This is a genomic window from Rhizobium sp. P32RR-XVIII (assembly GCF_012641395.1).
In the GTDB taxonomy this organism is placed as follows: Bacteria; Pseudomonadota; Alphaproteobacteria; order Rhizobiales; family Rhizobiaceae; genus Rhizobium.
In genome coordinates this window covers 1-49,698 of record NZ_JABAIH010000026.1, presented here as the reverse complement: position 1 = coordinate 49,698, position 49,698 = coordinate 1, and the positions used below count along the sequence as shown (strand labels likewise).

Annotated in this window: 44 protein-coding genes and 2 pseudogenes; 30 read left to right on the top strand and 16 right to left on the bottom strand. The window is 60.0% G+C overall.

The features are described 5' to 3' along the window. Window positions 1-173 precede the first annotated feature (173 nt). Window positions 174-503, top strand: coding sequence for a c-type cytochrome (locus HGP14_RS32295; protein ID WP_168833897.1), 330 nt, complete (start codon window positions 174-176; stop codon window positions 501-503). Window positions 504-509: 6 nt separating this feature from the next. On the opposite strand, the gene HGP14_RS32290 is transcribed toward HGP14_RS32295, so the two are convergent. Continuing rightward, entirely contained in the window at window positions 510-833 is a 324-nt protein-coding gene (locus HGP14_RS32290; protein ID WP_205927431.1) for a TraR/DksA C4-type zinc finger protein, read from the bottom strand. A 414-nt stretch (window positions 834-1,247) separates the two neighbouring features. Between HGP14_RS32290 and HGP14_RS32285 the strand changes: the two genes are divergently transcribed. The 3 genes and pseudogenes from HGP14_RS32285 to HGP14_RS32275 all read left to right on the top strand — a co-directional run. Continuing rightward, window positions 1,248-2,765, top strand: a complete 1,518-nt coding sequence (locus tag HGP14_RS32285; protein ID WP_168833895.1) for a bifunctional aminoglycoside phosphotransferase/ATP-binding protein — start codon at window positions 1,248-1,250, stop codon at window positions 2,763-2,765. 804 nt (window positions 2,766-3,569) lie between these two features. Continuing rightward, window positions 3,570-4,757: a Na+/H+ antiporter NhaA gene (gene nhaA, locus HGP14_RS32280; RefSeq protein ID WP_168833894.1), complete on the top strand. Its 1,188-nt coding sequence runs from the start codon at window positions 3,570-3,572 to the stop codon at window positions 4,755-4,757. 358 nt (window positions 4,758-5,115) lie between these two features. After that, window positions 5,116-5,315: pseudogene (locus tag HGP14_RS32275) on the top strand (TetR/AcrR family transcriptional regulator); the annotation flags it as partial. A gap of 321 nt (window positions 5,316-5,636) precedes the next feature. On the opposite strand, the gene HGP14_RS32270 reads toward HGP14_RS32275, so the two are convergent. The 3 genes from HGP14_RS32270 to HGP14_RS32260 form a co-directional block, all read right to left on the bottom strand. Then, entirely contained in the window at window positions 5,637-5,819 is a 183-nt protein-coding gene (locus tag HGP14_RS32270) for a hypothetical protein (RefSeq protein ID WP_168833893.1), read from the bottom strand. Window positions 5,820-5,985: 166 nt separating this feature from the next. Continuing rightward, on the bottom strand, window positions 5,986-6,198 hold the full coding sequence (locus HGP14_RS32265; protein WP_168833892.1) for a hypothetical protein: 213 nt from the start codon (window positions 6,196-6,198) through the stop codon (window positions 5,986-5,988). A 50-nt stretch (window positions 6,199-6,248) separates the two neighbouring features. Beyond that, window positions 6,249-6,761: a DUF6428 family protein gene (locus tag HGP14_RS32260; RefSeq protein WP_168833891.1), complete on the bottom strand. Its 513-nt coding sequence runs from the start codon at window positions 6,759-6,761 to the stop codon at window positions 6,249-6,251. Window positions 6,762-6,803: 42 nt separating this feature from the next. Between HGP14_RS32260 and HGP14_RS32255 the strand changes: the two genes are divergently transcribed. Both HGP14_RS32255 and arsK read left to right on the top strand, forming a co-directional pair. Next, window positions 6,804-7,166, top strand: a complete 363-nt coding sequence (locus tag HGP14_RS32255; protein ID WP_168833890.1) for a helix-turn-helix transcriptional regulator — start codon at window positions 6,804-6,806, stop codon at window positions 7,164-7,166. Beyond that, window positions 7,159-8,370 carry an arsenite efflux MFS transporter ArsK gene (gene arsK / locus HGP14_RS32250; protein ID WP_168833889.1) on the top strand — a complete coding sequence of 404 codons (1,212 nt, stop codon included), beginning with the start codon at window positions 7,159-7,161 and terminating at the stop codon, window positions 8,368-8,370. The genes HGP14_RS32255 and arsK overlap by 8 nt, the downstream gene beginning before the upstream one ends. Before the next feature lie 2 nt (window positions 8,371-8,372). Here arsK and arsH read toward each other — a convergent pair whose 3' ends face one another. The 6 genes from arsH to HGP14_RS32220 all read right to left on the bottom strand — a co-directional run bounded on the left by arsH (window position 8,373) and on the right by HGP14_RS32220 (window position 11,724). Continuing rightward, a complete protein-coding gene (gene arsH / locus HGP14_RS32245; RefSeq protein ID WP_168833888.1) occupies window positions 8,373-9,119 on the bottom strand; it encodes an arsenical resistance protein ArsH in 747 nt (248 codons plus the stop codon). Then, entirely contained in the window at window positions 9,076-9,504 is a 429-nt protein-coding gene (arsC, locus tag HGP14_RS32240) for an arsenate reductase (glutaredoxin) (RefSeq protein ID WP_168833899.1), read from the bottom strand. The genes arsH and arsC overlap by 44 nt, the downstream gene beginning before the upstream one ends. Beyond that, complete coding sequence (locus HGP14_RS32235; protein ID WP_168833887.1) at window positions 9,501-10,205, bottom strand: aquaporin; 705 nt, start codon at window positions 10,203-10,205, stop codon at window positions 9,501-9,503. Before HGP14_RS32235 ends, arsC begins: the two co-directional genes overlap by 4 nt. Beyond that, complete coding sequence (locus HGP14_RS32230; RefSeq protein WP_168833886.1) at window positions 10,202-10,711, bottom strand: arsenate reductase ArsC; 510 nt, start codon at window positions 10,709-10,711, stop codon at window positions 10,202-10,204. Before HGP14_RS32230 ends, HGP14_RS32235 begins: the two co-directional genes overlap by 4 nt. Window positions 10,712-10,830: 119 nt before the next feature. Continuing rightward, window positions 10,831-11,181: a helix-turn-helix transcriptional regulator gene (locus HGP14_RS32225; protein ID WP_168833885.1), complete on the bottom strand. Its 351-nt coding sequence runs from the start codon at window positions 11,179-11,181 to the stop codon at window positions 10,831-10,833. 123 nt (window positions 11,182-11,304) lie between these two features. Further along, complete coding sequence (locus HGP14_RS32220) at window positions 11,305-11,724, bottom strand: ArsR/SmtB family transcription factor (RefSeq protein ID WP_168833884.1); 420 nt, start codon at window positions 11,722-11,724, stop codon at window positions 11,305-11,307. 223 nt (window positions 11,725-11,947) lie between these two features. Between HGP14_RS32220 and HGP14_RS32215 the strand changes: the two genes are divergently transcribed. The 10 genes from HGP14_RS32215 to HGP14_RS32170 all read left to right on the top strand — a co-directional run bounded on the left by HGP14_RS32215 (window position 11,948) and on the right by HGP14_RS32170 (window position 24,255). After that, the gene (locus tag HGP14_RS32215; protein ID WP_168833883.1) at window positions 11,948-12,472 is read left to right on the top strand and encodes an arsenate reductase (azurin) small subunit; all 525 of its coding nucleotides are present in this window, start codon (window positions 11,948-11,950) and stop codon (window positions 12,470-12,472) included. Between the two features lie 11 nt (window positions 12,473-12,483). Continuing rightward, entirely contained in the window at window positions 12,484-15,018 is a 2,535-nt protein-coding gene (locus HGP14_RS32210; RefSeq protein ID WP_168833882.1) for an arsenate reductase (azurin) large subunit, read from the top strand. A 706-nt stretch (window positions 15,019-15,724) separates the two neighbouring features. Then, window positions 15,725-16,039 carry a helix-turn-helix domain-containing protein gene (locus tag HGP14_RS32205; RefSeq protein ID WP_168833881.1) on the top strand — a complete coding sequence of 105 codons (315 nt, stop codon included), beginning with the start codon at window positions 15,725-15,727 and terminating at the stop codon, window positions 16,037-16,039. Further along, entirely contained in the window at window positions 16,036-18,057 is a 2,022-nt protein-coding gene (gene hyfB, locus HGP14_RS32200) for a hydrogenase 4 subunit B (protein ID WP_168833880.1), read from the top strand. Before HGP14_RS32205 ends, hyfB begins: the two co-directional genes overlap by 4 nt. Then, window positions 18,048-19,004 (top strand): respiratory chain complex I subunit 1 family protein, encoded by a 957-nt coding sequence (locus tag HGP14_RS32195; protein ID WP_168833879.1) that lies wholly within the window; start codon window positions 18,048-18,050, stop codon window positions 19,002-19,004. Before hyfB ends, HGP14_RS32195 begins: the two co-directional genes overlap by 10 nt. Next, window positions 19,004-19,669, top strand: a complete 666-nt coding sequence (locus tag HGP14_RS32190; RefSeq protein WP_168833878.1) for a hydrogenase-4 component E — start codon at window positions 19,004-19,006, stop codon at window positions 19,667-19,669. Before HGP14_RS32195 ends, HGP14_RS32190 begins: the two co-directional genes overlap by 1 nt. Further along, a complete protein-coding gene (locus HGP14_RS32185) occupies window positions 19,666-21,123 on the top strand; it encodes a hydrogenase 4 subunit F (protein ID WP_168833877.1) in 1,458 nt (485 codons plus the stop codon). Before HGP14_RS32190 ends, HGP14_RS32185 begins: the two co-directional genes overlap by 4 nt. A 13-nt stretch (window positions 21,124-21,136) precedes the next feature. Beyond that, window positions 21,137-22,654, top strand: a complete 1,518-nt coding sequence (locus HGP14_RS32180; RefSeq protein ID WP_168833876.1) for an NADH-quinone oxidoreductase subunit C — start codon at window positions 21,137-21,139, stop codon at window positions 22,652-22,654. An 11-nt stretch (window positions 22,655-22,665) separates the two neighbouring features. Further along, window positions 22,666-23,199, top strand: coding sequence for an NADH-quinone oxidoreductase subunit B family protein (locus HGP14_RS32175; protein ID WP_168833875.1), 534 nt, complete (start codon window positions 22,666-22,668; stop codon window positions 23,197-23,199). 12 nt (window positions 23,200-23,211) lie between these two features. Further along, window positions 23,212-24,255 carry a DUF4365 domain-containing protein gene (locus tag HGP14_RS32170; RefSeq protein ID WP_168833874.1) on the top strand — a complete coding sequence of 348 codons (1,044 nt, stop codon included), beginning with the start codon at window positions 23,212-23,214 and terminating at the stop codon, window positions 24,253-24,255. Between the two features lie 202 nt (window positions 24,256-24,457). Here HGP14_RS32170 and HGP14_RS32165 read toward each other — a convergent pair whose 3' ends face one another. Next, window positions 24,458-27,151 (bottom strand): cation-translocating P-type ATPase, encoded by a 2,694-nt coding sequence (locus HGP14_RS32165; RefSeq protein WP_168833873.1) that lies wholly within the window; start codon window positions 27,149-27,151, stop codon window positions 24,458-24,460. An 87-nt stretch (window positions 27,152-27,238) separates the two neighbouring features. Continuing rightward, window positions 27,239-28,072, bottom strand: a complete 834-nt coding sequence (locus tag HGP14_RS32160; RefSeq protein ID WP_168833872.1) for a universal stress protein — start codon at window positions 28,070-28,072, stop codon at window positions 27,239-27,241. Between the two features lie 256 nt (window positions 28,073-28,328). Between HGP14_RS32160 and HGP14_RS32155 the strand changes: the two genes are divergently transcribed. The 4 genes from HGP14_RS32155 (at window position 28,329) to HGP14_RS32140 (ending at window position 32,044) form a co-directional block, all read left to right on the top strand. After that, complete coding sequence (locus HGP14_RS32155; RefSeq protein WP_168833871.1) at window positions 28,329-30,233, top strand: heavy metal translocating P-type ATPase; 1,905 nt, start codon at window positions 28,329-28,331, stop codon at window positions 30,231-30,233. Window positions 30,234-30,270: 37 nt separating this feature from the next. Further along, entirely contained in the window at window positions 30,271-30,723 is a 453-nt protein-coding gene (locus HGP14_RS32150) for a pyridoxamine 5'-phosphate oxidase family protein (protein WP_312862239.1), read from the top strand. Window positions 30,724-30,859: 136 nt separating this feature from the next. Next, window positions 30,860-31,177, top strand: a complete 318-nt coding sequence (locus HGP14_RS32145) for a hypothetical protein (protein ID WP_168833870.1) — start codon at window positions 30,860-30,862, stop codon at window positions 31,175-31,177. A gap of 213 nt (window positions 31,178-31,390) precedes the next feature. Beyond that, window positions 31,391-32,044 carry a BON domain-containing protein gene (locus HGP14_RS32140; RefSeq protein WP_168833898.1) on the top strand — a complete coding sequence of 218 codons (654 nt, stop codon included), beginning with the start codon at window positions 31,391-31,393 and terminating at the stop codon, window positions 32,042-32,044. Between the two features lie 253 nt (window positions 32,045-32,297). Here HGP14_RS32140 and HGP14_RS32135 read toward each other — a convergent pair whose 3' ends face one another. Further along, window positions 32,298-33,119, bottom strand: a complete 822-nt coding sequence (locus HGP14_RS32135) for a universal stress protein (protein WP_168833869.1) — start codon at window positions 33,117-33,119, stop codon at window positions 32,298-32,300. Between the two features lie 122 nt (window positions 33,120-33,241). After that, window positions 33,242-34,078: a universal stress protein gene (locus tag HGP14_RS32130; protein WP_168833868.1), complete on the bottom strand. Its 837-nt coding sequence runs from the start codon at window positions 34,076-34,078 to the stop codon at window positions 33,242-33,244. 348 nt (window positions 34,079-34,426) lie between these two features. On the opposite strand from HGP14_RS32130, the gene HGP14_RS32125 reads away from it, so the two are divergent. The 10 genes from HGP14_RS32125 to HGP14_RS36895 all read left to right on the top strand — a co-directional run bounded on the left by HGP14_RS32125 (window position 34,427) and on the right by HGP14_RS36895 (window position 46,603). After that, window positions 34,427-34,843 (top strand): EF-hand domain-containing protein, encoded by a 417-nt coding sequence (locus tag HGP14_RS32125; protein WP_168833867.1) that lies wholly within the window; start codon window positions 34,427-34,429, stop codon window positions 34,841-34,843. Between the two features lie 166 nt (window positions 34,844-35,009). Next, window positions 35,010-37,619 (top strand): magnesium-translocating P-type ATPase, encoded by a 2,610-nt coding sequence (gene mgtA / locus HGP14_RS32120; protein ID WP_168833866.1) that lies wholly within the window; start codon window positions 35,010-35,012, stop codon window positions 37,617-37,619. Between the two features lie 474 nt (window positions 37,620-38,093). After that, a complete protein-coding gene (locus tag HGP14_RS32115; protein WP_168833865.1) occupies window positions 38,094-38,459 on the top strand; it encodes a Rieske (2Fe-2S) protein in 366 nt (121 codons plus the stop codon). Further along, window positions 38,446-38,940: a hypothetical protein gene (locus HGP14_RS32110; protein WP_168833864.1), complete on the top strand. Its 495-nt coding sequence runs from the start codon at window positions 38,446-38,448 to the stop codon at window positions 38,938-38,940. The genes HGP14_RS32115 and HGP14_RS32110 overlap by 14 nt, the downstream gene beginning before the upstream one ends. Window positions 38,941-38,982: 42 nt before the next feature. Next, window positions 38,983-40,266, top strand: coding sequence for an amidohydrolase family protein (locus tag HGP14_RS32105; protein ID WP_168833863.1), 1,284 nt, complete (start codon window positions 38,983-38,985; stop codon window positions 40,264-40,266). Between the two features lie 68 nt (window positions 40,267-40,334). Next, window positions 40,335-41,810 (top strand): aldehyde dehydrogenase family protein, encoded by a 1,476-nt coding sequence (locus tag HGP14_RS32100; protein WP_168833862.1) that lies wholly within the window; start codon window positions 40,335-40,337, stop codon window positions 41,808-41,810. 167 nt (window positions 41,811-41,977) lie between these two features. Further along, the gene (locus HGP14_RS32095; protein WP_168833861.1) at window positions 41,978-42,955 is read left to right on the top strand and encodes a tripartite tricarboxylate transporter substrate binding protein; all 978 of its coding nucleotides are present in this window, start codon (window positions 41,978-41,980) and stop codon (window positions 42,953-42,955) included. An 89-nt stretch (window positions 42,956-43,044) separates the two neighbouring features. Beyond that, window positions 43,045-44,844 carry a thiamine pyrophosphate-binding protein gene (locus HGP14_RS32090; protein WP_168833860.1) on the top strand — a complete coding sequence of 600 codons (1,800 nt, stop codon included), beginning with the start codon at window positions 43,045-43,047 and terminating at the stop codon, window positions 44,842-44,844. Between the two features lie 126 nt (window positions 44,845-44,970). Further along, the gene (locus HGP14_RS32085) at window positions 44,971-45,924 is read left to right on the top strand and encodes a LysR substrate-binding domain-containing protein (RefSeq protein WP_312862240.1); all 954 of its coding nucleotides are present in this window, start codon (window positions 44,971-44,973) and stop codon (window positions 45,922-45,924) included. 352 nt (window positions 45,925-46,276) lie between these two features. Then, entirely contained in the window at window positions 46,277-46,603 is a 327-nt protein-coding gene (locus HGP14_RS36895; RefSeq protein ID WP_409527118.1) for a DUF6074 family protein, read from the top strand. Window positions 46,604-47,096: 493 nt separating this feature from the next. Here HGP14_RS36895 and HGP14_RS32080 read toward each other — a convergent pair. Together HGP14_RS32080 and HGP14_RS32075 are read right to left on the bottom strand one after the other, a co-directional pair. After that, window positions 47,097-48,136 (bottom strand): annotated as a pseudogene (locus HGP14_RS32080) (IS110 family transposase). Window positions 48,137-48,402: 266 nt separating this feature from the next. Further along, window positions 48,403-49,569: an IS110 family transposase gene (locus HGP14_RS32075; RefSeq protein ID WP_168833858.1), complete on the bottom strand. Its 1,167-nt coding sequence runs from the start codon at window positions 49,567-49,569 to the stop codon at window positions 48,403-48,405. Window positions 49,570-49,698 lie beyond the last annotated feature (129 nt).

Here is a 49,698-nt window from a genome sequence, read left to right as displayed (position 1 = left end):
GACTACATCAGGGCCAGCGGCATGAACCAGCCGCAATCAAAGGCCGTATACATGCCTGCACCCGACCAATCGTCAGAAATGCCAAAAAGCCCTTGCCACGCGGAGGCCGTCCATACATGCCACTGAAACGCTGGATCGTTAGTTGCAACTGAAGAAAGCTGAAGGAGACCGGGATGCAATTAAGGCTTACTTTGCGGGCATGTTTTGGCGCTGTCGCCGCGCTCCTGGCGGTCTCCACTGGCGAGAGCGCCGCGGCCGATCGCGCCAACGGCCAGCGGATTGCCGAGCGCTGGTGCTCGGAATGCCACGTCGTCGCAACCGGGCAGCAGCAAGGCTCCGACCGGGTTCCCACATTTGCTGAGATCGGCGGGTCGAAGCGTTTCGACGATGCGTCGCTTGCAACCTTCCTATCGGCTCCGCATCATTCGCGCATGCCAAACCTTTCACTTACGCGTTCGGAGATTGCCGATCTCGTGGCATACATCAAGAGCCGCAGCCGGTGAAACTGCTCAGGCTTCGTCCCGCAGACAAGACTGGCACGTCGCGGCAAAGGGAACGGCGACGAGCCGTGCTTCCGAGATCGGCTCTCCGCATTTTACGCAAAGACCGAACGTACCATTTTGAAGGCGCTCGAGCGCAGCGTTGATTGCGCGCATCTCTTGCTCGCCGGCTCGCCCGAAGCCTTCGAGAACCTCGTTGTTTTCAAGCTCGACGGCGCGATCCTCATCGTCTGAATCCTTTCGGCGCCCCAGATCGGCGTCAAGGAGGCGCAAGCGCCTGTTCAGATCTTCAAGCCGGCCGCGCAGAATTACTTGAAATTTCTCTTTATGCATCATGATCTTCCTCCAGTTTTTCCGCTCAACATCCTTAGGCTACTCCCGCCGGGATGATTTTGATCTGAGTCAATTCGGGAAGCATATGCCCTGGCCGCGCCGGAAGACCTCCGTTTTTAAACCGGCTCCCATTTCGCTACCACAAGTTCGCTCCGGCCCTCGTTTACAAGTCCGTCGGGATCGAACACGGTTCCGGCGCTCGAAAGGGGTCACGAAGGATCGTCGCTCAGTGCAGACGCTGAGAAGGCCGTGCCATGGCAATATACCTGACTCACCGACACCTACCCGAGCGTAGGCGTCCCCCGGCAGCTTTTTTTGTATGGGAATGGTCTTCCTTGATGCAGCTCAATGCCCGCGCGCCGAGATCCGTAGCTTATCGAGGTTAGTGCCATTCAATCCGTGAGGTGCAGGGCGATGATGACCGAGGATCAAAGCGAAACGATCGCCTTGCTGGCCGATCCGGCGTCTTACGGCCATGCAGGCGCTGTGGAACGGATGGAAACGCATATCTCGATGATCTTTCTCGTCGGCGACCGGGCCTACAAGATGAAAAAGGCTCTGAAGCTTCCTTATGTCGATTTCTCGACTGGAAAGATCCGCGACGAGGCCTGCCGGAAGGAGGTCGCACTGAACCGCGAAACCGCACCCGGTCTTTATGTCGGCGTGCGGCGTATCACCCAGTCTGTCGCCGGTGCGCTGGAGTTCGATGGAAAAGGGCCGCTCGTCGATACCGTCGTGGAGATGATGCGCTTCAGCCAGGAGCAGCTCCTCGACCGCATGGCGGTTGCCGGCAGGCTGACGCCGGAACTGATGACAGCCACAGCCCGGATGATTGCGCTCTATCATCGCCGGGCACCGGTCGTTTGCTTCGGAGGCGGGGCGGCGAACATTGCAGCCGTTCTCGACATCAACGATGCCGGCTTTGCAACGAGCCATGTCTTCGGCAGGACGGAGGTCGAGAAGCTGAGCGAGACCTTACGGTCACGATCGAAACGATACGAGCAGCTCCTCGACGGCCGGGCGTTGAGCGGCAAGGTCCGTCGCTGCCATGGCGATCTTCATCTTCGGAACATCTGTCTGCTGGCGGGCAGGCCCTGCCTCTTCGACTGCATTGAGTTCAATCTCGCCATCGCGACCATAGACGTCCTTTATGACCTCGCCTTTCTGCTGATGGATCTTTGGCATCGGGGCTTTGCCCATCTCGCCAATCTGGTGATGAATCGCTACCTGGATGAAACCGACGACGAGGAAGGGTTTTGTCTTCTTCCATTTTTCATGGCGATCAGAGCAGCGGTTCGAGCGCATGTCACAGCGACGCAGGCCGAAGAACCCAGCCAGGATTTCCGCAAACTGGCCGGGGAGGCGAGATCCTATTTCGATCTCGCGCATAGTCTCCTGGAGGACCGACCGCCGCGCCTGATCGCGATCGGCGGCCTGAGCGGGTCTGGCAAGACGACGGTGGCAGATCTTCTGGCGGCGAAGATCGGTGCGGCTCCGGGCGCGAGGATCGTTGAAAGCGACCGTATCCGAAAAGGCTTGCACGGAGTCAGCGCCGAGACCAGACTTCCGGTTTCCGCTTATCATCCTGACGTGTCGATAAAGGTCTACCGCGAGATGGCGCGGCATGGAGGTCTGATCCTGTCCAAGGGTGGATCCGTCGTCGCCGATGCGGTCTTCGACGATCCTGGCAATCGGCGTCTCATGGAAACCGTTGCCGCGGAGACAAACGCGCGCTTTCAGGGCATCTGGCTCGAAGCACATCCCAAAGTGCTTTGGCAGCGGGTTCACGACCGAGTGGGCGGTCCCTCGGACGCCACCACGGGGGTTCTTACAGGACAGCTCGCCCGCAATTCCACCGAGGTCACATGGCGACATCTCGATACATCGGCGTCTGTGGATGCGACGATTGCCGCTATCGTGTCGGATTCCTGAAGCGGTTATGAGAGTAGGCTCACTGCTCGTGGGCGAGCCCTTTTTCGCTCTTTGACCAGCCGCAGAAATTAGCGCGGGCGGCCGCCGCATGGCTAAGACAGGTGACGATTTCTAAATGGGGATCGCGGTCGGCGTGTGTCCCATTCGCAGAGCGAATGCCAGTGCGGTCATGGCGATGACCAAACCGACAACGTAAAGAGCAACCTGGACCGAACTTTTCGACATGAACAAGAGATAATAGCGAGTTAGGAAATTACAGGAGCGGCAGTTTGTCGCTAGTATATGACTGGGAAGTCACTCATCGAGATCACCAACGATTTTGTTATCTGGTTGTCTCGGCATTCCAACATCGACTTTATCGAGGATGTGGCAGGCAGCCTTCAGGCGGCCGTTGATGACCTGATTTTTGGGAAACCAAATCAATCGGACTCAGAGCTGGATGCAATCAATGCCGAGAGAGCGGAGCGGTCGAAGGGAACAACTCGCCGATTCCCTTGCATAAGGAAAGCTCGAGCTTTCGCGATTCATCGAGGCGACCCACTTTAATGCTGAATTTGTCGACCTCTGCCGGAAGTGGTGCTCAGTCCATTTCTGTGGGGGTCGGTATGGCGTTTTTCTTTTCACGAATGGATGCGCCGAGGGCCTCGAAAGTTCGCGCTCGATAAGTCACGAGGGCGCGCGAGCGCTGGAAATCGAGAAAGCTTTGCCCTAAATCCGTCACCGACAGCGTGTGCTGCGTGCGCTGCGGGTTCCCCCGAAATCTACGGAGACTTCGATCAATCTTCCATATGGGAGCGGGAACCTATGTCTTCGACACTATTAAATGGCCGCATCCAATCCACACTTCGTCAATTCCTCGACAACGAGGCATCAGGCGGCATTGTTTTGATGGCGGCCGCCCTCCTCGCGATCTCGATCGCGAACTCTCCGCTCGAAGATGAGTATTTCCACGCTCTTCATATAAGCATCGGTCCCCTAAGTCTCCAGCATTGGATCAACGACGCTTTAATGGCAGGCTTCTTTCTGCTCGTTGGCCTGGAGATCAAGCGCGAGATGCTGGACGGTCAATTGTCTAGCTGGAGCAGACGGGTTCTTCCTGGGGCGGCCGCAGCGGGGGGAATGCTAGTTCCCGGATTAGTGTATCTCTTCTTCAACTGGAGCAACATGGCAGCGCATCGGGGGTGGGCAATTCCGACGGCGACAGATATCGCGTTTGCCTTGGGGGTCATTTCGCTCTTTGGAAAGCGCGTTCCGGCATCCCTCAAAATATTCCTCGCCGCGCTGGCCATCATCGATGACCTCGGTGCGGTCATCATCATCGCCCTGTTCTATACGGCGGAACTGAATTTGCCGGCCCTTGCTGGTGCAGGGGTCGTTATCGGCCTTCTCTTCGTCTTCAACCGCTCAGGCGTGAAGGTCTTATGGCCATATCTGACGCTCGGGATCGTTCTTTGGGTTCTGGTCTTCACGTCCGGGATCCACGCCACACTGGCGGGTGTTATGCTCGCGTTGACAGTCCCGCTAAAGCTAACACCCGGCACACCCGAAAACCATGCAGAGTCTCCGCTTCACAGGCTGGAACATTACCTTCACAAGCCCGTAGCCTTCTTGATCGTACCGATTTTTGGTTTCGTCAACGCAGGGGTTTCTCTCGTTGGGGTCTCCATGCCCCTCTTTGCCGAACCGCTTACAATGGGCGTGGCTACAGGCCTGATGCTGGGCAAACTCGTGGGCGTCTTAGGGACCGTAGCCCTTCTTGTTAAACTTGAAATTGCGGACCTCCCAGCATCCGCGAGTTGGGGCCAGATGACTGGAACCGCTTTCCTTTGCGGTATCGGTTTTACGATGTCGCTGTTCATCGGACTGCTCGCGTTTGATAATCCGGAGGTGCAGGACCACGTGAAAATTGGCATTCTGATGGGATCGATAGTCTCAGGGATTCTAGGTGCGATATTCCTGACGGCTTTTGGTCGGCGGCGACAAAAAACTTAACTGGACAAACCACCGATGCTCATAGCGTTCAGTGATGAGTAAGTTGCTTCGAATGTGGCCGGGCTATACGGCGCCAACAGGGCTCAAGCCGCGCAAGCCATTCCACTTTTTGCTCGACGGCCTGCGAGTCGCCGCCATAAATTCCGGGCTGAATTCTGATGTCCCAGCGCGGCCACCGCGCGCGGCCCGAGAGATCGGTGTGTCTGGCCGCTGTATCTCCACGAGCACCGTGTAGTTGGTGAAATCGACGACGGGTTTGTTGCGGTTGTCTGTTCAGCGCCGACTGTCATCTCCCGCCCGAACTGACGCTCACGGATCCGCAACGCTATCTATCACTTGATAGAGAAAAGAGGCCCGGATGACCGACACATCGAATGCGATCATGGACGCAACAGAGGAAAGGATCCGCCAGGGGGGCTACAGTGGCTTCAGCTTTCGCGAGATCGCTGCCGACGTTGGAGTGAAGAGTTCAAGTGTGCACTATTATTTCCCCATAAAGAAAGGCTCGCCGCGGCAGTGGCCCGACGTTACACAGACCGCTTTCTGGAAGCGGTGAACGCGTCGAGTCCGTTCCAATGCCGGCCCCGGATATACGGGGTAGCCTTTAGATCGGACTGAACTCGACGAATTTGCATTGCATATGATCCGACCGCGTCTTCTTCCAGTCGTAGACATACTCGCCCTGATCGACGGCGGAGCAACTTAGTCCAGGCATCACGGTACCAGAAGGATTGGTGGCGGCTTTCCGGGCGACGTACCGCCAGAAAAGTCCAGGGATATCGGTCTGTTCCTTCTCGAACCCGGATAGCTGCACGACCGCGCATGGGCTTCCGGCTGCGCGGACACCACCCAGGCACCGCCACTTCCAAAGTCGGACACTCAGACGACCTCCTGCGTGAACGGGTTGGAACTGACCTGGCAGGTTCGAAGATCCTTCTCGTGATCCGCCTTCGCGATCTTCAGATAGTTTTCCTCGGTCGGGTGATCGGACATGCCCGCGAGAGCGCGGAAGGTCTCCAACACGCTCGGGTTAGGCTTCGCATCCTGCTGCAGACGGAGCATGCCCTCCTTGAACTTCGCAGCATCGCTCGCAGCCCGGGATTGCGTGCCAGGGCGGCATCTATGGGTATCTGATCAGTCGCCATGCCGAGTCATGCCGCCACCATCTCGCATTGCTTGGGATCCGAGAAATCCTTTACGGCGACCGGACAGTTGTTGCGGGCATCCGCTAGCTTCCTCGCGAGGTCGGCCGGCTTCGCCTTTTCCTGACCACAGCCTGGATGAAGTCGCACCGCAGCCGCTGCTGCCCGGCCTGAAGCGTGCAGCTAGAGGTCAGCGACGAGTCTTCCTGCTGATTGTAGAGAATGCCGTTGGTCGGATAGTCGGCGGCCGCGGCGTTGAACGCCGCCAGCCCGAAAGCGCAGATAATCAGTGATCGCATGGATGGCCACTCTGCCCGCATCTTTGCAGCGCATGGAGCCGGATTTCAATTCAGGAGCAGCAGCTCTGGTTTGCCGACGGCCCGCAGCATGCAGACTTCGCCTTTGCCTCTGTAAGCCATCGATCTCGGGGCTTGCAGCTTGATGGCCGGGGTGCGAGAGCGACCTCGAAGGAGCCTTCCTTCAGGCGTGGAGACCCGGCACAATACAGCGACATTGGCTTCTCCCCGTCGCTGACTTCGAACGTCAACTTCGCGGACGGCTCCAGCCGAACATGGTCGGAGACCTTCCGGATGATCGCCGAGAACTTGCCAGCGGGCATAGGCGTGCGTGAATCCTCGTCGATATCCCAGAGCTGCACGAAGATTTCCGACCAAGCCTCGGGGTTGGCTCCGCAATCGAGCGCCGAAAACTGCCCGGCCTTCACCTCGGTTACATGGTATCCCGGCTTCACTGCGTGTCCGTCGTAGTGGAAGACCAGCGGCGCGTCCGCCGAGGTCGCCAGCACATCGAGAAGGTGGCTCAGAGTGATGTCCGTGGAAATGCTCTTGTCGATCGCGTTCATCTACGCTACTCCTCTATTCAATGATTCAAGGAATATTTAAATATGGATGAACGTCAAGCCCTTTTGTCTTTCGCTGCCCTCTCGCAGGAGACCCGTCTGGCTGTCGTGAGAACCCTGGTTGTCGCTGGCCCCGACGGAATGGCCGCCGGAACGATCGCCGAGAAGATGGGGGTCTCGCCCTCGAACATCTCCTTCCATCTGAAGGAACTCGAGCGTTCGGGCCTGATCGCACAGAGACGGGAATCCCGCTCGATCGTCTACAGCGCCGACTATGATGCGCTCTCGGGACTGGTGACCTTCCTGATGCATGAGTGCTGCGCCGGGCATCCACAGGTACTCGGAGTTGCCGAAGGCAACGGAGACTGCTGCTCCGCCGAGCCGCCGGAAGTGAACCAGCATGCCTGATGTGAGGAACGCGATTTCACTCGCGACGATCTCGGCGCTCGGCCTGACACAGATCATCGGCTACGGGACGCTCTACTACTCGTTCTCGATCCTTGCGCCCGGCATGGCGAAGGACCTCGGAATCACGCTCGAACACGTCTTCGGCGTCTTTTCAGCGTCGCTCTTCGTCGGCGGGCTGTCGGCTCCGATGATCGGAAAGCAGATGGACAGGATCGGGGCGGCGACCGTCCTGACCGTCGGTTCGGTCCTCTCGGCACTGACGCTCGCGCTGTGCGCTTGGTCGCCATCGGTGGCCGTGTTCGCGCTCGCCATCGTCCTGCTGGAGATTTCCTCGGGGATGGTTCAGTACCAGGCAGCCTTCGCGGCGCTCGTCGAGAGCGACCCAAAGACGGCCTCCCGGAGCATCACGTACCTCACGCTCATAGGCGGCTTCGCATCCACGATCTTCTGGCCGATCTCGGCCGCCTTGATGGGATATCTGTCGTGGCGGGAAATCTATCTGGTGTTCGCAGCGCTTAATCTGCTCCTCTGCATGCCCTTGCATTTCTGGATGATGAGCAAGGGCAGGGCGGCGAACGCCCGGGGAGCCACCCGTGAGCGGGAGCGGGTGATCGGCGCGATTCCGCCGGAAGGACGGCGCGGTGCGATGATCGTCGTCTCGGCCGCCTTCGCACTTCTTGGATTCACGTTGGCCTCGATCCTCGCTCACATGGTTCCGATGCTAGGCGACCTCGGCCTCGGCACGGCCGCAGTGGTCATCGGCTCGCTGTTCGGACCCGCACAGGTCCTCAGCCGTCTAATTAACATGATCTTCGGAACACGGCTGTCGCCGCCCGTGCTTGCGGTCATATCGGCGGCGCTCATGGTCATCGGCATCGTGATCCTCGGCCTGAGCGGAAGCTGGCTACCGGGAGCCGTCGCGTTCGCCTTCTGCCTCGGTCTGGGCTCGGGGATCAATTCGATCGCACAGGGCAGCCTGCCGCTCTATCTGTTCGGCAGCGACGGCTACGGCGCGATCACGGGCAAGATGGCGGCGGCGCGGCTCGCAATGGGTGCCGCCGCACCTTTCGTCTTCGCGATGGCCATGGAGCAGGTCGGCATAGACCTATCCCTGTTCGCTACCGCAGCCCTGGGCATGGTCGGCATGGCCGCCTTCGTAAGCATTGCGATGGCGACGAAGCGGAGCTTCGTCACCGCTGGCTGAGATCAGATTGATTTCAACTGCACCCGCTGTTCGAGCTTGGCCGCGTCTTCCTTCCGCTCGCTATAGCGGTCGGTCAGGTAGGACGAGGCCTCGCGGGTCAGCAAGGTGAACTTCACCAGTTCCTCGCAGACGTCGACGATACGGTCGTAATACGAGGACGGCTTCATCCGTCCGTCGGCATCGAATTCCTGATAGGCCTTGGCGACCGAGGACTGATTGGGGATGGTGATCATCCGCATCCAGCGGCCGAGGATGCGAAGCTGGTTCAGGGCGTTGAAGGACTGGCTGCCGCCCGAAACTTCCATGATCGCCAGCGTCTTGCCCTGTGTCGGCCGGACGGATCCGACCGCCAGCGGAATCCAGTCGATCTGGGACTTCATGATGCCTGTCATAGCGCCATGTCGCTCGGGGCTGACCCAAACCTGACCCTCGGACCATTCCGAAAGCTCCCGGAGTTCCTGCACCTTTGGATGGCTGGCGGGAGCTTCGTCGGGCAGGGGAAGGCCTTCGGGATCGAACATCCTGACCTCGCATCCGAAGCGCTCAAGCAGGCGGCGGGCTTCATGGGCGAGAAGTCGGCTGTAGGAAACTTCCCGGAGCGAACCGTAGAGGATCAGGACGCGCGGCTTGTGCGACGAGAACGGTGGACGGAGAGCTTCGAGGTCGGTTTGGCAGAGATGTCTCTCGTCGAGAGCCGGGAATGTTTCAGACAAGGCGCTTTCCCTTCTCGTCGAGGACCTTCTCCCCATCTTCCTTCGTGAAAGGGCCCTTGTGGGTGTCGGGGAGGATGTCGAGAACGACTTCGGACGGACGGCTCAAGCGGGTCCCAAGCGGCGTGACGACGAACGGTCGGTTGATGAGGATCGGGTCCTTGAGCATGGCATCGAGTAACTGGATGTCAGTCAGATCCGGATTGTCGAGGCCGAGTTCCGCGTAAGGGGTTCCCTTCTCCCGGATCGCCTCGCGCACGGTGAGGCCAGCATCGGCGATCATCTTCACCAACTCGGCGCGGGACGGCGGCGTCTTCAGATATTCGATCACAGTCGGCTCGATGCCGGCGTTGCGGATCATCTCGAGGGTGTTTCTTGATGTCCCGCAGTCCGGGTTATGGTAGATGGTGACGTCCATTGTCAGGCTCTTTCCTTTTGGGAGGCGGATGGCATCTCGTCGCGTTGGTCGGCAAAGAGCCATCCGGCAAGGGCGGCAGCGATCAGCGCTCCGAGGATTTGGGCCACTATGAACCCCGGCAGGTCCATGGGGCGGATGCCGGAGAAGGTATCCGTGAGGCTGCGGGCAATCGCCACCGCCGGATTGGCGAACGACGTTGAGGCGGTGAACCAATAGGCGGCGGTGATATAGAGGCCAACCAGCATCGGAATCGCGTCAACCCGGAAGCGGAGGCCGCCAAGGATCGTGAGGAGCAATCCGAAGGTCGCAACTACTTCGGCGATCCACTGCGCTGATCCCGTTCGCACCGTCTCGGACACCTGGAGGATCGGCAAATCGAACATCGCATGGGCGACCATCGTTCCGAACACGCCGCCAGCGATCTGCGCCAGGACATACGGAATGACCGAGGAAGCTTCCAATTCCCGGCGCGCCATGAAGACCATGGTCACCACGGGATTGAAGTGCGCGCCTGATATAGGGCCGAGGATGGAGATAAGCACGAACAGGATCGCTCCTGTCGGGATCGTGTTTCCCAGCAAGGCGAGGGCCACATCGTCCGTCAGCCGGTCGGCCATGATGCCTGAGCCGACGACGGTGGCGACGAGGATGGCGGTGCCAAGGGCCTCTGCGACGAGGCGACGTCCAAGATCGACTGTCACGTTCATCCGGCCTTCGGAATGTTTCTGCCAATTTCGTCCAGCCGCTGTTGAAGCGCCATCTTGTCGAGCGAGGTCATTGGCAGGCTGGTGAAAATGGAGATGCGGTTACTGAGCATTCTGTACACGTCGTCGAAGGCAAAATGCTTCTCGGCTTCAGTGCCTTCGGCGGCGGCCGGATCGGGCACTCCCCAGTGTGCCGTCATCGGCTGTCCCGGCCATACGGGGCAGGCTTCGTTGGCCGCGTTGTCGCAGACGGTGAAGACATAATCCATTTTGGGAGCCTCAGGAACCGCGAATTCATCCCAGTTTTTCGAACGGGCGAAGGAGGTGTCGTAGTTGAGGGTTTTGAGAAGCTGCAGGGTATAGGGATGCACTGTCCCCTTCGGCTGCGATCCCGCAGAAAAGGCCTTGAATTTCCCTTGCCCGAGCCTGTTCAGGATGGCTTCCGCGATGATGGAGCGGGCGGAGTTCCCGGTGCAGAGGAAGAGTACATTGTAGACGCGATCAGACATGGCTTTGGCCCCCTAGTGATATTGTTCCGCCAGGCTTGCTATCAGGACGGCTGCAGGTGACGGACAAAACCGCCGTCCGGGATTGCTGATCTCCGACACGACATGGCCCTGCGGGCCAGTCATGCCTCTTCTCCGATCGGTGCGCGGCGGGCCGCCTGATCAAGAGCAGGCGCGCAAATCTCTGGGCGTCCTCCGCAGCAGTCTTCCATCAGGTAGGCGAGCAGATCGCGAAATCCGGTCATGTCGGCCGTGTAGCGGACAATCCGGCCGTCTCGCATGGCGCGCACCAGACCCGCCTGATCGAGCACGCGCAGGTGCGCCGACATCGTGTTCTGCACCGCGCCCAACCGCGATGCGATCTCTCCCGCGGGTACTCCTTCGGGTCCTGACTGGACGAGGAGCCGGAATACCTCCAGCCGGGTGTCCTGCCCAAGAGCCGACAAAGCGGCAAGAACTGTCTTCTTGTCCATATATCCAGAAATCTCGATTTAATTCTGAAATAATCGCGTTTCGTGACAGTTTGATGACGGAGGAGCATCTCGCTCAGATCCCGCCCAGGCAGCGGGTCCGAACTGAATTGACTAGCCGCGCCTCTATCGGCCTTCTTCGCCGGACGCACACGCACACGAGGATCGCTGCATCGCTGCCTGCAGATCGCAAAGCTCCGGATGGCCGTTGCAGCAGTCGTTAACCAGAAAGCCGATGAGCAGGCGGATGCCGTCGACGTTCGCTCGATAGATGATCGAACGGCCCGCCCGAGCTGCATTGACGAGCCCCGCACGGGCGAGGATGCCAAGATGTGTGGAGAGCGTGTTGTGCGGGCAGCCGATGGCCTCGGCGATAGCGCCGGCCGCAAGTCCCTCCGGTTCGGCCTTCAGCAGTGTTCGGAAGATCTCGATCCGCGTCGGCTGCCCAAGAGCGGAAAGCGCTACGAGGCCATGGGCGTTGGACATCGCATCGCCGCTTCCTTCGGGTCCGGCGTGTCCGACAACGGCTAGTGTCGCTTTCTTCATGGGATCTCCTGCAAGCCCTCAGCTCTTCAGTTGCCGAGCGGCGGTGACAAGTCAATAAATTTCGACTATCGTTCATTTCGGGAATTCCAGACATAACGAAATATACACAGAGAGTCTGATATCCGTGTGACACTTTGGTCAGCGACGGAATTGGAATTGTGTCGCTGGCTCACAAAAGATGTCGCTCCGGCCCGTCAGACCAGGTCAGCGGGAGGACACATCCATGCATAGATGCAAAGCGATGGTCGACATCGGCCGCCGCAGGTTCCTGACAGGTGCGGGCGTCGCTGCGGCTGCAGCGGTGACGGCATCGGCCATCCCGGCGTCCGAAGCCGGGGCCGCGGCACCTTCTGGCCCGATGGTGTATCCATCGGCCCGGCTGGCGAATATCTCCGATCTCAAGGTCAACGAGCCGATGGACGTTAGCTATCCGGACGCCGAGGCGCCTGGCGTTCTGATCAAGCTCGGGCAGAGGGTTGAGGGAGGCGTAGGCCCCGACGGCGATGTCGTAGCGTTCACCACCATCTGTCCCCACAAGGGCTTTCCGCTCGGATATAACGCGGCCGATCGCACGCTCAACTGTTCCGGCCACTACTCGCGTTTCGACGTCGAGCGCGGCGGCCTCGAGATCTGGGGCCATGCAACGCAGAACCTGCCGCAATACATGCTGCGGGTCGACGACAAGGGCGACATCCATGCCGAGGGGCTGGACGAGTTGCTCTACGGTCGCCTTTCCAACGTGCTGTGAGGGAGAGTGAGATGGCCTACAAGCGTCATATCGGGCAACTGCCGATCATCCCTCCGAACGCCAGGGTGCACAACGTCACGTGCCACTACTGCATCGTCGGCTGCGGCTATCACGCCTATAGCTGGGACGCCAACACCCAAGGCGGGCAGGCCCCCGGAGACAATGTCTTCGGCGTCGACCTGTCGAAACAGCAACCCCCGGAGACGGTCGCCTGGTACAGCCCGGCAATGTACAACATCGTCAAGCAACAGGGCCGCGACGTCCACCTGGTGGTCAAGCCGGACAAGGACTGCGTGGTGAACTCCGGCCTCGGCTCGATCCGTGGCGCGCGCATCGCGGAGATGAGCTACAGCCGCGCCCGCAACACCCAGCTCCAGCGCCTCACCGATCCCATGGTTTGGAGATACGGCGAAATGCAGCCGACGAGCTGGGACGACGCGCTCGACCTGGTCGCCCGCGTCACTGCCAGAGTGATCGATGAACAGGGCGAGGACGGCCTTTTCGTTTCGGCCTTCGACCACGGCGGGGCTGGGGGCGGCTACGAAAACACATGGGGCACCGGAAAGCTCTATTTCGGGGCGATGAAGGTCAAGAACATGCGGATCCACAACCGCCCGGCCTACAACTCCGAGGTCCATGGCACCCGCGACATGGGCGTCGGCGAGCTGAACAACTGCTACGAGGACGCAGAGCTGGCCGATACGATCTTCGCGGTCGGCGCCAATTCCCTCGAAACGCAGACCAATTACTTCCTGAACCACTGGGTTCCAAACCTCCGCGGCTCGACGCTCGACAAGAAGAACCAGATGATGCCAGGCGAACCGCATGCGGCGGCCCGCATCGTCATCGTCGACCCCCGCCGCACGGTCACCGTCAACGCCTGCGAGACCGAGGCCGGGAAGGACAACGTGCTGCATCTGGCGATCAACTCGGGAACGGATCTCGCCCTGTTCAACGCCCTCTTCACCTACATCGCCGACAAAGGCTGGGTGCAGAAGGATTTCATCGACAAGAGCACGTCGCACGACGCGCCGCCACGCCCGCCACTCTATCCTGCGGAGGGCGTGTCTCCCGCCAAACCCGGTCACCTCACGAGTTTCGAAGCGGCCGTGCAAGGCTGCCGGATTTCGGTCGACGACGCGGCGAAGATCACGGGCCTGAAGCCCGAGGACATGGTGAAGGCGGCCGAATGGATCGGAATGCCGAAGGAAGGCGGGAAACGTCGGCGTGCGATGTTCTGCTACGAGAAGGGATTGATCTGGGGCAACGACAACTACCGGACCAACGGCGCGCTTGTGAACATTGCGCTGGCGACTGGCAACATTGGCCAGATGGGCGGCGGCGTCGTCCGGCTCGGCGGCCACCAGGAAGGTTATGTCCGGCCAAGTGATGCGCATGTTGGGCGGCCCGCGGCCTACGTCGACCAACTTCTGATCAGCGGCAAGGGCGGCGTTCACCACATATGGGCCTGCGACCACTACAAGACGACCCTTAACGCAATGGAGTTCAAGCGCGTCTACAAGGAGCGGACCGACAAGGTGAAGAACGCGATGTCGAGCGTCGCATACGGTGACCGCGAGGCGATGGTCGACGCCATCGTTGCGGCGATCCGCGACCGCGGCCTCTTCGCCGTCGACGTCGACATCGTCCCGACGAAGATCGGCCAGGCCGCTCATGTCTGGCTTCCCGCGGCAACGTCCGGCGAGATGAACCTTACCTCGATGAACGGCGAACGGCGGATGCGGCTGACCGAACGCTATATGGACCCGCCAGGCCAGGCCATGCCCGACTGCCTGATCGCCGCACGCCTCGCAAACAACCTCGAGCGCGTGTTCCGCGAGATGAGCAAGGATGACCTCGCCGACAAGTTCAAGGGCTTCGACTGGAAGACAGAGGAGGACGCGTTCATGGACGGCTACCATGCCAACGCCAAAGGCGGGGAGTTCGTGACCTACGATCGGCTGCGCGCGATGGGCAACAACGGGTTCCAGGAACCCGCCACGGGCTTCGCAGACGGCCAGATCGTCGGAACGCAGCGGCTCTACACGGACGGCGTCTTCTCTACCGACGACGGCAAGGCCCGGTTCATGGATGCGCCATGGCGCGGCCTCCAGGCTCGCGGCAAGCAAGAGGAAAAGGACAAGTGGCCGTTCCTCATCAACAACGGCCGCACGAACCATGTCTGGCAAAGCGCCTACCTCGACCAGCAGGAAGAGCTGGTCGTCGACCGGTGGCCCTATCCGTTCCTGCAGTTGAACCCGGCTGACATGACCGAGCTCGATCTGAAGGGCGGAGATCTCGTCGAGGTGTACAACGAGAGCGGGTCCACCCAGGCAATGGTCTACCCGACGCCGACTGCGAAGCCAAAGGAGGCGTTCATGCTGTTCGCGTATCCGATGGGCGTCCAGGGCAACGTGGTCAATCCCGGAACGAACGAACTGATCATTCCCAACTACAAGCAGACCTGGGGCGCGATCCGCAAGATTTCTAATACTCCGGGCAACGCCGAGCATCTGTCTTTCAAGTCGCAGGAATATAAGATGTGACCGGGACGAGAGGGGGTCACCGCTGAGGGCCCCGCGATACGGCTGAACTCGCTTTCGACACAAGACTGACTTCGCAGGCGGAACCAAGGGGGCGATTGCCACGCCTCGCAGCTCGGCCGCGGCAAGATGGCCTTGCCCCTTCCGCCCTTGCTGACTGCGCTTTCCTTGATGATCTCACGCTTGATACCCTTCTCCTTGGCATAGTCATGGAGCCGGCTCTACTTCGTGCAGAACGCCTTCGCGGGATCACCCTTGGCCAGCTTGAAAGAGTCGTCCAGCGCATTGGTGATCGGCCCATCCTTCGAATGTTATTCGGCGGCGTTGTTTGCATCGTTTCGGTGATCTTCCACGCTTCGACGTTGTCAACAATGCTTGTCAGCATTTCAGAGGGCCTGATTTTGCCTATGCTTCGGGAGATATGAACGAACGGCTCATCAGACGGACATGGTAGCGGGCCCGTCCAGTCCACATTTATGCTGTTGGAATCCGCACTTAGCGGTATTCAGTCCGTGATTATGGGGCGGGCAGGGCGCACCGCTCTTCTGGTGCCACGCGTCCGGAGTTAAGCGGACTACTCCAAGCCTATGTGCCGCTCTAAATCATGTCAAAACGATGCTGAGGCATCAGAATATTGATTTCATACATCAATAAGAACATTATTGATCTCAGATATCAGAGGCTGGGTAAGATACGCGATGGTTGAATCGTGATTACTGCCGCTCAGATCCGGGCTGCCCGCGCCCTCCTCGGCATCGACCAGCGCCAGCTGGCCGAATTAGCGGGAATTTCGGTTCCGACAATCCAGCGAATGGAGGCGAGCGCCGATGTGGTGCGCGGCAATGTCGACTCCCTGATGCGTCTGCTGGACGCACTGGAAAGCGCCGGTATTGAGGTGATCAACGAGGGGGATGCCAGCGCGGATGGAGGGCGAGGGGTCAGGCTCAAGGCGAAACTCAAGCGCTCCGAGAGCGGAACGACGGAACCATCAGAGCCCTTTCCTGCAGCGAGGGATGCCCCGTGACACCGCTTTCCGTCCTGCTGTCATGCGTGGCCGCGTTGCTGGGGACGGCGGTGCTGGCGGTGCCGATCGCCCGTTCGGCCCGGTCCACGCCTGTCGTCTACGGCGCAAGCCTGGCTTGCTCCGCCGTCGCGTTTGTTATCGCGCTCGCACATCTTGCCACGGCTCTTCCTACCGCTGAGGTGCCGGCGCTTGCCCTTCCTCTCGGCCTGCCATGGCTGGGAAGCCATTTCCGACTCGACGCGCTTGCCGCCTTCTTCCTGACGGTCGTCAATCTCGGCGGCGTCCTCGCGGCGCTTTACGCCCTTGGCTACGGCCGTCACGAACTCGCGCCGCATCGGGTCCTGCCGTTCTTCCCGGCCTTCCTCGCTGGCATGAATCTCGTCGTTCTAGCGGACGATGCCTTCACCTTCCTCATCTCCTGGGAGTTCATGTCGCTTGCATCCTGGGTGCTGGTGATGGCGCACCACCGCGACGCTGACAACCGGAAGGCAGGCTATGTCTATATCGTCATGGCAAGCTTCGGCACGCTTTCCCTGCTGCTTGCCTTCGGTCTCCTTGCCGGGCTCGACGGCAATTATGGTTTCGCCGCCATGCGGGGGGGCGCACACACACCCTTTATCGCCGGTCTCGTGCTCATATTGCTGCTGCTCGGCGCCGGTTCCAAGGCTGGTCTCCTGCCGCTGCATGTCTGGCTACCGCTGGCGCATCCCGCCGCTCCGAGCCATGTCTCCGCCCTCATGAGCGGCGTCATGACCAAGGTCGCGGTCTATGGTTTCGTCCGGGTGGTCTTCGACCTCATCGGCATGCCGACCTGGTGGTCGGGCTTCGTCGTCCTGATTATCGGCAGCGTAAGCGCGGTCCTCGGCATATTGCAGGCGCTGATGGAGAGCAATCTCAAGCGGCTGCTTGCCTATAGCACGATCGAGAATATCGGTGTGATCTTCGTCAGCCTCGGCCTGGCGCTTGCCTTCGAGGCGAACGGCATGGGGCTGGCTGCGGCGCTGGCGCTGACGGCCGCTTTATTCCATGTGCTTAACCACTCCTTCTTCAAGAGTCTGCTTTTCTTCGTCGCCGGCGCGGTGCTGACGGCGACTGGCGAGCGCGACATGGACAAGCTCGGCGGCCTCATCCATCACATGCCGGTCACCAGCATCGCGTTCCTCGTCGGCTGCGTCGCGATTTCTGCACTGCCGCCATTCAACGGCTTCGCTTCCGAGTGGTTGGTGTTCCAGGCCATCCTGCAAAGTCCTGCTCTGCCGCAATGGGGCCTGAAGATCCTGGTGCCGGCGGTGGGCGGCTTGCTCGCCTTGTCGGCGGCCCTCGCCGCCGCCTGTTTCGTCAAGGTGTTCGGCGTGACCTTTCTCGGTCGCCCCCGCACCGCCGCAGCTGAAAGAGCAATGGAGGTCGACCGCTTCTCGCTGGCGGCGATGTCCGTGCTAGCGGCGCTGTGCCTTCTCGCTGGTATCCTGCCGGGGATCGTCATCGATAGCCTTGCCCCGGTGGTGCAGTCGCTGATCGGCGACCGGATGCCGGTGCAGGCGGATATCCCATGGCTGTCGATCGTGCCGATCGCCGAAAGCCGCAGTTCCTACAACGGGCTTCTGGTTTTTCTATTTACCCTCTTCTCGGCATCGCTGACGGCCTATCTCATCCACCGCTTCGCCTCGCGGGCGCTGCGCCGGGTGCCTGCCTGGGATTGCGGCTTTCCGGAGATCAGTCCGGCAACGCAGTATACGGCCGGCAGCTTCGCCCAACCCATTCGGCGCGTTTTCGGGACATTGGTTTTCCGCGCCCGCGAGAGGGTCGACATGCCGGCGCCCGGTGATCTCCGTCCGGCACGCCTGGTCGTCGAAACACATGATTTGATCTGGGAAGGACTCTACCTGCCGATTGTCGGCGCCGTCGGCTTGGCCACCGAAAAGCTCAATCGCCTGCAATTCCTGACGATCCGGCGCTATCTGAGCCTGGTCTTCCTCGCGCTCGTCTTTCTGCTTCTGGTTCTGGCGCTATGGTCGTGATCTCCGCTCTTTTCGTTCAGGCCTTCCAGATGGCGCTGGTCGTGCTGGTCGCACCGCTCCTGACCGGGTTCATCCGGCTGATCAAGGCGCGATTGCTACGCCGGCGGGGGCCTTCGATCATCCAGCCCTACCGCGACATTTTGCGGCTGTTGCGCAAGGAGGTGGTGCTGGCCGAGAATGCGTCATGGCTGTTCAGAGTGACGCCCTATCTGATCTTTGCCGTGACCTGGGTCGCGGCAGCTATCGTCCCCACTTTCGCCACCGGCCTCATCTTCAGCTGGACGGCGGACCTGATCGCCATCATCGCTCTGCTCGGCAGCGCACGTTTCTTTCTGGCGCTCGCCGGCATGGACGTGGGCACCAGCTTCGGTGGCATCGGATCGAGCCGCGAAGCGATGATCGCAACGCTCGCAGAGCCGTCGACGCTGCTGATCATCTTCACGCTTGCGCTCATCGCCGGCTCGACTCAGCTTTCAACAATCGCCGCCTTCATGACCTCCCCGCAGGTCGGTCTGCGCGTATCCCTGGCAATCGCCCTTATCGCCCTTATCATGGTTGCGATCGCCGAAAACGGCCGCATCCCCGTTGACAACCCCGCAACCCATCTGGAGTTGACCATGGTGCATGAAGCCATGGTGCTCGAATATTCCGGACGGCACCTGGCGATGATCGAGCTCGCGGCATTCCTCAAGCTGCTGCTCTACATGTCCCTGATAGCCTGCATGTTCGTTCCGTGGAAACTCGCCGTACTGGGGGAAGGCCTTGCCGCCTATGTGATCGGCATGCTCGCCTATCTCATCAAGCTTGCTGTCGGCGGCGCTCTCCTTGCCTTGTTCGAGACCGCGACCGCCAAGATGCGAGTCTTCCGGGTACCCGAATTCCTGGGTGCGGCGCTGATGCTCGGTCTGCTCGCCACGTTGCTGCGCTTCGTTTCGAGGAGTCTGTGATGGACGGACCGGTCTTCGACATCGCTCATATGTTCGCCGGCGGTCTGGTCCTGGTCAGCATGATGATGCTCTATCAGGACCGCCTCTATGCGCTGCTCAACGTGTTCGCGCTACATTCGTTGGTATTGACCTTGTCGGTGGCTTGGCAAGCCTTTGTCCAGGACGCTCCGCATCTTTATATAACGGCGGCGATCGCCCTCGTCTTCAAAGCCATCATCATCCCCGTGGTGCTCCACCGCATGATCCGTCAGCTCGGCATACACCGGGAGATCGAGACCGTCGTAGGCATCGGTCCCACCATGCTTGCCGGCATCGGCCTTGTTGCCCTGGCGACGGCGGTGATGCTGCGGGTGACGCCGAAGGCGAACCCGCTGGCGCGCGAGGATCTCGCCTTCGCGCTGTCGGTCCTGCTGCTGGGATTGCTCGTAATGATCACCCGCCGCAACGCTGTAAGCCAGGTCGTAGGCTTCATGTCGCTCGAAAACGGGCTAGTGCTTGCCGCGACCGGCGCTAAGGGCATGCCGCTGGTCGTCGAGATCAGCGTCGCCTTCTCGATCCTGATCGCCTTCATCGTCATCGGCATTTTCCTGTTTCGCATTCGCGAACGCTTTGACACGGTCGACGTCCGCGCGCTCGACGATTTCAAGGGGAGGCGGCGGAAATGAATGCGTACTTCTCCGCCTTTGACGCGGTGATGGCCATTCTTCTGATACCGATCGCCGCGGCGGCACTTCTGGCACTTCTAGCCGGCTATCTGGTGACGGCGAGGCTGAATGTGTTCGCCAGCCTCCTGACCCTGCTTGCCGCCCTTTCTCTGTTCGTGACAGAGCGGCCGGCTCCCGGGCAATATGTCCTCGTCGATGACCTCAACATCGTCTTCATCGTCCTCAACACCTTCGTCGGCTTCACCACCAGCGTATTCAGCGCCAGCTACATTGCCCACGAATTGGAGACGGGACGGCTGACACCCGCAAACGTTCGTTTCTACCACGCCATGTATCAGATCATGATGTTCGGCATGAATCTCGCATTCGTCTCGAACAATATAGGCGTGACGTGGGTGGCGGTCGAACTGGCGACGCTGACGACCGTGGTGATGGTCGGTCTCTATCGCACGCATGAAGCGCTCGAGGCGGCCTGGAAATATTTCATTTTGGGAAGCGTCGGCATTGCATTTGCGCTTTTCGGTACCATTCTCGTCTACCTGGCGGCGCAGCCGGTCGTCGGTGAAGGCGATGACGCCATGGTCTGGACCATCCTGATTGATCACGCTGCCACTTTCGATCCGTCGCTTCTCAACGTCGCCTTCGTCTTTCTGCTGCTCGGCTACGGCACAAAGGTCGGTCTTGCACCGCTGCATGCCTGGCTGCCGGACGCGCATGCCGAGGGGCCGACGCCGATCTCCGCCGTTCTTTCCGGCCTGCTCTTGAATGTCGCGCTTTACGTGGTCCTGCGTTTCAAGATGCTGCTGTCGGCCAATCCCGAGGCTCTTGCCCCCGGACCGCTGATGATGACAATGGGGATCGCCTCGCTGATCTTCGCGGCCTTGATGCTTTACCGCCGCCGCGATATCAAGCGCCTGTTCGCCTACTCCTCGATCGAGCACATGGGCATCATCGTCTTTGCCTTCGGCCTGGGTGGGCCGATCGCCAATTTCGCCGGGCTGCTGCATATGGTCATGCATTCGCTGACCAAGTCGGCGATCTTCTTCGCTGTCGGCCACATCGCCCAGGTCAAGGGAACGCAAAGGCTTTCCGCCATCCGCGGCCTGACGGAAACGCATCCGGGGCTCGGCTGGGGCCTGCTGGCCGGCGTCGTCGCCATCGCCGGACTGCCGCCAGCCGGAATATTCATGAGCGAATTCCTGATCGTTAGTTCGGCTTTTTCAAAACAACCGCTGCTTGCCATTCCGCTGGTCTTCGGATTGCTTGTCGCTTTTGGCGCGCTGCTGCTGCGGCTGACGGGCGCCGTCTTCGGTCAGCCGCGCGGCAGCATGGCACCCGCTGAGGCATCCTATATGCCGATGTACACTCATCTCGCATTGGTGCTTGCCGCCGGCATCTACTTGCCGCCACCGCTGGTCGCCTGGTTCCAGCATATCGCCAACGTTCTTCGATGACGCGGGAGGAACTATGCTGGTGCTAAGCGATCTCATTGAGAGCAGCAGTCCGGTTCGACATCATGGTCCGTGGCCGCGGGTCCTCGCCGATCCGGCGCTATGGGCCTCGGCCAGTCTGGCGGTTTCGGAAGGAGGTCTGACCCTGCTCGGCCTTTGGGGCGAGAAGAGCGCCCTCCACATGGCTCTGCTAGACGAACCGGCCGCTACGATCGCTGTCCTCAGCCTGGAGAGGTTGGACGATGGCGGCTATCCTTCCGTCGCGCGGCTTCACCCACCGGCGCTGCGGTTGGAGCGGGCGATCCGCGACCTGACCGGTCTCGAACCACGAGATCTGCCGGACGAACGGCCATGGCTCGATCACGGCCGCTGGGATCTGTGTCATCCGCTCGGAGAGCATGGCGTTCCGCCACGCGAGGTCGCTCCCTACGGCTTCCTGCGTGCCGAGGGTGAAAGCTTGCATCAGATTCCTGTCGGCCCCGTGCATGCCGGCATCATCGAGCCCGGACATTTCCGATTCACAGCCAACGGCGAAACGGTCGTTCGTCTCGAGGAACGGCTCGGTTATGTCCACAAGGGGATCGAGTCGCTAATGGCAGGGGCGGACCTGATACGCGGAGCGCAACTTGCCGGGCGAACATCCGGCGACAGCACAGTTGCCTACACCTATGCCTTCGCGCAGGCGGCGGAGACGGCGCTCGGCCTCGAAATCCCGCCCCGCGCCGTCTGGCTGCGCGCGCTGATGGCTGAACTGGAGCGGCTCGCCAACCATCTCGGCGATATCGGCGCCATCTGCAACGACGCCGCATTTCCGTTGATGCACGCCCATTGCGGCGTGTTGCGCGAACTCGTGCTACGCGCCGCCGCCGCCGCCTTCGGCCACCGCTTGATGCGTGATTGTATCCTGCCCGGCGGCACTGCGGTTAATCTCAGTGAAGATGGACAGGTTGGCCTGAAGACCCTGCTTTATGAAATCCACCGGAAATTGCCGGCCTTGGTGGAGCTCTACGACAATACTGCCTCCCTTCAGGACCGAACGGTCGGCACCGGCAGGTTGCGCCCAGAGCTTGCCCGCCAATATGGCGCCGGCGGCTATATCGGGCGCGCCTCCGGTCGCGGTTTCGACGCCCGGGATGCGTTTCGTTACCCGCCCTATGACCAGCTTTCCTTCGAGGTTCCGGTGCTGAGCGAAGGCGACGTCAACGCCCGCGTCTGGATTCGCATTCGGGAAGTCGAGCAGAGCCTGTCACTGATCGGACAGATCCTCGACCGGTTGCCGGACGGTGCGATCCTGAAGGATATCCCATTCGTCAGTGAGAGCCGGGAAGGCATGGCTCTGGTCGAGAGCTTTCGCGGCGACGTGCTGGTCTGGCTGCGGCTGAACCGGGAGGGCGGGATCGAACGCTGCCATTTGCGCGATCCATCCTGGTTTCAATGGCCGCTGCTGGAGGCGGCAATCGAAGGCAATATCGTCGCAGACTTCCCGCTCTGCAACAAGTCGTTCAACTGTTCCTATTCCGGTCATGATCTGTGAAGGCAGCCGTCATGCGCAAGCTCCTCTTCGAAAGTCTCATCCGGCCGCCACTGGCTGAACCCACACCGCCGGTTTCCGACGCTGCGATGACGGAGCTCGCCGTCGCCATCGAAAGGAGCGCGCGCCGGCGGCTTGGACGCAGCCTGTCGATCCGCGCCGTCGACGCCGGGTCGTGCAACGGCTGCGAGCTGGAAATGCACGCCCTTAGCAATGCTTTCTACGATATCGAACGTTTCGGCCTTCGTTTTGTCGCCTCGCCGCGGCATGCTGATGTGTTGCTGGTTACCGGCCCAGTGACCCGGAACATGGCGCAAGCCCTCGAACGGACCTATAATGCCACCCCCGATCCCAAATGGGTAGTTGCCTTGGGCGGCTGCGCGCGCGACGGAGGCTGCTTCGCGGGCAGCTATGCGGTAATCGGCGGGGTTTCCAAGGTCGTGCCCGTCGATCTGCATATTCTGGGATGTCCTCCTTCGCCGACGGATATCCTCAGGGGGCTTCTCGGGCTGCTTGAGGACGTGAGCGAGGAGGGCCGTGTTTCGTGATGGGCGGCTTCAATGGTTCGAGTTCTCCAGGCTGGACTTATCGCAATAGGCACGCTGATCACGGCAACCCTCAGGTTCTTTGTCGTTGTCCGATACTGGATCGTCCCAGGTCGGCCGCCGCCACGCCGTCGGCGCAACAAAGAGCCAGGCCGCTCTTACGCGGATCCGAAAACGCGTATCGCGATAGACGCCGTCGAGAAGGTGTTTGTTCGGGACTTCAAGTGGTCTTTCCGCAGGCTGCCGGCTTCGAAGATCGGTATCGATGCACGGGCCGAGATTCTTGATGGCGGTAGGCCGAAAGGAAAGTTTCTGCCGCTCCAAATCAGATCGATACCATCGTGGGAGGAAACCGGTGACGGTTACATCCATCGCGGCGAAAGCAGTCACCTAGACTACTGGGCGAAGCACTCGTTGCATGTCTATGTCGTCATCGTCGATGCTCAGACCGGGATGATGCGATGGCAGAGAGCCGAGAAGGGAAATTGTGAGGAAACCGAGACGGAATGGTCGATTGTAATTCCGGCGGCGAACCTATTGGACGCCACCGCCAGGCTCTGTTTTGATGAGGCCATAGCCTCTGATCCGGAGACCCTGCTGCGCTCTGCCTTTGCGCTTGATCGTGAACTTATGGAAGAGGTTCAGGATCAAACAACTTATTTCGTGTGGGACGAGTGGGGTGATACAACCGCGATCTTTTGCAATCTGCGCATCTATATCGGCGAAGGGAAGAGGGAGGAGCCGGATGTGCAGATTGATTATCATCTTCGTGCAAACAATCTTCACGAAATCATGATCCGGCTTTTTCCTTGGGCAGCCTACTCCTATGCCGAGCCGATAAAGGAATATTCCGGAGAAGTTGCTGTGCACGTTCTCGACGTGAAACTTCGACCCGAGGCTGAGGCGTACCTCGAGTTCGAGGACTTCCTGGAAGCGGGTTACCCAGATGAAGAAATGCCATGGGCTCCGGAATCCGAGGGCTATGTCACTGCGGAAGAGGAAGAGGCGTTCTGGCGGAGCCGGGGCGTCTCTCGTGGGCATCGCGATCGAGAGAAATAACAACACCGCGCAGATCGCGGGCTTTTCAGAGTGGCGGGAGGTGGGTCGCCGAGCAAGCTCGATTATGTCGGCAAAATGTCGGCCTGGCTGAACACGGAAGCCAATAAGCCGCGCAAGCAGAGCTGTCGTACCGCGCCCTTGGATTCGGACAATGTCGAGCCGTCAGAGAGATTTCCGCGAACACCCTTTGAAGATGCATTGTTCATTGAAATAAAGCCGCCTTTCGGCGGCTCAGGCTAAGCCAGCTCTGGATCACGACCACTGGCAGCAGGCTGCAAGCGCCGGCAAGCGTCCAACCGGCCTTGCCGATGGGCGCGATCGCCAGCGGCCCTGCAAGAAAAGGTGCGTTCACCCCCGCAAAGAGCAAACCAAGACAAAGTACGACTGCCAGCCAGATGAAGCGGTTTTCGGTCACGGTATTGCGCCAGAACCCGCTGCCGCGGCTGCGCATGTTGAGGACATGCCAGAGCTGGGCAAGCGCGATGGTGATGAAGGAAACCGTCGTTGCTTCTGTGGCAGAGGAGCCAAGCCACATTACGGAGACAACCAGGGACAGGAGCGTGGCGGCCGAAATAGCAGCGCCGAAGAGCCCAATGGAGATCCACTGTGCGGCCGAAAGAATAGCCTCCTTGGGCGGTCGGGGTGGGCGGGCGAGCACGTTACCTTCGCCCTCGCCGGTCGCGAGCGCAAAGGCGGGAAAGACGTCGGTCACCAAGTTAAGGAAGAGGATTTGCAGAGGGAGCAGAGGCAGGGGCAGCCCGGCGAAGATCGCAAGGCTGACCACGAGCACCTCGGCGAGATTGCAGGAGAGCAGATACGTCGCGAAGCGGCGAATGTTGTTGAAGATGACCCTGCCTTCGCGAACCGCATGCAGGATCGTCGGGAAAGCATCGTCCAGAAGCACCATATCGGCCGCCTCGCGCGCCACATCGGTGCCGCGTTGCCCCATGGCAACGCCGATATCGGCCTTCATAAGTGCGGGCGCATCATTTATGCCATCGCCCGTCATGGCGACCACCTCACCTTCGCGCTGGAAGACGGCGATCAGCTCAAGCTTCTGTGCGGGGCTGACGCGCGCGAAGACTTGCTGGCGAACAATTGCACGACGTTGTACATCATCTGAATCGGCAATAGAGGACAGCTCAGCGCCAGTCATCACCGTCGCCCCCGGCTCTGTCATTCCGACAGCGCGTGAGATGCTGAGGGCAGTGCTTGGATGGTCGCCCGTTGCCATAACCACACGGATACCGGCATTGCGCAATGCCGCTATAGTCGCAGCGATATCGTGCCGCGGCGGATCGCGAAAGGCGACAAGACCGAAGAAGATTAGCCTATCCACGATCGGCTGATGCTTGCTGGCTTCGGGATGAACCGCAACGGCAAGGACTCGCAGCCCTTCCGCCGCAAGTCGCTCGGCGTGAGCGAGCCAGGCGGCCCGCTTCGTTTCGTCAAGCGGCTCTTCCTTCGCGCCGATGCGGTCGGCCGCTTTGAGCAATTCCTCCGGTGCGCCTTTCACTGCGGCAAAATGGCGATCGCCGTGGCGGTGCACGGTTGCCATGCGCTTGCTTGCCGCACTGAAGGGATGTTCGGCCACCTCCGGATAAACATTAATCTGCTGCTGGCGTTCGAGTCCGGCAAAGCTGCCGGCGCGCAAAAGCGCCACCTCCATGGGATCGCCAGTGCCCGATCCGGCATGCCGGTCGTAGTCTGCATTTGAGCAGAGGACGCCGATAAGCAGCGCCCGCATTAATTCCGGGTCAGAGACGGGATCAACGGCGAGGCCTTCCCTCAGGATGGTCGCGCGCCGGTGATCGACCGAGAAATCGCCCGAAGGCGTCAGGATTCGCTCGACCTCCATCCGGTTCTCGGTGAGCGTGCCCGTCTTGTCCGTAATGATGAGCGTCGTGGAACCGAGCGTTTCCACCGCGGCCAGGTTCTCGACCAGCGCATGGTGCCTGGCCATCCGCAGCATGCCACGCGCAAGTGCCAGCGTGGCGACAATAGGCAGACCTTCAGGAATCGCCGCCACGGCAAGCGCAATTGCGGTCTCCACCATCAGAACGGTTGGTCTTCCAGAAGAGAGTCCTATCGCCGTAATGGCCGTGGCAAGCGCGAGGGTCGCCCAGACAAGCTGCCGCGACAACAACGCGAGTTGCTTCTCCAGCGGCGATTCCCCGCTTTCGGCCTCTTCCACAAGCTTGGTAATCCGGCCAAGTTCGGTTGTGAGCCCGGTGCCGGTAACGATACCTTCGCCACTGCCACGCACGACATAGGTGCCCTTGAACAACATAGCGCTTCGATCGTGCAGTTCGGCCGTTTCCGGATTCGGCTCTGTACCTTTCTCGACTGGCAAGGATTCCCCGGTGAGAGGCGACTCATCGGCACATACGGCGGCGGAGCTGAAGCAGCGCATGTCTGCTGAAACTACATCACCCGCGTCGAAAAGAACCACATCGCCCGGGACGAGCTGGCTGGCTGGAATCTGCTGGGCGCGACCCTCCCGGCGCACACGCGCGCTACGGCCGCCAAGCTGCCGTAAGGCCTCCATGGAACGGACCGCCCGCCGCTCAGTATAGTATCCTATGGCCGTATTGATCATCAGCACCGCAGCGATTGCCGCGGCCTGCTGATACTCGCCAAAAAATAGTGAAAGCCCCATCGCGGCAGCCAAAAGAGCCACGACGGGACTGGCAAACTGCCGCACGAGCAACTGGAGATCGGATACAGGATATCGCATTGTGAGGAGGTTTAGACCGAAACGCTTAGTCCGCTCTTCGATCGCCTGTTGGCTGAGCCCGACGGCGGGATCGACAGCAAGAACAGCGGCAACGCGCCCAACCGGCAACGCATGAGGGTGAAGTATCGGAGCGGGGGGCGGAAGTTCACCGGGCTGCACGTCAAATTCCCTTCCCGTGTGCGCTGACTCGATATTTCAGCCGATTTTGACGTGGTCTTCCGTTCAGCGATGTTTGAATAGCGCTCATCAGTGGGATATCAGAACGGGTAAAAGAGGCTTGTCCAGGACCGCCTCGGTGGCCCCGCCGAGTACGAAGTCCCGCAATCTCGAGTGCCCAAATCCTCCCATCACCAGCATATCGGCGTTTTGTTCGAGCGCCTCGTGTTGAATGCTCTCGCCAATGGAAGACGAAGTAAATCGGGACACCGTTGCGTGAGCATCGACGCCGCTGGAAACCAAGACTTCAGCAAGGCGTGTTCCGCTTGCTTCCGAAAGCGGCTTTTCGCCAATCAAGGACAATACCGAAACGCGGCGGGCCTTGCGAATAAGTGGGCCAGCATCGCCCACTGCGCGAGCAGCGGCCCGGCTTCCGTCCCAAGCAATGACCACATGCTCAATTGACCCTGCAAAGGTCTTGCTGGGAAGGATGACAGCTGGCCGACCAGAGCCGAAAATCACCGCCTCGGCTATGAAGCGCGTATCCGGAACATCGGCGATGCGTTCGAGAACAGCCAGATCGAAGAAACGTGCTTCCGCGGACGCCGTGTCGTGTAATCGAGGCAAGGCGACTTTGACCTCTCGCGTGAATACCTGAATTTTGGCGTTTGCGCCCAGGTTTGTAGCGGCCGCGATGAGTGTTGCGGCGCGATCGCGACTCAAGGCCTCTGCGTTCTCGATCATCTCCGAGGTATCAAGTAGGAAGGAAGACCATGCCCCCGGGATGTGCGGGATCTCGACGCTTATTGCGCAAACGTGGAGGCTTGCGCCGCAGTGTTCGGCGAAAGCCAAGGCGTTTGAAATGATCAATCCTGAGCTTGAATGCGGATACGTCGCCACCGGAAGAAGGTACTGTGCCGTCATGTCTTACTCCACTACTCGCCGATTGCTGCTATTCATGTTTCCCCTCAGGGCAGCTCAAGCATTGATGTAGCGCAAATGCGCACATCAATGCGCCTACTCGGTACGGTCCTTCTTATGCGGTCAGCCGATCTTGGCTATTATTCGCCGTTGAGACAGATCAATGCGACATCTGATGGACAGGCTTTGATCAGAGAGTTGATCGCGGCTTCGTAGAATATCGGCGAGCTTTGCGTCAGCCACCGTAGTGGAGCGGATCATGGCCCTGAACGCAGCGACCAGAGCGGCTATCTCCCTTTCCAAAGTCCAAGGCGTGTGGCTCCTACTGATCGCGGCCGTTGGACTCTCCACAGGGCTGATCTGCACCCTGCTCCAAGATCCAATTGTTGCCCGGCTTGCGTGGACGATCGCCACGTTGCCGATTCTTGGCGCGCTGTTGCGGCAGGTTTTTCGATCCTTGCGCCGCGGCGATTTCGGCCTGGATATCGTGGCAGCACTGTCGATGGCATTCGCTCTTGCATTCGGCGAGCCTCTGGCCGCCAATGTCGTCGCGCTGATGTATGCCGGCGGTCAGATGCTGGAAGGATACGCATCGCGACGCGCAGCCCGTGAGATGACCGCGCTGATGGGCAGGGTGGCCCAGACTGCATTCAGATACGATAAGGGCGGCCTACAGGAGGTACCGATCACCGAAATCAAGGCCGGCGACCGCCTTATGGTGCGTCAAGGCGAGGTCATACCTGTCGACGGAATCGTCGTCACAAATCAAGCTCTCCTCGACGAGTCCGCTTTGACCGGGGAGGCCATCCCTCGCAAACACGGTGTTAATGACGAAGTTCTGAGCGGCAGCACCTCACTTGCAGGCGTCTTCGATATGAGAGCCATTCGCCCGGCATCCGAAAGCACCTACGCTGCCGTCATTCGTCTCGTCAAAGCCGCGCAGGAAAGCAAAGCGCCGATGGCTCGTCTTGCAGACCGTTACGGGCTGATGTTCCTCGTGGTGACTGTGTCTCTCGCTCTGGCCGCGTGGTTCGTCTCCAGTGATCCGCGCCGTGCGCTTGCCGTTCTCGTCATAGCCACGCCTTGCCCGCTGATCCTTGCTGTACCCGTCGCTATCATGTCGGGCATTTCCCGCTGCGCTGCCGTTGGATGCCTCGTGAAGGACGGAGGAGTGCTGGAGGCTCTGAGCCGCGTGCGCGTCGCCGTCCTGGACAAGACGGGCACACTCACCCATGGCATGGCGACCATTGTCGCGATCAAGTGCGCCGAGTGGATTGGTGAGGACGAGTTGCTTCGTCTCGCCGCATCCCTCGATCAAGCATCCGGCCACGTCATGGCCGCGGCGCTCATTTCCGCCGCGCGCGAACGCGGCCTGAACCTGGCGCTGCCCGCCGATGTCAGCGAGTTCCCTGGAGAAGGGATCGAAGGAACTGTCGATCAGCGTCACGTGGTCGTCGGCGGCAGCCGATTTGTGGAACGCCGCGTCTTGAAGGGCAGTCCGCGCGCCTTTCTTTCTGGACGCAGCGCGGGCGAGGCAGTGGTGGCGGTTGCGGTCGATAGCGTGGCGGCGGGGCTGATCGTTATGGCCGACCCGGTGCGACCGGAAGCAATTGGCGTGCTTCGAAGGCTACGTGATGCGGGGATCGCCAGAATAATTCTGGCCTCGGGGGACCGGTTGGAGGTAGCGAGGGGCGTCGGTGAAGCACTCGGCATCGAAGAGGTTCTCGGCGAGCAGAGTCCCGCTTCAAAGGTCGACTGCGTTAACTCTGCTCGACACTTCGGTCCGGTGATGATGGTAGGCGACGGCATTAATGATGCCCCGGCACTTGCCGCCGCCGACGTGGGTGTCGCGTTGGGGGCGCGAGGAGCGGCGGCATCGTCGGAGGCGGCCGGCGTGGTTTTGCTCGTGGACCGTCTCGATCCGCTGGCCATCGCACTGACAGCTGCCAGCAGAACGATCGTCATCGCCCGCCAAAGCGTTATTGTGGGTCTCGGCCTTTCAATGGCCGGGATGGTCGCCGCCGCCTGCGGATTTCTCTTGCCGGTGCAGGGTGCGTTGCTGCAGGAGGTGATCGACGTCGCCGTTATCCTCAATGCCCTGCGAGCACTGCGACCGGTAGGATCGGAGAGCAAATCCGGCCATGGCGTTCCGATTCTTCCATAATTGACGCGGATCAACGCAGAGGGCGCCCTCGGCGCGCATGCTACTCCTCCTAAGAAAGAGGCTCGCAATGATCATCACTGAAATGAAATGGAAGGAGTGCGTTGATTTCCTCTCCAGCCAGCGGCTTGCCAGATTGGCATGCGCGAAAGACAATTGGGCATATATAGTCCCCATACACTACGCGTTTGTTGGAAACTGGTTTTACGGGTTCTCCTTGCCTGGCCAGAAGGTTGAGTGGATGCGGGACAACCCGCATGTCTGCATCGAGGTCGACGAGTTGCGGGAGCACCGCTGCTGGGTGAGTGTCGTGTCGCGAGGCACGTACCAGGAGCTGCCGGACACCGAAGAGTGGCACGACGAGCGCATGCATGCTGGGCGGCCCTGGAACGCCACAACGACTGGTGGGAGCCGGGGGGATCAAAGCCGGAATCCAGGGAAATCAAAAGTGCGCCCACTGCAGTGTTCTTTCGGGTGGTCGTGCAGGAACTGACCGGAAGAAAAGCTCTCGTGGCGTGACCGTTGGCTGGACGTGAGCTACCGTCGACGCTTGTCTGATTGATCCTGATCAATGTCGCTCCGGTGAATTTCCGCAAGTTGCTCGAAGACTTTAAAAAAAGGATCAGACCATGCTCAGAGCCAAACGCGACCGTCTCGGAGGAGAACCGGGCAAGGCGATTCCCTCGCTTGGTGAGATCGAGGGGCGTCTGATGATCCTCGAACTCGTCGCAGTCACAGCGCTCACGCGTCTCCTTCGCCTCCACGATCCGAAAGAGCGGTCGGCTCTGATGGAGGCCGTTCGACATGCCATCGACCGCAAGTGCCAGGATGCCAAGCTGTGTAGTTCCGATATTTCCTCGGCGGAGAAATACGCGGAGGAATTGCTGAGGAGTGCGCAGGAACAGGCCGACGATATCGATATCGTGCGCGAGTCTCCGCGGCGTTAGAATAGAAACGCCCGGCTGTGCACCCCAAGACATCATGACAACGCCGATGACCTGACACTCCTGAACGCGGCGCTCTCGGTGCTCGCCAACGGGGCGCATCGATCATTGGGACATGAGCAAAAGCCTCGTGCCCAAGCAGAGTTGATACCGATCAAAGATGACTTCGCGAGGTTTGTTAAAGTATGTCGAGTGAGGAACTCAAGGAGTCAGGTCATGGAAAACCTCGCATTGAGACAAAGCATTCTGGACGAACTTGAATTCGAGCCGAGCATCGATGCCGCCGAGATCGGAGTCGCAGTCGACAACGGCGTTGTCACTCTTACCGGCCATGTGAGCACATACGCCGAAAAAGAGGCCGCCGAGCGAGTCGTGCGGCGAGTGAAAGGTGTGCGCGCCATTGCTCAGGAAATCGAAGTTCGGATTTTCGGCCCGAAGGAGACAGATGACGACGATATCGCACGCCGGGCACTGAGCATCATCGACTGGCACGTGGCAATACCCAAAGACGCAGTTCAGCTTCGCGTATCGAAGGGCTGGATCACTCTGATCGGCAAGGTCGAATGGCAGTATCAGAGGCATGCGGCCGGCGATGCTGTTAGGGATCTCGCCGGCGTTATAGGCGTCTCGAACCTTATCGAGATTGAACCGGGTATCAGCGTGGCCGACGTTAAGAAGCGTATCGAAAACGCGTTTGAACGGGGCGCTGAGATTGACGCACAAGCTATCCGCGTCGATGTTGATATTGCGGACGGCAAAGTGACATTGAAAGGCAAAGTGAAGACCTGGTCCGAGCGACAGGCGGCCGAGCGAGCAGTATGGTCTGCGCCCGGCGTTGTCACGCTCGATGACCAGCTTTCGGTGGGCTGAACGTCCCTCTCATCCAACTGCGGCGACCCCACGGCCGCCGCGCCGGAACAAGCGGAAGAACGCTCGCTGCCGTTCACCGGAATTGCCGCGTCAATCGACTGCAACACTTCTCCCGCGCCGCTTGGTCATTGTCATCATTCCTGGCGGGAGCATCACCGTTGACGTTTGAGCGGAAGATCGATTTGTCGCGAGCGTTCGAAGCACAAAGTCGTCGGTCAAGACAAGCCCTTTGATGGCTCATGTAACCCAAGGCCTAGTGGCAGAGGAGAGCCGGCATATCGAGGCTGCTAAATAAGGATCGCGTTACGCCTCCCAGGATCAGCTCACGCAACCGCGAATGTCCAAAGCCTCCGGCGATCAGCAGGTCTGCTTTACTTTCAGCGGCGACGACTTGAATTGTGCCGGCTGCGGAATGCTCACGAGAACCTGTAGCGACGATCTCGACAGCAAGACCGGCGTCGCGAAGTGTTGCCGCGAAGCTACTGCGAAGATCGGCATCGATCTCCTTGTCGTCCGTGACCGAGATCAGCACAGCCTTGGAAGCCTTGTCCAAAAACAGCCGGGCTCCTGTCAGCGCCCGCGCCATAGTTGCGCTGCCGTCCCGTGCAATTGCGACCGTATCGATTCGTCCGCCATCAGTATCCGCTGGTAGTAAGAGTAGCGGTCTCCCGCTTTCGAACAGCACGCGCTGGACGGCGGAACTGGCTGTTGGAGAAGTTTCCATGACCGAGAGGTCGTAAATTCGCGAGACCTCCGCAATTCTGTCGTCGACGAGAGCCTCAGGCGCGTCCAGCGATGATATCGTCACGGCTACATCGGCCTTGCCGGCGTAGTCGCGTACAGTCTCGCTGAGCTCCGAAGCGCGATATCGGCTGGAGCGCTCGGCGTCGGCCCTCATTTTTTCAACATCGACGATCGACGGAAATGGCGGGAATACTGTCGGGATCTTCGCCTGAAACGCATTGACGTGGAGCCAAGCCTTCTGGTGCCGCGCAAAATCAACCGCGTTCCGGATCAGTGTAAAAGAGCTCGCATCCGGGTAGGTAAGCAAGGGCAGATGAAAGTGAGCTTTCATGACGTATTCTCCTCATCTTGGCTGTGTGCCGGATTGGTTGTAGACACCATGCTGCCTTCATCGACTTGCGGTCGTCTGAGCTGGTCTGGGACGCACCGGGTGCCTCTCGGTGCGCATTGCCGTTAGTGGGCAAGGAACAGGGGGACTTGGACGTCCTTGAGCATGGATCGTGTCACGCCTCCGAACAAACGTTGCTGGAGCCGCGGGTGATTGTATGCGCCCATGACAATCATGTCGGCGTCGACGTCCATGGCATGCTGACGCAAGACCTCATCGACCCGTCGGCCGCCGCTGGTGATGCAGTCGACATCGACCTTCACTCCGTGACGCGAAAGAAAGGTAGCGACATCGGCGCCGGGCTCTTCGCCGTTGGCGGAGCGTGAGGCCACCGGATCGACCAGCGTCACATGCACTTTGCCGGCTGACTGCAGAAACTCCATCGATTGGCGGGCAGCCCGCGCGGCCTCGTCGCTCGAATCCCATGCGAGCAGGATGGCCTTCGGAGCAAGCCCAGCGTTTATGCGTTTAGGATTGATGAGCATCGGAGCCGGTGACTGAAACAGTGCTCCGTTGACAACCCGCATCTGAAGTTCTTCGTCGCGGGCAGCCTGCGGGCCGACAAGGACGAGATCCGCATAAAGCGCGCGTTCGGCGATATCTTCATCCGCGAAAGCGAACTCAGCGTAGACCTCCTGCACATCAAATGATGTCTCGCTTCGGCCGAGTATTGCCCTCAGTTCTTCCGCTTTCTTGGCGAGCGCGTCGATCTTCCGCTGCCGTTCTTCGATCCAGACGGTCGACACGGCTGCCTCGTACGCGCCCAAGGTCGCCGGCATGCCCATGGATACCAAGAGCGCGGTGAGATGGGCACCGTGCGTTTCACAAAAGTCAATGGCGCCTTTCAAATCTTCATGGAAGTGATTGACGCCAAGGACGCTCAGAATGGTTTTGATGGTCATGGTTTTCGCCTTTCCTGTTGCAGATCGGCGCAGTTTAGGTCGCGTCGAGACGCTCCTCATTGATCTTCCGCAAATGCGGCGCGGCTGCTTCCCGCAGCCCGACCATCTCTGACGTGGGCAGCTGGAAACAGAGCATGAAGTGCCAGGGAACATCACCCTATCAATCCAGAGGGACCGAATGGGCGATGCCCTGATGGATGCAACAAATGCGATGGGGGCAGATTTGATTTAACGCAAATCGCAAAAATCCTTCTGGGCCTAGCCTGAAACCTAACGCCGTCAACGCAGGCGGGCGGAAGTGAGTGCTGCTGATGTCGAACAGCTCTCAAAACTAGAAGGAGAGATCAGATGACGCCCTCGAAATTTTCGCATGTGGCCATCCTCACGGCAATCGTCGCTGCCGGCGCGGCGACCGTCGCGGTTGGCCAGACGACCGGACAAGCTCAAGGCCAAGCGCAGCAATCTCCCCAACCAGGCATGACGCCCGGATATCCAATGAGCGGCACGCCGATGATGCCAGGAAGCGGCGCCGGCGGAATGCCAATGATGTACGGGCAAATGATGGCGGATGGCCGAATGCCCGGCATGCCGATGATGGGAGGCTACATGATGAAAGTGATGTTCGCGGTCGCGGATGTCGATGGAGACGGAGTGCTCTCGTTCGACGAGGTGGTAACCATTCACAAACGGATTTTCGACAGGGCAGATGCCAACAAGGATGGCAAAGTCACGCCCGAAGAAATGCAGACGTTCATGCGGGAGTGATAGTGGGTGGGGTGCCCGACGCTGAAAGAAAGAGAGGAAAACCGCGCACCTCTTCTTGGTGGGGATTTGCCTTGGCGGCACGTCCTGATGCGTGAGGCCTGGTGTCGCGAGAGGGCGATCCCAGAGGGCGTTGGTAGCTGCTCGCTATGACGATCGGAAAAAGCAAATGAACTGGCCCGGCGATGAAGCTCCCTACTGGAGTCAGGACGCTTCCACTCTCGCCGTGAGGCTCGGCTCGGGGCCGACAGGTTTGTCTTCAGTGCATGCCGCAGCGCGGCTTAGGCAGTTTGGCACCAACAGTGTCAAGGATTCCGCCGAACTGGGTGCGATCCGCCTGTTCATTCGTCAGTTCGAGAGCCCGCTCGTCCTCATCCTGGTTTTCGCAGCTATGATCTCGCTGGTGCTCCGGCAATGGGTGGACGCCGCCATCATCCTTGCGATCGTCCTCGGCAGTTCGATCCTCAGCTTCTTTCAGGAATACCGGGCATCCACGGCGGTCGAAGAGCTGAAGAAGCGCTTGGCGTTGACGTGCCGGGTGGTGCGGAATGGCATCGAGCAGTTAGTGGCCGCCAGCACGATCGTACCCGGCGATCTCATCCTCCTCTCGGCAGGCAATCTGATCCCGGCTGACGGGCTCGTTATCGAGGCGCAGGACTTCCTTGTCAGCCAGGCGAGCATGACGGGAGAGTCGTTTCCAGTCGAAAAGCGGGTCGGGATCGCTCGTCCGGAAGCACCTATCACCGAACGCACCAATGCCGTCTTTCTCGGATCGTCGGTGCGCAGCGGTACGGCGAAGGTCCTCGCCGTAAAGACCGGTAAACAAACTCAATTCGCCGCTATCGCGGAACGGCTAAAAGACCGCGAGCCCGAGACCGACTTCTCGCGTGGCGTCCGACAGTTTGGCTATCTGCTCATCCGCGTGATGATTGTCATCGTTTTTTTTGTGCTCACAGTGAATCTGCTGCTCGGCCGTCCGGGGATCGAATCCGTGCTGTTCGCCGTTGCACTTGCGGTGGGTCTGTCGCCGGAGCTCTTGCCGGCGATCATCAGCGTCACCCTATCTGCTGGTGCGCGGACGATGAGCAAGCGTGGTGTCATCGTCCGTCAACTTGATGCCATCGAAAATCTTGGCAGCATGGACATCCTGTGCACCGACAAAACTGGCACACTGACCGAGGGCACTATCGTGCTCAGCGATGTGTTGGCCGCCGGAGGCCAGCCGTCGCAAGAGGTGCGGCTGCTTGCCTTTCTAAATGCGGCATTCGAGACTGGCATCCAGAACCCGCTCGATGCCGCGATCCTGGCGGCGGGAAAAAGCGCCGACCTGACCACCGGCGACTTCACGAAGATCGACGAGATCCCATACGACTTCATGCGCCGCCGGCTCACCATCGTCGTTGCGGAAACCAGGGCAGCGTCGCAGCACCTCGTCGTCACCAAAGGTGCATTCTCGAACGTGCTGGACGTCTGTTCAACGCTCGATCGGGATGGAGTCAACGTACCGCTGGACGCTGACCGGCGCGCCGAGCTCGAGGTAATCTTCAAGGCCAAAGGCGATCAAGGCTTTCGCATTCTCGCGGTCGCGTCACGAAAGATCGCTGCAAAGGCGGACTATGACCGCAACGATGAACGGGAGATGACCTTTCGCGGCTTTCTCGCCTTCTACGACCCACCGAAGTCAGACGCAGCACGGACGATCCACAATCTGGCCCGTCTCGGTATCCGCATCAAGGTGATCAGCGGCGACAATCGTTACGTAACCACACATCTGGCGGAGGCCGTCGGGCTCGACTCAAAATCGATAATCACTGGCGAGGAACTCGCGACACTGAAGGACGAAGCGCTGTGGCATCTGGCACCACACACCGATCTTTTCGTCGAAGTCGATCCTCAGCAGAAGGAGCGGATCGTGCGCGCCCTGCAACGGACGGGGCACTCGGTTGGTTATCTCGGCGACGGCATCAACGACGCGCCTGCGCTGCATGCGGCTGACGTCGGGATCTCGGTCCAGGAGGCTGTGGATGTTGCCCGGGAAAGCGCCGATATCATCCTCCTCAGCCGCGACCTGGACGTGCTGCGCTCGGGCGTGGAAGACGGCAGGCGAACCTTTGCAAACACTCTCAAATACATCTCGATCACGACTAGCGCAAATTTCGGCAATATGGTGAGCATGGCATTGGCGACGCCGCTCCTTCCGTTCCTGCCGCTTGCCGCCAAGCAAATACTGCTCAACAACTTTCTGTCCGACGTACCGTCGATCGCGATCTCCAGCGATAATGTTGACGAAGACCGAGTTCTGTGTCCGCAGCGGTGGAATGTCAGTGACATCCAAAAATTCATGATCGTCTTTGGGTTGATCAGTTCCGTCTTTGATCTGCTGACCTTCGCTATCCTGCTCTTCGTGTTCCAAGCCGGCGAAGCAATCTTTCAGACGTCATGGTTTATGATTTCGCTGCTAACAGAGCTCGCGGTCGTGCTCGTTCTGCGAACGCGCAAACCTGCGTTTAGAAGCAGAGCCAGCTCCCTGTTGTTGTGGTCAACCCTCATAGTGGCCGCCGCGACTTTCGCCATTCCGTTTCTCAGTGGCTTGAGTTCAATGTTTGGCTTTGTGCCGCTCTCGGCGATCCAGCTAGGGACCATCGTCGCCATCGTTCTTGGTTACATCGCCGCTACCGAAGTGACAAAAGCGTGGTTCTTCACTCAGGACAGGAGAGGTCCAGCCCCGAGGGTACCAACACTTGGAGATGTACGGACGTTTGAAGAAATCGGCGAGTGATGGACTTTGAATGCTGCGATGCACTGGCGCTGTTCGGAGGTCTGGACTTGCGTCGGGTCCGTGCTGTTGAGACTAGAGCGCCGGAAGCCATTGAATAGATGCGGCACGATGACTCGGCGGCAATTCCGACGATAAATCGAAGCGGAATTTGATAAGCTTTGACCATGTTGGACGCCGCCTAACTTTTAGAAATTTGACACGAGTTCCATAAATCAACGATATGCCACACGAGGGAAATCGCCTGGCCGATGGTTCGACTCCCTTCAAGAGCAACAAACTGCCGCATGTTACGGTCTTCGATCCTATCATTAGTCCACATCACCAAAGAAAAAGCTATCGCTGTGCAACGGCGAAACTTCTGGACGCGGCGACACCGAATGTAGACTTTCCTTCACACAGGGTGGTGACGCCGTAAGCGGCTGTTTCGTGGAAGCGGTGCCTTGCCCTGTGAGAATTCGAAAGGGGAGGCAGCATATGGCTGAGCAATTCGTCGGCAAATCGTCCGAATTCAAGGATGGCGAGCGGCAGATCATCCGGATCGGCGATGACGAAATCGGCGTGTTCAGACACGAGGGCGAGTTCTTCGCCTACAGCAATTATTGCGTCCACCAGGGCGGACCCGCCTGCGAGGGGCTGATCATCGCGCGGGTGGAGGAGCGGCTGCGGCCCGACAAGACCTCGATGGGATTGTTCTTCTCCGAAAAGGACATGAGCTTCGCCTGTCCCTGGCACGGCTATGAATACGACATGCGCACCGGCCAGCACATCGCTGACCGGCGGGTTCGCCTGCGCAAATATCCCGTGCTGCAGAAAGGGGAGGACATCTATGTCGTTGTCTGAAGCCGCGACATCCGAATTGTCAACCGAAGAGCCGTCCGCGACCGAGAAAGTCGACTTCGTAAAGGCGGTCTTCCGGGGTATCGAACCGGGCACGGAAGCGGCCCGCATCGTCGAGCGCAAGAAGAACGGCGAATCTGAGCCGCAGGTCGAAGTCCTTCGCCGTATTCCGGCGCAGTCGGCGCCTGAGGCTCCCATCTCCAACGAGACGTCCGCGCATATGTTGGCATTGGCGGCCGAGATCGAGAAGGTTGTCGATGCCGGCAACGTCGACCTCATCGAACACCGGGCGCAGCAGGCGCTGATGAGCGCGCTTTGCCGCCTCTACGCGGCAAATGACGAAAGGGGCAACCATTTCGACGTGCTTGGCGAGCGGACCACCGTGACGGCGACCGACGCGATGGTCCTCTGCGGGGCACTGCTAAAGGCCGTGGACCTGCAGGTGTTCGAACTCGCTCTCTGGCAGAGCTGGAGCTCCCGCTAGTAGCCGAACCGACCTCAACAATTTCGAAGGAAGTGGACTGTCATGGACCTTATTTCTGACCGTGGTCGCCGGGTTCCCGTCGAGGACCTCAATACGACAAGGCTGCTTGACCATGCCGCCAAGCAGGCGCGCGACCGCAAGTACGAAGATGTGCTGATCGTCGATTGCGACGCGCATCACTACGAGAACGAAAACCTCTCTGAGATCATTCCCTTCATGGAGAATGAGGTTTTCAAGCAACTCTCGCTGTCGAGTCGCACCAAGGGACGCGGCCATATCTCGCCGGTTGGCTATGGCTGGCAGGACATGGGTGGGCGCGTGACACGCTATCCTATGCGCTCCTCCGAGAAGACTTCCGTCGAGAAGGGTCCAAAGCGGGATGTCGAGCTGGGCTTCCGCTGGATGGATGCGATGGGCGTCGACTATTCCTGTCTTTTCCCAACGGGCATGCTCAATATCGGTCTGCATCCGCAAAAGGAGATGGAGTTCGAGCTGTCCTGGGCCTATGCGCGCTGGGTGACAGAGAAAGTCGTGCCGGAATCGCAAGGCCGGATGTACACGATGCTCGGTCTGCCTTTCAGTGATCCGGAAGGCTGTCTGCGCATGGTTGAGACTTTCGGTGACCGTAAGGGCGTCGGTGGTTTCATGGTCACTTCCGTCCGCGAGAAGATGGCGGTCTACGACAATGCCTATATGAAGCTCTACCGGGCCCTGGAAGAGCGCGGCCTGGCGCTTGCCTTCCATTCGGGTCCGAACTGGAATTCTTCCACCTTCCAGAGCTGCAACCGTTTCATCTCCGCGCATGCGTTGGGCTTCAGCTGGTTTAGCATTCTGCACTGCACCAACTGGGTCGTGAACGGCATGGGCGAGCGCTTTCCCAAGCTACCGGTCCTCTGGATTGAGTCCGGGCTCGCCTGGATCCCCTTCCTGATGCAGAAGCTCGATCACGAATACATGCTGCGGCCGTCGGAATGTCCGCTCCTGAAGAAGAAGCCGTCGGACTACATGCGCGACATGTTCTATTCGACGCAGCCGATGGAAATCCAGGACATGCAGGCTCTGGAGACGACATTCCGGATGATGAATGCCGAAACGCAGCTCATGTATGCCTCCGATTATCCGCATTGGGATTTCGACCTGCCATCGACGATCTGGGACCTGCCGTTCTTAAGCGAGAAGGCCAAACACAATATCATCGGTGGAACGGCGGCACGGCTCTTCAAGCTGCCGCCGCGCAACGAGGCGCAGAAGCAGAACCTGATCAAGTACGGCAATTATGCCGGCGCGCCCGTGGCGCCATCGGCTCGTGAGCCGGCGGCGGTCTGAACCTTTCATTCGACGGATTGCGCAGGATCGCCTGGCGGAAGGCCGGAGCGGAGCTGGAGGAGTATAGCATGGCGGATATCGTTTTCCCGGCCGAGCGGGCGCTGTTTTATGGCGGCGGATGGCATGCGCCCGTCAACGGAAGGATGGTGCACAGCACGAGCCCGGCAACCGGCGAAGATCTCGGCCCGGTCCCGGAAGCCACCCTGGAAGATGCCGAACTGGCGATTGCCGCGGCGCAGAAGGGTTTTGCCGAATGGCGCAGGGTCTTGCCGCTCGAGCGCGGCAAGATCATGAAGGAAGCAGCGGCGGTGATCCGGCGTCACGGAGCGGAACTGACTCTGCTCGATGCGGTCGATGGCGGCAATCCGATGACGCCGATGGTCAAGGATGCGGTCTCGGCGGTGCAGCGCTTCGAATACTTCGCGGGCCTCGTGACGGAGATGAAGGGGGCTTCGATCCCCGTCGGTCCGGATGCCATCAATTTCTCGGTACGCGAGCCGCTCGGCATTGTCGCCCGCATCACGGCCTTCAACCATCCCTTCCAGTTCTGCGCGAGCAAGATCGCCTCGGCGCTTGCAGCCGGTAATGCCGTCATCCTGAAACCGTCGGAGCAGGCGCCGCTCTCCGGACTTCGCCTTGCCGAGCTGATAGGGCCGCTGTTTCCGGCGGGCACGCTCAACGTGCTGACTGGCAGCCGCGAAATCGGCAGCGTGCTGTCGTCGCATCCGGCGATCGCCGCGGTCTCTCTCGTCGGCAGCGTTCCGACCGGGCGGGCGGTCATGCGCTCGGCGGCCGACACGCTGAAGAAAGTGGCGCTGGAGCTCGGTGGCAAGAATGCCCTGATCGCCTTTCCGGATGCCGATCCGGACCGGGTGGCGGCCGCAGCGGTCGGCGGCATGAACTATGCCTGGTGCGGCCAGTCCTGTGGCTCCATGAGCCGACTTTTCCTGCACGACGCCATTCATGACGAGGTGGTGGAGCGGATCGGCAGGCATATCGCCCGCTACAGGCCCGGCCTGCCGACTGACCCGGCAACGACCATGGGCTCGCTCATCAGCCGCGCCCATTATGAGAGGGTCCTCGGCTATATCGAGGCCGGCAGGCAGGAAGGCGCGCGCATCGTCTATGGCGGCGGGTCGCCGAAGGACGAGAAGCTTGCCAAGGGCTGTTTCATCGAGCCGACGGTCTTCGTCGACGTCAAGCAATCGATGCGGATCGCCAGCGAGGAAATCTTCGGGCCGGTCCAGTCGGTCATCCGCTGGTCCGATGAGGAGGCGATGCTGAAGGACGTCAATTCCGTCGAATATGGGCTCACGTCGTCCATCTACACCAACGATCTCGAAAAGGCGCACAGGACGGCGGCAGTGGTCCAGGCCGGCTACATCTGGGTGAACGGCACGAGCAAGCATGTGCTCGGCGCGCCTTTCGGCGGCTACAAGCAATCGGGCCTCGGACGCGAGGAATGTCTCGAGGAGCTTCTCGCCGCCACGCAGGAGAAGAACATCAACATCAATTTCTCCGGCGCGCGGGCGCAGACTGCCTGACGGCTGCCGGCAACCGTCGCGCTCATTTCGACGGATAAGGAACAGGCCGGGGAGTTGTCCGGCCGCGGCCGGGTTGAGGAGCCTGTCCGGGTTTGGAGGAATTGGCTGCGCGGGCAGCCATGCGGCGGGTTACCGCCGGGCGAGAGGAGCCAAAAGGGAGGAACTCAATGGGCATTCTATCGAAAGGCATGGCGGCCGGTGCCGCCCTTCTGATCGGGAGCTGGGCAGGTGCTGCAATGGCGCAATCCGGACCCGATTATTTCAAAGGCAAGACCGTCAACTACATTATCGCCACCGAGCCGGGCGGCGGTTACGATACCTATGGCCGGCTGGTCTGCGAGTTCATGCAGAAGCATCTGCCGGGGTCGACCTTCGTCGTCCGCAACATGCCGGGCGCCGGCAATCTGCTCGGCGCAAACTACATCGCCGCTTCGAAGCCGGACGGGCTGACCTTTGGCAGCTTCAACACAGGCCTCGTCTACAGCCAACTCACCGGGAACGAGGGCGTCAAGTTCGACCTCACCAAGATGTCGTGGATCGGCAAGGCCGCCTCGGACCCGCGCGTCGTCGTCGTTTCGGCCAATACGAACATCAAGACGTTCAAGGAACTGCAGGATCTCAAGACGAGGCTCAAATTCTCCGCCTCGGGGGTTGGCAGCGCTTCGGAGGTCAACACGACGATGCTCGTCAGCGCGCTGAAGCTACCTATCGACGTCATCAGCGGCTACAGCGGCAACGACGACCAGCTTGCGATCATGCGTGGCGAGGTGCAGGGGGTAATCAGTTCGCGCTCGAGCTTCGAGCCTTTCGTCAAGGAAGGCAAAGGGCGCTTCCTGGCGCAGATCGGCGGATCGGACACGGATGTCCCGCAGCTCTCGACGCTGGTCGATAACGAGGAGGCGAAGAAGGCGATCGCCCTCGTCGAATCGCAGGGCGACATCTCCCGCCTGACGGTCGGCCCGGCCGGAATTCCAGACGATATCCTGAAGACGTTGCGGGATGCTTATGCGGAAGCGACTCCGATCCGGAGTTCGTCGAGAAGGCCGAGAAGCTCGGCCTGCCGCTCGACCCGCTCGTCGGCGACAAGGTTGCCGCTGCGGTCAAGGAGGCTCTCGACCAGTCGCCGGAAATGGTCGCCTTCCTGAAGCAGGCGCTGAAGAAGGACTGACCAGATCTGTCATCGGGGCGGCCGGAAGAAGCCGGCCGCCCCGTTTTTTCCCAAGGAGCGGAGCGAATGACGATACAGGAAAAGGTCGAGGCGAAGGCTGCGACCGTGGAGAAGGCGGAAGACCAGGCACCGCTCGGATGGCAATCCGATGTGATCGCCGATCTGATCAAGCAGTACGGCTTTCCCTTCATCACGCTCAATCCAGGGGCCAGCTATCGCGGCCTGCACGACTCGCTGGTCAATCACAATGGCAACGAGCCGGAGATGCTGGTTTGCCAACATGAGAAGATCGCCGTCGAAATCGCTCATGGCTATGCCAAGGCGACCGGTCAGCCGCTTGCCGTTATCGTCCACAACGTTGTCGGGCTGCTTCACGCCACGCTCGGCGTCTATACGGCCTATACCGACAGGGCGCCCGTCTTCCTGATCGGCGCGACCGGCCCGATGGATGAAGGCAAACGCCGTCCGCGCGTCGACTGGGCGCATACGGCCAACGTCCAGGGCAACCAGGTCCGCGACTACGTGAAATGGGACTACCAGCCGGGTGGCATCGACGGCGTCGTCGACAGCTTCGCTCGCGCCTATTCGATCATGATGACCGAGCCGCGCGGCCCGATCTATATGTGCTACGACGCCGCGTTGCAGGAAGCGCCGCTGGAGTCGCCGGTTATCCTGCCATCGCCGGAATCGGCGAAGACGCCGAGCCGCATAGCGCCGGACCCGAAGGCATTGGAAGAGGCAGCGGAGCGTCTCGTTTCGGCCGAATGGCCGGTGCTGCTGCCGCAATATATCGGCTGCGATCCGAACGGTTTTTCCAACACCGTCGCGCTCGCGGAGGCGCTGGGCGCCCCTGTGGTCGACACGCAGTGGCGGCTGAACTTTCCGACCGAACATCCGCTCGACATGCGCATGAGCAAGGACATCTTCAAGCAGGCCGATCTGATCACGCTGCTTGACTGCCGTGATTGGGAGCGGCCGACGCATGTCAACGACCGCATCAACCGCACCCTGAAGCCGCTTTTCCCGAAGGGCTGCGACTGGCTGGACATCGGCTTTGCCGACATCGAGATTTCCAAATGGGCCGCCGATTACCAGCGCTATCCCGACTGCGCGCAACGGCTGCTTGCCGATCCGGCGCTCGCCATGCCGACGCTGACCTCGATGATCACGGATCGCGCGAAAGACGATGCGAAATTGGCCAGCCGCATCGCCGAACGGGCGCGCGCCGTCGGCGCGATGCACGACGCCCAGCGGGCCAAGTGGCGCGAGGAGGCGCATGAGAATTGGGACGCGAGCCCGATCACCCTGCCGCGTCTTGCTTCCGAGGTCTGGGACAAGATCAGGTACGAGGACTGGGTGCTGACCACGAACCCGTTCGAGGACTGGGCGCCGAAGCTCTGGGATTTCGACAGGCATTATCGCTGGGCGGGCAGGGGGCTCGGTCCCGGCACGCAGATCGGCATTTCGCTCGGCATCGCGCTTGCCCATCGCGGCACCGGCCGCCTCGTCGTCAACTGCCAGACGGATGGCGACTTGCTCTTCGATGTCGGCGCGCTGTGGTTTGCCGCCAAGCACAAGGTGCCGTTCCTCTGCGTCATGCACAACAACCGCGCCTACTACAACGACTGGGAACACCAGGTGACCGTCGCCGAGCAGCGTGGCACGCCAGTCAACCGCGCGCATATCGGCATGGATCTGTTCGATCCGGCACCGGATTTCGCTACGCTCGCCCGCGGCTGCGGCTGGTATGCGGAAGGGCCGATCGAGGATCCGGCAGATATCGGCGCAGCGCTGGAGCGGGCGATCGCCAAGGTGAAGAGCGGCGTTCCCGCTCTCGTCGACACAATCACTCAATTTACAGGCTGAGCGAAGATAGGCTGCATCTCGGCACTTGACGCTTGTCAAGAAAGGCATATGCGTTAGAGATAACCTGTATGCCCGCCGCCTGACTTTGGATACGAAACCAAGACCGGTCCTTCGAACACGACGGGAATTGATGTCGTCGCGCTTTGGGAGGAGGGCGGTATAAACTTTCGGCAGCTAACCTACTTCCGCAAGGTCGTCGACCTAGGCAACATGACTGCGGCGGCCGAGATGCTGAACGTCGCGCAGCCAGCACTCGGGTCGCAGATTCGTCAGCTCGAAGGCGAACTCGGCGTTGAGCTTTTGGTGCGGCATTCACGCGGCATCACGCCGACACCGGCGGGGGAACTCCTCTATAGTCACGCGCAGCATATTCTCGACGACGTCGATCAGGCGGCAAGGGAAGTCCGTGCGCTGAAAGCGGCCAAACGGATCGAGCTTCGATTGGGCGTGAGCCGCACCATGGCGCTGCTGCTCGGTCACGACCTTCTGACTGACGCGCGGCGGACGATGCCGGACGTCACGGTCCGCGTCGTCGAGGAACGAGCTCCAGCCCTGCTGCATGCGCTGGAGGAGGGTCAGCTTGATGTCGCATTCCTCAACAATGTCGGCGAATGGCTAGGCCTCGAACGCAAGGCGGTACTGGAGGAAGATCTACTCTTCGTGACCGCACAGGCGCAGGAAGAGCAGGAGGAAAGCATCGGCTTCGCCGAGGCCCTGCAATATGACCTTGTGATCGGCAGCGAACGCGGCATTCTCCGGCATATTGTCGAAAGCGAGGCCAGGCGACTGGGGCTCGACATTCGCATCGCTCAGGAGGTCCATTCCCTCGCGTCGATCAAGGCGGTGGTATCGGCCGGAACGGCGGCGATGATCGTGCCCTACAGCCTGATTGCCAACGAAATCCGTGCGGGGACTCTAGGGGCCCGGCGAATAGTCAGGCCCGCGCTTACCCGCACCCTCTTTATGGTCCGTCCGCATGCACATGTGCCAGTTCTGGACGACGAGCGTGTCGTTCGACATATCGAAAAGCTGACGAATGCCTATCTAAGCATCGTCAGCCCGTGGGCACGCTTAATATAGATCCTCCTAGCCATCCGGATCGACGGCCCGCCACAGCCAGTGTTTCCTGGCACCAATCCTCACCACCACTCATCCGGATGCCTACGTCGCTGCGGCTCGGTATTAGTCAGATGGGCCCAGCGCGCGTTAATCGGCAGCGGTTGTCAGCGCCAGTCACCCGTTTCAAACCGAGTTGGTGGCCGAACCGCTAAAACAAGAAGGCGGCTGGCTGTCCGTCCCTCAAGGACCGGGCGGGCTCAGTTAACTGCGACTTCGTGGCACGGAACAGTATCCCGAAGTAGCCGCCCAACCGAGTCCGGCGCACAGCTATAGAGATGGGCGCGGAGTAGCGTGACGACTTACCGCTCTTCAGCTGGACGCCGCCTGTCCGGATCCCTTCCCATCTGCGAGTAGGGTGGGACACGCAAGTAAGATTGCCCGCCAGCTCTCGAAGGCGAGAACGAATCGCGAGGCGGATAACGTCCTATCGCGAGCAGTCCATGCGCATTGCAGGCAGATGAAGCATGCGGGCTCGGCGAGAGTGGGCGAAAAAAGCCCCGCCGGAGCGGGGCAGCGGGGCCATAGAGATCGCGATAGGGGCACGCGATCGACATGTTTAAGTAAACGGAATCTCATTCCCGCTTATTCGGGGACTATCGTCACGTTGTTGTGCTTCAATCGGCGTCGGCATCAGCTATGAAATTATTGCTCCTCGAAGCAAACTGCTGATCATACCGACGGTATTTCCGATTTCTTTTGAACCTGACGCTGGCCAGGGATGCTGCTTCAAAGAAGTATAGCCGTATCATAGTTGTTTGTACCCTTCCGCGATCACGCCACTAACGACGGGAATCCCATGAGTTACCACGGGGTCGTCGGTTCGATTCCGTTCACATCAGGTTTTTTGTCAATGGCTCATTCAGTTGACATCGATTTCTCCTTGGTCGGCGGATCCACGGTCTGAGCCACGAGGACGGTGCGTTCATATGTACGGCCTGTGAGGGCGGTGCATGACCGCTGGCCTCGATGAGATCCGCGAAACGAGGAGCTGAATCACATCCACGCACTTTGGAGTGCACTGAGGTTGGCGGCTTCGCTCGTTCGGAATTTCGTCCCATGGCTTCATCGTTTGCTGTTGCACCTTGCATCTGTCGGCCGACGCCGGTCAGATCAGTTATAAGTCCTGATATTCTTCAGGTTGCCGCTACATTTGGGGATAGTTCCGGAGGATTGTAGAATCCGCCCTTATTCAGGAGGGCCCAGATGATCCGAGCCATTTTATTGGCCAACGCGACAGCGGCCACCTTGAATGGACGTCTGGCAAGTAGCGCCTTTAGCCAAGGTCGTGCCTTTTCATCGTTCCGGGCAATCCGCATAACGGCTGTCGCTCCGAGGACCAGGAGAACACGGAGTTCGGGATTCCCCATTTTCGAGATTCTACCCAATCGCTCTTTGCCTCCGCTGGAATGAGGCCTGGGGGTCAGTCCCACCCAAGCGGCGAAGTGCCGCCCGGACTTAAACCCGCCGGGATCCGGAACCAAGGCTTTGATCGTCGCAGCGGTTATGGCACCAACCCCGGGGATCGTTGTCAGTCGACGTATGCTCTCATCGCGCTTCGATTCCGTAACGATGGTACGTTCGAGTTCGTCGATCTGATCGGCCAAGGTGCCGATCTGGTCGGCAATAGCCGTGAGGGCGAAGCGTGCCGCCGCGGGTAGTCGAGTATCTTTATCTTTCCGAACGATGGCCACCAGCGCTGCAATGTTGGGAAGACCGCCAGCCGCGATGATACCCAGTTCAGCCAGATGTGCACGCAAGGCGTTGACCGACTGCGTTCTCTGCTGCACCAGAAGAGCACGTGTTTTCAGCACCATCGCGTCCGCTTCTGGTCGGCGGTCTTGATGGGTACGAAGCGCATGGTCTTGCGGATCACCGCCTCGCTGATGGCTTCCGCATCGGCAGCGTCCGTCTTGCCGCGCTTGACGAAAGGCTTGACGTAGGCCGGCGGAATGAGGCGCACCTTGTGGCCGAAGTTCGCGATCTCTCGCGCCCAATAGTGCGCCCCACCACAAGCTTCCATGCCGACTAGGCAGGGAGGAATTTTCTCGAAGAAGCGCAGCACTTCATTGCGACGCAATTTTCGATTGAACAAGGGGGAGCCTTCGATATCGGCACCGTGAACCTGGAAAACGTGTTTGGCCAAGGCCAGCCCGATGGTGCTAACATGTTTCATGGAACGGTCCCTCCTTTGTGACGTTCGAGCAACGGCCACGTTTTAGCACTTGATGCTGTCGGAGCGGGCCGTTCCACCTCATCACATCCGGTTGCCGCTTCCGCGACAGCACCAATTTCCCACTTTCGCGGGCACGGGCTCAGGAGGACGGGACCAAACTCAAGATCGGCGGTTGAAGCCAAAAGGAATCCCGGTCCGCCCACCTGGATCCGTCAGGGCTGATCAGGCCCTGAGGATTACAATTGTGTTCGCAGCCGTTTTGCGTTTCAGGCACCTTTCATAATTGCTCCTTCAATAACGACGCCAGAACTTACGTATCTCCAGAGGGCAACGAGCAACTTGCGGGCCAAAGCCACAATCATCGGCTTTTTCAGACGGCCGCCGTTGCGAGCGATACGCTGCTTAAACCAGCAGGTCAGTGCCGAACTCGGTTGATGGCGGAGCCATAGCCAGGCAAGCTCGACCATTGTCGCTCGCAATCGCGGATTGCCCGCTTTCGAGACCCCTTGCTCACGATTGACATTGCCGCTCTGCCAGGGGGAGGGGGCAAGCCCAGCGTAAGATGCGATTTGCCGTCGATTCTCGAAGTGTCGGAACAGGCCTTCCGTGTAGAGTATCGTGGCGAACTCTGGACCAATTCCTCTGATCCCCAAAAGCGCCGTTGCTCCTGCCGGCGTTTCCGGCGTCTCCCGCACGATCAATGCATCTCGCTCTGCTTCTACGGCCTTGATTTGTGTGAGTATCAATTCGAGGCGATCAAGCTCTCTGCTGACTTCCGCCTTTAGGTGTTTTGATAGCGGACGGCCATCTCCGGTTCGAAGCTCGTCCAGACGCTGGCGACGATCTCGATTTACAGGCTCGTACTCTCGTATTCCTTGCGTGAAGAGAAGCCCCTTTATGCGATTGACGTGGAAGACACGTTCGGCAACCAGGGTCTTTCGCTCCCGTCCGATCCGACGATTGTCGTCCTCCTCGGGTGTGAGAAGTTTGACCATTGAGCAGGCACGCGGCTCGCCACGTTTCCACGCCATCAAAGCGCGGATCAGCGTTTCACCGTCAATCCGATCCGTCTTTGCCCGGCGATGGCGGCGGGGCATGGCAATGGATGCAGCCTCCACAATATGGCTCTCAATCCAAGCTTCTTTGCTGAGCACTCGCCCCAACCAGAAGCCATCAAGCCCGGCCTCCTGGATGATCACCAGCGGATAAAGCCGGTTCTTGCGCCGCTGTGCTTTCTGACGAAGGACGGCGAAACACGAGAACAAGCCGGCGATATCGCCGCCGGTGACGGTGTGGCGAGACATCTTTTCGCTGCCAGGCGACAGAGCTGTGACGAGCCATGTCGATTTGCTCAATTCCAACGAAACGAAAATTGCTCCAAGATCGATAGGGGTAGCGGTCTGTGCTTGAGTTTGATCTGCTGCGATCGGCATGGTTGGCCTCCAGAGAGTTTTCTAGATGGTGTAACGGGCGGAGCCCAGCCAGCCGAGTTTGAAGGCTTGGTGGTCGTCCCTCACAATGATGGTGTCGCGGAGTAGGGATTGACCTGCTCCATAACATCA

Excerpts from the sequence above, each read along its gene's own strand:
- HGP14_RS32295 (WP_168833897.1), top strand. The coding sequence starts at position 174 with ATGCAATTAAGGCTTACTTTGCGGGCATGTTTTGGCGCTGTCGCCGCG.
- HGP14_RS32290 (WP_205927431.1), bottom strand. The coding sequence starts at position 833 with ATGCATAAAGAGAAATTTCAAGTAATTCTGCGCGGCCGGCTTGAAGAT.
- HGP14_RS32285 (WP_168833895.1), top strand. The coding sequence starts at position 1,248 with ATGATGACCGAGGATCAAAGCGAAACGATCGCCTTGCTGGCCGATCCG.
- nhaA (WP_168833894.1), top strand. The coding sequence starts at position 3,570 with ATGTCTTCGACACTATTAAATGGCCGCATCCAATCCACACTTCGTCAA.
- HGP14_RS32270 (WP_168833893.1), bottom strand. The coding sequence starts at position 5,819 with ATGCTCCGTCTGCAGCAGGATGCGAAGCCTAACCCGAGCGTGTTGGAG.
- HGP14_RS32265 (WP_168833892.1), bottom strand. The coding sequence starts at position 6,198 with ATGCGATCACTGATTATCTGCGCTTTCGGGCTGGCGGCGTTCAACGCC.
- HGP14_RS32260 (WP_168833891.1), bottom strand. The coding sequence starts at position 6,761 with ATGAACGCGATCGACAAGAGCATTTCCACGGACATCACTCTGAGCCAC.
- HGP14_RS32255 (WP_168833890.1), top strand. The coding sequence starts at position 6,804 with ATGGATGAACGTCAAGCCCTTTTGTCTTTCGCTGCCCTCTCGCAGGAG.
- arsK (WP_168833889.1), top strand. The coding sequence starts at position 7,159 with ATGCCTGATGTGAGGAACGCGATTTCACTCGCGACGATCTCGGCGCTC.
- arsH (WP_168833888.1), bottom strand. The coding sequence starts at position 9,119 with ATGGGGAGAAGGTCCTCGACGAGAAGGGAAAGCGCCTTGTCTGAAACA.
- HGP14_RS32235 (WP_168833887.1), bottom strand. The coding sequence starts at position 10,205 with ATGAACGTGACAGTCGATCTTGGACGTCGCCTCGTCGCAGAGGCCCTT.
- HGP14_RS32230 (WP_168833886.1), bottom strand. The coding sequence starts at position 10,711 with ATGTCTGATCGCGTCTACAATGTACTCTTCCTCTGCACCGGGAACTCC.
- HGP14_RS32225 (WP_168833885.1), bottom strand. The coding sequence starts at position 11,181 with ATGGACAAGAAGACAGTTCTTGCCGCTTTGTCGGCTCTTGGGCAGGAC.
- HGP14_RS32220 (WP_168833884.1), bottom strand. The coding sequence starts at position 11,724 with ATGAAGAAAGCGACACTAGCCGTTGTCGGACACGCCGGACCCGAAGGA.
- HGP14_RS32215 (WP_168833883.1), top strand. The coding sequence starts at position 11,948 with ATGCATAGATGCAAAGCGATGGTCGACATCGGCCGCCGCAGGTTCCTG.
- HGP14_RS32210 (WP_168833882.1), top strand. The coding sequence starts at position 12,484 with ATGGCCTACAAGCGTCATATCGGGCAACTGCCGATCATCCCTCCGAAC.
- HGP14_RS32195 (WP_168833879.1), top strand. The coding sequence starts at position 18,048 with ATGGTCGTGATCTCCGCTCTTTTCGTTCAGGCCTTCCAGATGGCGCTG.
- HGP14_RS32190 (WP_168833878.1), top strand. The coding sequence starts at position 19,004 with ATGGACGGACCGGTCTTCGACATCGCTCATATGTTCGCCGGCGGTCTG.
- HGP14_RS32185 (WP_168833877.1), top strand. The coding sequence starts at position 19,666 with ATGAATGCGTACTTCTCCGCCTTTGACGCGGTGATGGCCATTCTTCTG.
- HGP14_RS32180 (WP_168833876.1), top strand. The coding sequence starts at position 21,137 with ATGCTGGTGCTAAGCGATCTCATTGAGAGCAGCAGTCCGGTTCGACAT.
- HGP14_RS32175 (WP_168833875.1), top strand. The coding sequence starts at position 22,666 with ATGCGCAAGCTCCTCTTCGAAAGTCTCATCCGGCCGCCACTGGCTGAA.
- HGP14_RS32170 (WP_168833874.1), top strand. The coding sequence starts at position 23,212 with ATGGTTCGAGTTCTCCAGGCTGGACTTATCGCAATAGGCACGCTGATC.
- HGP14_RS32160 (WP_168833872.1), bottom strand. The coding sequence starts at position 28,072 with ATGACGGCACAGTACCTTCTTCCGGTGGCGACGTATCCGCATTCAAGC.
- HGP14_RS32155 (WP_168833871.1), top strand. The coding sequence starts at position 28,329 with ATGGCCCTGAACGCAGCGACCAGAGCGGCTATCTCCCTTTCCAAAGTC.
- HGP14_RS32150 (WP_312862239.1), top strand. The coding sequence starts at position 30,271 with ATGCTACTCCTCCTAAGAAAGAGGCTCGCAATGATCATCACTGAAATG.
- HGP14_RS32145 (WP_168833870.1), top strand. The coding sequence starts at position 30,860 with ATGCTCAGAGCCAAACGCGACCGTCTCGGAGGAGAACCGGGCAAGGCG.
- HGP14_RS32140 (WP_168833898.1), top strand. The coding sequence starts at position 31,391 with ATGGAAAACCTCGCATTGAGACAAAGCATTCTGGACGAACTTGAATTC.
- HGP14_RS32135 (WP_168833869.1), bottom strand. The coding sequence starts at position 33,119 with ATGAAAGCTCACTTTCATCTGCCCTTGCTTACCTACCCGGATGCGAGC.
- HGP14_RS32130 (WP_168833868.1), bottom strand. The coding sequence starts at position 34,078 with ATGACCATCAAAACCATTCTGAGCGTCCTTGGCGTCAATCACTTCCAT.
- HGP14_RS32125 (WP_168833867.1), top strand. The coding sequence starts at position 34,427 with ATGACGCCCTCGAAATTTTCGCATGTGGCCATCCTCACGGCAATCGTC.
- mgtA (WP_168833866.1), top strand. The coding sequence starts at position 35,010 with ATGAACTGGCCCGGCGATGAAGCTCCCTACTGGAGTCAGGACGCTTCC.
- HGP14_RS32115 (WP_168833865.1), top strand. The coding sequence starts at position 38,094 with ATGGCTGAGCAATTCGTCGGCAAATCGTCCGAATTCAAGGATGGCGAG.
- HGP14_RS32110 (WP_168833864.1), top strand. The coding sequence starts at position 38,446 with ATGTCGTTGTCTGAAGCCGCGACATCCGAATTGTCAACCGAAGAGCCG.
- HGP14_RS32105 (WP_168833863.1), top strand. The coding sequence starts at position 38,983 with ATGGACCTTATTTCTGACCGTGGTCGCCGGGTTCCCGTCGAGGACCTC.
- HGP14_RS32100 (WP_168833862.1), top strand. The coding sequence starts at position 40,335 with ATGGCGGATATCGTTTTCCCGGCCGAGCGGGCGCTGTTTTATGGCGGC.
- HGP14_RS32095 (WP_168833861.1), top strand. The coding sequence starts at position 41,978 with ATGGGCATTCTATCGAAAGGCATGGCGGCCGGTGCCGCCCTTCTGATC.
- HGP14_RS32090 (WP_168833860.1), top strand. The coding sequence starts at position 43,045 with ATGACGATACAGGAAAAGGTCGAGGCGAAGGCTGCGACCGTGGAGAAG.
- HGP14_RS32075 (WP_168833858.1), bottom strand. The coding sequence starts at position 49,569 with ATGCCGATCGCAGCAGATCAAACTCAAGCACAGACCGCTACCCCTATC.